General features: G+C 42.0%; 52 protein-coding genes and 4 pseudogenes (1 of these 56 running past the window's edge). 36 read left to right on the top strand and 20 right to left on the bottom strand.

The genetic code is table 11. The features are described from left to right. Positions 1-1167 carry the 5' portion of a protein kinase domain-containing protein gene (locus FNW02_RS23570; protein ID WP_191759917.1) on the bottom strand. It extends 783 nt beyond the left edge of the window, so 1167 of the gene's 1950 nt are visible here — the first part of the coding sequence; the start codon lies at positions 1165-1167; the stop codon falls past the left edge of the window. A gap of 116 nt (positions 1168-1283) precedes the next feature. Between FNW02_RS23570 and FNW02_RS23565 the strand changes: the two are divergent. The 10 genes and pseudogenes from FNW02_RS23565 to FNW02_RS23520 form a co-directional block, all read left to right on the top strand. After that, positions 1284-1475: pseudogene (locus tag FNW02_RS23565) on the top strand (hypothetical protein); the annotation flags it as partial. A 71-nt stretch (positions 1476-1546) separates the two neighbouring features. Further along, complete coding sequence (locus tag FNW02_RS23560; protein ID WP_191759916.1) at positions 1547-1807, top strand: hypothetical protein; 261 nt, start codon at positions 1547-1549, stop codon at positions 1805-1807. A gap of 492 nt (positions 1808-2299) precedes the next feature. Further along, a complete protein-coding gene (gene cysE, locus FNW02_RS23555; protein ID WP_191759915.1) occupies positions 2300-3037 on the top strand; it encodes a serine O-acetyltransferase in 738 nt (245 codons plus the stop codon). A gap of 187 nt (positions 3038-3224) precedes the next feature. Then, positions 3225-3482 (top strand): Asr1405/Asl0597 family protein, encoded by a 258-nt coding sequence (locus FNW02_RS23550; protein ID WP_191759914.1) that lies wholly within the window; start codon positions 3225-3227, stop codon positions 3480-3482. A 354-nt stretch (positions 3483-3836) separates the two neighbouring features. Then, positions 3837-4034 (top strand): DUF2949 domain-containing protein, encoded by a 198-nt coding sequence (locus FNW02_RS23545; RefSeq protein ID WP_191759957.1) that lies wholly within the window; start codon positions 3837-3839, stop codon positions 4032-4034. Between the two features lie 369 nt (positions 4035-4403). Next, positions 4404-5537 carry a homocitrate synthase gene (gene nifV, locus FNW02_RS23540; RefSeq protein ID WP_191759913.1) on the top strand — a complete coding sequence of 378 codons (1134 nt, stop codon included), beginning with the start codon at positions 4404-4406 and terminating at the stop codon, positions 5535-5537. Continuing rightward, positions 5524-5811, top strand: coding sequence for a nitrogen fixation protein NifZ (locus tag FNW02_RS23535; protein ID WP_191759912.1), 288 nt, complete (start codon positions 5524-5526; stop codon positions 5809-5811). Before nifV ends, FNW02_RS23535 begins: the two co-directional genes overlap by 14 nt. Next, positions 5786-5989 carry a putative nitrogen fixation protein NifT gene (gene nifT / locus FNW02_RS23530; protein WP_191759911.1) on the top strand — a complete coding sequence of 68 codons (204 nt, stop codon included), beginning with the start codon at positions 5786-5788 and terminating at the stop codon, positions 5987-5989. Before FNW02_RS23535 ends, nifT begins: the two co-directional genes overlap by 26 nt. Positions 5990-6114: 125 nt before the next feature. Next, positions 6115-6651, top strand: a complete 537-nt coding sequence (locus FNW02_RS23525) for a (2Fe-2S) ferredoxin domain-containing protein (protein WP_191759910.1) — start codon at positions 6115-6117, stop codon at positions 6649-6651. Positions 6652-6769: 118 nt separating this feature from the next. Further along, positions 6770-7344 (top strand): annotated as a pseudogene (locus FNW02_RS23520) (Uma2 family endonuclease). 34 nt (positions 7345-7378) lie between these two features. Here the strand turns inward: FNW02_RS23520 and FNW02_RS23515 are convergent. Together FNW02_RS23515 and FNW02_RS23510 are read right to left on the bottom strand one after the other, a co-directional pair. Beyond that, entirely contained in the window at positions 7379-8284 is a 906-nt protein-coding gene (locus tag FNW02_RS23515; protein ID WP_191759909.1) for a beta-1,6-N-acetylglucosaminyltransferase, read from the bottom strand. 186 nt (positions 8285-8470) lie between these two features. After that, complete coding sequence (locus FNW02_RS23510) at positions 8471-9859, bottom strand: 1-acyl-sn-glycerol-3-phosphate acyltransferase (RefSeq protein WP_191759908.1); 1389 nt, start codon at positions 9857-9859, stop codon at positions 8471-8473. Positions 9860-10147: 288 nt separating this feature from the next. Here FNW02_RS23510 and FNW02_RS23505 point away from each other — a divergent pair, with 288 nt between their 5' ends. Together FNW02_RS23505 and FNW02_RS23495 are read left to right on the top strand one after the other, a co-directional pair. Beyond that, positions 10148-11956 carry a proline--tRNA ligase gene (locus FNW02_RS23505; protein ID WP_191759907.1) on the top strand — a complete coding sequence of 603 codons (1809 nt, stop codon included), beginning with the start codon at positions 10148-10150 and terminating at the stop codon, positions 11954-11956. A gap of 534 nt (positions 11957-12490) precedes the next feature. Further along, entirely contained in the window at positions 12491-13105 is a 615-nt protein-coding gene (locus tag FNW02_RS23495) for a GerMN domain-containing protein (RefSeq protein ID WP_191759905.1), read from the top strand. A 300-nt stretch (positions 13106-13405) separates the two neighbouring features. Here FNW02_RS23495 and FNW02_RS23490 read toward each other — a convergent pair whose 3' ends face one another. The 3 genes from FNW02_RS23490 to efp all read right to left on the bottom strand — a co-directional run bounded on the left by FNW02_RS23490 (position 13406) and on the right by efp (position 15023). Further along, positions 13406-13750 (bottom strand): ArsR/SmtB family transcription factor, encoded by a 345-nt coding sequence (locus tag FNW02_RS23490; protein ID WP_162397632.1) that lies wholly within the window; start codon positions 13748-13750, stop codon positions 13406-13408. 57 nt (positions 13751-13807) lie between these two features. Next, entirely contained in the window at positions 13808-14356 is a 549-nt protein-coding gene (gene accB / locus FNW02_RS23485; protein ID WP_191759904.1) for an acetyl-CoA carboxylase biotin carboxyl carrier protein, read from the bottom strand. Positions 14357-14465: 109 nt separating this feature from the next. Beyond that, positions 14466-15023, bottom strand: coding sequence for an elongation factor P (gene efp, locus FNW02_RS23480; protein ID WP_191759903.1), 558 nt, complete (start codon positions 15021-15023; stop codon positions 14466-14468). A gap of 281 nt (positions 15024-15304) precedes the next feature. Between efp and FNW02_RS23475 the strand changes: the two genes are divergently transcribed. Beyond that, entirely contained in the window at positions 15305-16411 is a 1107-nt protein-coding gene (locus FNW02_RS23475; protein WP_191759902.1) for a peptidylprolyl isomerase, read from the top strand. A 333-nt stretch (positions 16412-16744) separates the two neighbouring features. Continuing rightward, entirely contained in the window at positions 16745-17800 is a 1056-nt protein-coding gene (thiL, locus tag FNW02_RS23470) for a thiamine-phosphate kinase (RefSeq protein ID WP_191759901.1), read from the top strand. A gap of 47 nt (positions 17801-17847) precedes the next feature. Here the strand turns inward: thiL and FNW02_RS23465 are convergent, their stop codons facing one another. Together FNW02_RS23465 and nadD are read right to left on the bottom strand one after the other, a co-directional pair. Further along, positions 17848-18861, bottom strand: a complete 1014-nt coding sequence (locus tag FNW02_RS23465; protein WP_191759900.1) for a type I glyceraldehyde-3-phosphate dehydrogenase — start codon at positions 18859-18861, stop codon at positions 17848-17850. 116 nt (positions 18862-18977) lie between these two features. Further along, positions 18978-19604 (bottom strand): nicotinate (nicotinamide) nucleotide adenylyltransferase, encoded by a 627-nt coding sequence (gene nadD, locus FNW02_RS23460; protein WP_191759899.1) that lies wholly within the window; start codon positions 19602-19604, stop codon positions 18978-18980. A 405-nt stretch (positions 19605-20009) separates the two neighbouring features. On the opposite strand from nadD, the gene murC reads away from it, so the two are divergent. The 4 genes from murC to FNW02_RS23440 all read left to right on the top strand — a co-directional run bounded on the left by murC (position 20010) and on the right by FNW02_RS23440 (position 23755). Further along, positions 20010-21473, top strand: coding sequence for a UDP-N-acetylmuramate--L-alanine ligase (gene murC / locus FNW02_RS23455; RefSeq protein ID WP_191759898.1), 1464 nt, complete (start codon positions 20010-20012; stop codon positions 21471-21473). A gap of 115 nt (positions 21474-21588) precedes the next feature. Next, positions 21589-22623, top strand: a complete 1035-nt coding sequence (gene murB / locus FNW02_RS23450; protein ID WP_191759897.1) for a UDP-N-acetylmuramate dehydrogenase — start codon at positions 21589-21591, stop codon at positions 22621-22623. A 215-nt stretch (positions 22624-22838) separates the two neighbouring features. Then, positions 22839-23186, top strand: a complete 348-nt coding sequence (locus tag FNW02_RS23445; RefSeq protein ID WP_191759896.1) for a YbaB/EbfC family nucleoid-associated protein — start codon at positions 22839-22841, stop codon at positions 23184-23186. Positions 23187-23269: 83 nt separating this feature from the next. Beyond that, positions 23270-23755, top strand: coding sequence for a low molecular weight protein-tyrosine-phosphatase (locus FNW02_RS23440; protein ID WP_191759956.1), 486 nt, complete (start codon positions 23270-23272; stop codon positions 23753-23755). Between the two features lie 58 nt (positions 23756-23813). Here FNW02_RS23440 and FNW02_RS23435 read toward each other — a convergent pair whose 3' ends face one another. Continuing rightward, positions 23814-24497 (bottom strand): response regulator transcription factor, encoded by a 684-nt coding sequence (locus FNW02_RS23435; RefSeq protein WP_191759895.1) that lies wholly within the window; start codon positions 24495-24497, stop codon positions 23814-23816. Between the two features lie 584 nt (positions 24498-25081). Between FNW02_RS23435 and smpB the strand changes: the two genes are divergently transcribed. Continuing rightward, positions 25082-25549: an SsrA-binding protein SmpB gene (gene smpB, locus FNW02_RS23430; RefSeq protein WP_191759894.1), complete on the top strand. Its 468-nt coding sequence runs from the start codon at positions 25082-25084 to the stop codon at positions 25547-25549. A gap of 174 nt (positions 25550-25723) precedes the next feature. After that, complete coding sequence (locus tag FNW02_RS23425) at positions 25724-26002, top strand: WGxxGxxG family protein (protein WP_191759893.1); 279 nt, start codon at positions 25724-25726, stop codon at positions 26000-26002. Positions 26003-26083: 81 nt separating this feature from the next. On the opposite strand, the gene FNW02_RS23420 is transcribed toward FNW02_RS23425, so the two are convergent. Together FNW02_RS23420 and FNW02_RS23415 are read right to left on the bottom strand one after the other, a co-directional pair. After that, positions 26084-27493 (bottom strand): IctB family putative bicarbonate transporter, encoded by a 1410-nt coding sequence (locus FNW02_RS23420; protein WP_191759892.1) that lies wholly within the window; start codon positions 27491-27493, stop codon positions 26084-26086. A 194-nt stretch (positions 27494-27687) separates the two neighbouring features. Then, complete coding sequence (locus FNW02_RS23415) at positions 27688-29241, bottom strand: GAF domain-containing sensor histidine kinase (protein ID WP_191759891.1); 1554 nt, start codon at positions 29239-29241, stop codon at positions 27688-27690. A gap of 1255 nt (positions 29242-30496) precedes the next feature. On the opposite strand from FNW02_RS23415, the gene FNW02_RS23410 reads away from it, so the two are divergent. The 3 genes from FNW02_RS23410 (at position 30497) to FNW02_RS23400 (ending at position 33697) form a co-directional block, all read left to right on the top strand. After that, positions 30497-31687, top strand: coding sequence for a DegT/DnrJ/EryC1/StrS family aminotransferase (locus FNW02_RS23410; protein WP_191759890.1), 1191 nt, complete (start codon positions 30497-30499; stop codon positions 31685-31687). Positions 31688-31935: 248 nt separating this feature from the next. Then, positions 31936-32829: a cyanoexosortase B gene (crtB, locus tag FNW02_RS23405; RefSeq protein WP_191759889.1), complete on the top strand. Its 894-nt coding sequence runs from the start codon at positions 31936-31938 to the stop codon at positions 32827-32829. A gap of 145 nt (positions 32830-32974) precedes the next feature. Then, positions 32975-33697 carry a cyanoexosortase B system-associated protein gene (locus FNW02_RS23400; protein ID WP_191759888.1) on the top strand — a complete coding sequence of 241 codons (723 nt, stop codon included), beginning with the start codon at positions 32975-32977 and terminating at the stop codon, positions 33695-33697. 205 nt (positions 33698-33902) lie between these two features. On the opposite strand, the gene FNW02_RS23395 is transcribed toward FNW02_RS23400, so the two are convergent. Next, a complete protein-coding gene (locus FNW02_RS23395; protein WP_225225857.1) occupies positions 33903-34433 on the bottom strand; it encodes an NADPH-dependent F420 reductase in 531 nt (176 codons plus the stop codon). A gap of 37 nt (positions 34434-34470) precedes the next feature. Next, on the bottom strand, positions 34471-34785 hold the full coding sequence (locus FNW02_RS23390; protein WP_191759887.1) for a DUF3237 family protein: 315 nt from the start codon (positions 34783-34785) through the stop codon (positions 34471-34473). Positions 34786-35061: 276 nt separating this feature from the next. Here FNW02_RS23390 and FNW02_RS23385 point away from each other — a divergent pair, with 276 nt between their 5' ends. Both FNW02_RS23385 and FNW02_RS23380 read left to right on the top strand, forming a co-directional pair. Continuing rightward, entirely contained in the window at positions 35062-36417 is a 1356-nt protein-coding gene (locus FNW02_RS23385) for a polysaccharide biosynthesis/export family protein (RefSeq protein WP_191759886.1), read from the top strand. 168 nt (positions 36418-36585) lie between these two features. Then, positions 36586-38760, top strand: coding sequence for a GumC family protein (locus FNW02_RS23380; RefSeq protein ID WP_191759885.1), 2175 nt, complete (start codon positions 36586-36588; stop codon positions 38758-38760). A gap of 202 nt (positions 38761-38962) precedes the next feature. Here the strand turns inward: FNW02_RS23380 and FNW02_RS23375 are convergent, their stop codons facing one another. Continuing rightward, entirely contained in the window at positions 38963-39634 is a 672-nt protein-coding gene (locus FNW02_RS23375; protein WP_191759884.1) for a rhomboid family intramembrane serine protease, read from the bottom strand. 114 nt (positions 39635-39748) lie between these two features. After that, on the bottom strand, positions 39749-40468 hold the full coding sequence (locus tag FNW02_RS23370) for a rhomboid family intramembrane serine protease (protein WP_191759883.1): 720 nt from the start codon (positions 40466-40468) through the stop codon (positions 39749-39751). 170 nt (positions 40469-40638) lie between these two features. Between FNW02_RS23370 and FNW02_RS23365 the strand changes: the two genes are divergently transcribed. Then, the gene (locus tag FNW02_RS23365; RefSeq protein ID WP_191759882.1) at positions 40639-41253 is read left to right on the top strand and encodes an acyl carrier protein phosphodiesterase; all 615 of its coding nucleotides are present in this window, start codon (positions 40639-40641) and stop codon (positions 41251-41253) included. A 92-nt stretch (positions 41254-41345) separates the two neighbouring features. Continuing rightward, a complete protein-coding gene (locus FNW02_RS23360) occupies positions 41346-42062 on the top strand; it encodes a Uma2 family endonuclease (RefSeq protein WP_191759881.1) in 717 nt (238 codons plus the stop codon). An 8-nt stretch (positions 42063-42070) separates the two neighbouring features. On the opposite strand, the gene FNW02_RS23355 is transcribed toward FNW02_RS23360, so the two are convergent. After that, positions 42071-42553 carry an MEKHLA domain-containing protein gene (locus FNW02_RS23355; protein ID WP_191759880.1) on the bottom strand — a complete coding sequence of 161 codons (483 nt, stop codon included), beginning with the start codon at positions 42551-42553 and terminating at the stop codon, positions 42071-42073. Positions 42554-42672: 119 nt separating this feature from the next. Here FNW02_RS23355 and FNW02_RS23350 point away from each other — a divergent pair, with 119 nt between their 5' ends. Next, on the top strand, positions 42673-43293 hold the full coding sequence (locus tag FNW02_RS23350; protein ID WP_191759879.1) for a tetratricopeptide repeat protein: 621 nt from the start codon (positions 42673-42675) through the stop codon (positions 43291-43293). A gap of 116 nt (positions 43294-43409) precedes the next feature. Here the strand turns inward: FNW02_RS23350 and pstS are convergent, their stop codons facing one another. The 3 genes from pstS to uvrB all read right to left on the bottom strand — a co-directional run bounded on the left by pstS (position 43410) and on the right by uvrB (position 47250). Then, positions 43410-44489: a phosphate ABC transporter substrate-binding protein PstS gene (gene pstS, locus FNW02_RS23345; protein ID WP_191759878.1), complete on the bottom strand. Its 1080-nt coding sequence runs from the start codon at positions 44487-44489 to the stop codon at positions 43410-43412. Between the two features lie 331 nt (positions 44490-44820). Further along, positions 44821-45057, bottom strand: a complete 237-nt coding sequence (locus tag FNW02_RS38895) for a Uma2 family endonuclease (protein WP_225225856.1) — start codon at positions 45055-45057, stop codon at positions 44821-44823. A gap of 195 nt (positions 45058-45252) precedes the next feature. Further along, positions 45253-47250 carry an excinuclease ABC subunit UvrB gene (uvrB, locus tag FNW02_RS23335; RefSeq protein ID WP_191759877.1) on the bottom strand — a complete coding sequence of 666 codons (1998 nt, stop codon included), beginning with the start codon at positions 47248-47250 and terminating at the stop codon, positions 45253-45255. A 251-nt stretch (positions 47251-47501) separates the two neighbouring features. Here uvrB and FNW02_RS23330 point away from each other — a divergent pair, with 251 nt between their 5' ends. The 8 genes and pseudogenes from FNW02_RS23330 to FNW02_RS23295 all read left to right on the top strand — a co-directional run bounded on the left by FNW02_RS23330 (position 47502) and on the right by FNW02_RS23295 (position 57375). Beyond that, positions 47502-47966 (top strand): hypothetical protein, encoded by a 465-nt coding sequence (locus FNW02_RS23330; RefSeq protein WP_191759876.1) that lies wholly within the window; start codon positions 47502-47504, stop codon positions 47964-47966. 543 nt (positions 47967-48509) lie between these two features. Continuing rightward, positions 48510-48692, top strand: coding sequence for a CsbD family protein (locus FNW02_RS23325; RefSeq protein ID WP_191759875.1), 183 nt, complete (start codon positions 48510-48512; stop codon positions 48690-48692). A gap of 203 nt (positions 48693-48895) precedes the next feature. Next, a pseudogene (locus FNW02_RS38890) lies at positions 48896-49145 on the top strand (hypothetical protein); the annotation flags it as partial. Between the two features lie 335 nt (positions 49146-49480). Further along, entirely contained in the window at positions 49481-53110 is a 3630-nt protein-coding gene (locus FNW02_RS23315) for a CHAT domain-containing protein (RefSeq protein ID WP_191759873.1), read from the top strand. Positions 53111-53158: 48 nt separating this feature from the next. Next, the gene (locus FNW02_RS23310; RefSeq protein WP_225225855.1) at positions 53159-53425 is read left to right on the top strand and encodes a ribbon-helix-helix domain-containing protein; all 267 of its coding nucleotides are present in this window, start codon (positions 53159-53161) and stop codon (positions 53423-53425) included. Then, positions 53422-53838 carry a type II toxin-antitoxin system VapC family toxin gene (locus FNW02_RS23305; RefSeq protein WP_191759872.1) on the top strand — a complete coding sequence of 139 codons (417 nt, stop codon included), beginning with the start codon at positions 53422-53424 and terminating at the stop codon, positions 53836-53838. Before FNW02_RS23310 ends, FNW02_RS23305 begins: the two co-directional genes overlap by 4 nt. Before the next feature lie 218 nt (positions 53839-54056). Beyond that, positions 54057-56297 (top strand): CHAT domain-containing protein, encoded by a 2241-nt coding sequence (locus FNW02_RS23300; RefSeq protein WP_191759871.1) that lies wholly within the window; start codon positions 54057-54059, stop codon positions 56295-56297. Between the two features lie 142 nt (positions 56298-56439). Continuing rightward, complete coding sequence (locus FNW02_RS23295; protein WP_191759870.1) at positions 56440-57375, top strand: trypsin-like serine peptidase; 936 nt, start codon at positions 56440-56442, stop codon at positions 57373-57375. A gap of 181 nt (positions 57376-57556) precedes the next feature. On the opposite strand, the pseudogene FNW02_RS38885 reads toward FNW02_RS23295, so the two are convergent. Beyond that, positions 57557-57671: pseudogene (locus FNW02_RS38885) on the bottom strand (IS630 family transposase); the annotation flags it as partial.

Raw genomic sequence — 57671 nt, 5'->3', positions numbered from 1 at the left:
GCTTGGTATGCTGGCAATTAGAGATATCGGATTAGTCGGAAACAAGCTATAACGAAAATAACCATATATTTGAGTTCCAATTATTGGAATAGCAGCAACCACCAAGAATCTTATTCTCCAATTAGTATTTTGTCTAGATGCCTTTTGTAGCGATACTTTTGGTTTTACTGGTGCTGGCAATGTTCCAGGTTGAGGCTGATGGGGTAATGTTGCAGGAAATGATGATGGTGGTTGAGTTACACCTACTGCCTGAGTTGAGTGTACTGGTGAAAGTGATGGTAACTGTGAACTAAAATCCTGTAAAACTTCTTCAGCAGATTGGTAACGTTGCTGATAATCTTGTTGCAGTAACTTATCAAGAATCTTCTCCAATTCGCTGCTTTGTGGTTGTTGCAAATGCTCCCGCCAAGAAGAAACCCACCCATAACCTTGTTGTTCCCACATTATCCAAGGGTGAATTCCACTCAGTAAGTGAAAGCAAGTTGCACCAACACTATATAAATCACTCGCTGGATAAGCTTTACCATCCTGTATTTGTTCTAATGGCGCATAACCTGGGGAACCAATTGTTGTTCCTGGGTTAGTGATAACTGTCATGGTGAGTTGCTTGGAAATCCCAAAATCTATCAAGACTAACTTGCCGTCAGTGCTGCGACGAATGATATTTTCTGGTTTGATATCGCGGTGAATAACTTTGTGCTGATGAACCGTTTTCAGGATATTTAATAAATCAAGCAAAACTTCCCAGATTTTTTCTGCGTTGAAAGTTCCCTGTTGTTTTAATTCAGCTAATAAATTCTGCCCGTTGATAAACTGCTGCACTAAATACAGATTATTTTCTTCTTCAAAGTACGCCAACAGCGTGGTAATCTGCGGATGTTCTCCTAGTTGTTGCAGTCGCCTTGCTTCTTGCTCAAATAGTTCTGTAGCTTTGTTGATTGCCGCAGTTCCCTGTACTCGCGGCGCAAATTGCTTGATTACACAATATTCATTTAGCTTGTCTAAATCTTCTGCTAAATAGGTTTTACCAAATCCCCCACCACCTAATGTTTTTATCGGGCGATAGCGGTTTCTCAACACCACCAATCCTGTGCCGCAGTTACAGCAAAACATTGTGCGATCTGGATTGGGCGGATTGTGGCAAGCAGGATTGAGGCAGCAGATCATAACTGTGCATCTATAAGCAAATGTATTTATTATCGCTTAAGCACGACCTACTTCTGGTAGAAACTGCAAAATACTGTATAAATTACGTTTTTCTCCTCAACAGGGTTGCTGATGAGCAACTCACCAGACAGGTAGATGATACCCTAATGGCTGTCGGTAGTGAAGCGATGACTAGCAGTTTGACTGTTTATGATTACGTGAAGACAGCATCGAAAAAGACTCCAGGCTTAAAGACTATCGTTGAACAGTTGGGCGATCGCTTTAAAGCTATTGGTAAAGGGAAATCTGCAAAAACTCCTGTCTCTTGATAAATTAATACTCGTCGGCGAGTCTCATATCATTTTCAAAAATCTTTGCAATAAATAAATTGGCTGTAGGGGTGTACACATGTACGCCCCTATTTTGTTCATCCACCTTTTATCTCCGTCGGCGAGTATTTGAACTGGATGAATCCACCTTTTATCTCCGTCGGCGAGTATTTGAACTGGATGAATCCACCTTTGAACTTCGTCGGCGAGTATTTGAACTGGATGAATCAGTCTCGAAAATCCAAGCGCTCAGTTTTTGCGTAGACGCGTTCGCGCAGCGTCTCGAAGAGAAGCGGCTTGCCGAAGGCATCGCAACTTCCACACACCAATAGAATAAAACATTTACTATGAGCTACAGCTATATTTAGAAACGTATGCATACATACAGACAGCAAATCCTAAAAGAAAATAAAGAAACTTGTTTTTTGCCTAACCAAATAATAAGATACTAATAGTAATACGATATACAGAATATTGATTTTTAGCTTCATCTACCTCATATTTGAGTGCATCTGAGTACAGCTTAATATACTGCAAAATATCTTGCTTAAATGTTTTCAAAGTCTTACAGGTAAAGTTTCTTGTAGCGAGTACATAAATTCTTAAACCCTGCCCCAAAAATACTAGTACCCCCATAGTTAAACACTAGCACCCCTACCCCAAGAGAAATTTTAAATTTCCCTTAAGTCGGGGTTTGGGCGTTTGAGTACAACCTTAATCAATTCAATAAATCCAATCAACATTGGGTTTCCTATCTAGTTGGAAGTCGCCTGATATAAGCATAAAAATAGCACATGGCTCTTTCAACCAGATAGACATTACCGATGCAACAGTCCTTTGACAGTATCAGCAATTCCCAAACTATCAAAGTGCAGGATTCTGCAAATACATCCCTGGTAAAAAATCTGCTCTCTGGCATTTTTTTTGAGCCATTATTGAGTGATTTTCGCATTATCTTTGAGCGCGATCCCGCAGCACGTAATTGGCTAGAAGTAGTATTTTGCTACCCTGGACTGCACGCATTATGTTTGCATCGTCTCGCTCACTGGTTACACCGTCGAGGAGTGGGTTTTATCCCTCGCTTAGTTTCTCATATCGGGCGATTTTTGACGGGAATTGAAATTCACCCAGGTGCAGAGATTGGTCAGGGTGTGTTTATCGACCACGGGATGGGTGTTGTGATTGGCGAAACTGCGATCGTGGGAGACTATACGCTGATTTACCAAGGCGTCACCCTTGGTGGGACTGGGAAAGAAAGCGGTAAGCGACATCCCACAGTAGGTAAAAACGTTGTGGTGGGCGCTGGTGCGAAGGTTTTAGGCAATATCCAAATTGGCGATCGCGTCCGTATTGGTGCTGGCTCAATTGTTTTGCGCGAAGTTCCTAGCGATTGCACTGTTGTAGGGGTTCCCGGTCGGATTATTTCCCGCAATGACACAAGTCTCAGTCCTCTAGAACATGGAAAGCTACCCGACTTAGAAGCAACTGTGATTAGCTCGTTGCTCTCGCGCATTGAGCAACTTGAACAACAACTACAAACCTTAAAAGTTAAGAGTCATTAGTCACTTGTCATTTGCAAAAGACTACTGACAGAAGCACAAAGTCTGAGCTAAGGCTTCCTTAGATCAGACGCCAGTGACGCTCCTGCGTCGCTACCGCTACGCTAACGCACAAGTCTCTTAACCCGCCCAAGCGACTGGCTCAACTTTGTAAGAAAGATCATGGACTATGGACAAAGGACAAACGACTATGTTATCACCTTGTAGTTCTGACGCATCAGGCGATCAAGTTTTGCAGATTCCTTTAAGCGATCGCTGGCGAATATATCACCGTTTGCAAGAGTTAATGATTAAAAGTTCCTGTCACCCCGATGGTTCTTTGCGAGTGCAAGTAAATAATTTGCAAGAAGCAATTCTGATACGCAGTACAGTTATGCAATTTCTTGCGGCTCGCCACGAATTAGTCGATTGGCTAGAGCGGTGCTGGAATTATAGCGATGATTGCTGAGCCAAAAGTCATAAGCAGAGATCACAAACCACAGATAAAAGTTTATCTTTGCTTGCTGCTTTTTAATCCAGCAGACCATGAACTTTGGATACCACAAAGCAAAAGAATACTGATTCTCCATTCCTATTTTAAAGAATGCATGAACCTCCATGAAATTTAGAAGTTGAAGCTACTGTCTGTTAGCAGATTTTGTTGCAGACTGATAGAGGTTAACCTAATTTTGGATTTTGTCTAGTCTCCTAAATCTGAAATTATCCTGACATATCCCGACAATTAAAAAGGCGAAATTACCAAGCAAGACTTGGGATTTAAAATTTTTAATTCTTACCTAGCTCAATAATTTGAATGTCCGATATGGCAACTCGTAACAGCGATATAAAATTCATTACTTTTTTGCACAATGAACTCGAACTTACAAAAGCTGATATTGCTGTGGCGCTGCGACACCGTGAGTTGAACAATGGACCGTTACCAATGCTCCTTTGGCAGTATGGGCTAATTGACTTAGAACAACTAGGGCGAATTTTTGATTGGTTAGCCGAACAAGTGTAGCTATGTACCCTTAAGCTTTGAAGTGTATTTTCTTGGTTAGGCTACACACCAATTATCTAGAAACTATGAGGTTAAAGCGATGATTTCCACTTTAATTGCTGGATTTGGTCTTTTGCTTTGTTCAGGACTTATTAATAGCTACATCAGTTGTTTGCTACTCGAACAAATTTCAACTGACAACAGTAAAAAGAATTCGTAAATTATACCAGGTTTTGGTTCTTTGTCATACAGATGTGGTATTCCTAATTCGATAATAATTAAGAATGAAGAATACTGCATTATGAGTTGTGATATTTTTAGCATTTACCATCATTAGGAATTGTAGAGAGAAAGGATATTAGGAAACATTCCGAGAGAGGGAAGTTTGCAATGAATCAAATCATAATTAATGACACTACATTACGTGATGGCGAACAAGCAGCAGGTGTTGCCTTTAACTTACAAGAGAAAGTAGCGATCGCTAAATTTCTTGACGCCATAGGTATTCCCGAATTAGAAGTCGGTATTCCGGCAATGGGTGAGGAAGAAATCCGCGCGATCTGTGCAATTTCTGACTTGGGTTTACAAGCTAAACTCCTAGGCTGGAACCGCGCTGTCATCTCAGATATTAAGGCTTCCATAGCCTGCGGTCTGAACCGAGTGCATATTGCTATTCCCGTCTCTGGTATCCAAATCGCCGCTAAATTCCACGGTCAGTGGCGGGTAAGTTTGCAAAAACTCAAAGATTGTATCAGCTTCGCCCTCGATAAAGGTCTTTGGGTAGCAGTAGGGGGAGAAGATTCTTCTAGAGCTGATGAAAACTTCCTCTTAGACGTAGCACTTTATGCCCAAGAATGGGGTGCGTCACGGTTTCGCTTCTGCGACACTGTAGGAGTTCTCGACCCCTTCACCACCTACACGAAAGTCAAACGACTCGCATCAGCTTTGTTAGTACCTCTAGAAATCCACACCCACAATGATTTTGGTCTAGCAACTGCCAATGCTTTGGCTGGCATTAAAGCTGGAGCCTCATCTGTTAATACCACAGTTAACGGCTTGGGCGAAAGAGCTGGCAATGCAGCTTTAGAAGAAGTTGTCATGGCGATCAAACGCATCTATGGCGTCGATTTGGGTATTGACACTCCCAGTTTGCTGGAACTATCTCAACTAGTTGCTTCAGCATCGGGTGCTGACGTACCACCCTGGAAAGCGATCGTTGGTGAAAATACCTTTGCTCACGAGTCTGGTATTCATGCTCACGGCGTAATGCAAAACCCCATCACCTACGAACCATTTGCGCCTGAAGAAGTAGGTTGGGAACGGCGTTTAGTCGTGGGTAAACATTCTGGTAGGCATTTAGTATCTAGTTTGCTACAACAGCATGGTATTTTCTTGAACTCTCAAGAAACCCAGTCTGTTTTAGACGCAGTGCGCCACCAATCGATACAGAAAAAACGCAGCCTGACTACAGAAGAACTTTTGAATTTGGTACGAGAACAGAGGTATTCTCATGCAACGCGATGAATTAGAGCTTAACTTACCACCCGCTTTTGAAATCGGTGAAAAAGTCAGAGTTCGCAAACTGCTCAAAAACGATGGTACGTTCCCTGGTAAAGAAGTTGGGCAAGTTTTAGCAAACAAGGGAGATATCGGCTACATAGCAAGTATCGGCACATATTTGCAAACTTCCTATATCTATGCCGTGCATTTTTTGGAAACAGGGTTCGTCGTCGGCTGTAAGAAAAAAGAACTAGAATCTGCTGAGGAATCTCATGAAAGTAATGTTACGGATGAATAATGCCGGCAATTTGGTTGTCTATGTTGCTAAAAAAGACTTAGAGGAAGAAGTAGTTAAACAAACAGAAGGAAATGAGGGTAAAATTCTCACCTTAGCAAATGGTTGGGAATTGGAATTTCGTGATTTGCCAGATGCAGCAAATTTACCTCAAACTGTAGAAGCTAAACGTCTGGCATAAAATTTTGCTCCAACGGTAAAGAGAGAAGGTAAAAGGTAAAAAACAGATTTTCCCTTCTTTCTTTGGATAAGTGAAATTACCCCATCAGAGTGGGGTTTATTATTTTATCTTTTGAGTGTCTGAAAATGGGTGACAAATATCTGACTTTATCGGAGTTAAATGTTGAGGGACAGTTACTAGGTTTTATTGGTGATGAACCAGGAAAATATAAATACTTGCAGTTAGCAGTTCCATCTGGAAGTGTGCAAGTTAAACTTCCTAAAGAGTTACGCCGCTCTTTGACATCGTTAGTACCTGGTGAGCAAATTCGCATTTGTGGTCATAGTAAATTAGATCCACGCACAGGTAAAATTAAACTTAAAGCTTATCGAGTTATACCAATGGGTGTTTGCCCAATTCCAGATCTACCACCTCAACCCAAACCCAGGATTATGGTGTGTCAAAAGTCTGGTTGTATGAAGCGTGGCGGCAAAGGATTATTATCAGAATTAGAGAAAACCTTGTGCGATCGCGGTTTGTTAGATAAAGTCAAAATTGAACACACCGGTTGCCAAAAATGCTGCGGTAGCGCGCCTAATTGTGTTTTGCAGCTTGGTAAAAAGAAATACAAAAATATTCATCCAGACGCGATCGCATCTTTGTTAGAAAATCACTTCACTTAAGTTGCAAAGATAATTGTAATTTAATCTTACAGGTGGAAAGGGTTGGCTCCTATTCCACCTATTTATTTTGAGTGTAAAAGGATAAAATGCAAATAATTCTGCATGTCCCGTATTTGCTATGAGCCTAACCACAGCTAAACGTTTTACCATAGCTGAATATCACCAGATGGCAGAACTCGGCTTCTTTAGGGAGGATGACCGAGTGGAGCTAATTAAGGGTGAAATTTTTACATGGCAGCAAAAGGTACACCACATTCAGTCTGTGAAACACGCCTAGAGCGAGAATTATATAAATTAGTAGGCGATCGCGCAACCCTGCGAGGACAATAACCAAGTACTTTGTCTAACTACAGTGAGCCTGAACCAGATAGAGTAATTGCAAAAAATAGAGATGATGACTATCTAACAAATCATCCCAGCACCTCTGACATATTACTTTTAATATAAATTTCTGATTCCTCCTTGAAATATGACCAAGAGGTAAAATTACTGCTTTATACAGAAGCGAATATTTTTAATTATTGGATATTTAATTTAGTAGATAATTCTTTAGAATGCTATAGCAAGCCTTATCAACATTTGCAGGGTAAATTTGGTTATCGCCGCAAGTTGATTTATTTGGCAAATGAATCAGTTAATCTGCGATTTTTCCCTGCTTTAGTTCTCGATTTATCTAAAGTTTTTCCCAAGTGAATGGTGCTCTAGGCGATGTTTTAACATTTTTAATTTAAGATTCTTGTATCCAATTATCAATAAAGTCGGTGAGTTCTGAACTCTCATCTTTAAACTTTCTTGCAAATAGCATCTCACCACTTCCATAGACATTATTTTCTATAATTTTATCCCTTTTTTTCAACCTCTGTAACTGTTCTATATTGATAAGTTCTGGATGTTCAACACTTTCCCACTCTGTAAAAGTCAAATTCATTGCAACTTTTGTTCGGAACTGTGAATTACCTATAATTGTCTGAAAAAACATTTCGTCCGGTGTCAATGTGTTTTGGAAAAACTTTACTATTTTGGGATTTGTTTCGACGAACGATAAGATGTAGTGACATGCATCTGCTGACAATGCCCACCATTGACTTCCTGCATACGGTTTTAGATTTCCTAGAACTTTTTTGTAATCACGTCTCCAAGGTATAATGTTGTTGATTACAGCAGCAAAAATTCGCATTATTATACGATAAAAGCTGTGATTATATAGTGTCTGCGGTTGATACTTATAAAGTCTATCTAGAAGCTTACTTACTTCTTGATTGGGCATCTCAACTAGATTGATAAACTCCGTTCCAACCCTTTGAGAAAAATAGTCGTTTATGTAGGTTGCACTCTTTAGAGGATAATCACTTCCACTAATTAAAATTAGGTAGTCAAATCTCTGTTGACTGTTTAAGGCTTCTCGAATCAAATTTATAGTAGCTTCTATTGTAGAAAATTCACCCCAATAAACAGATACTCTATCTCGAATAAACGTAACATTTTGATGATGAATTTTTTCTTGAAAAAGTGATTCGTCACTTTTACGATCTATGTGTATGAAGAACTCAACGTTAGGACTATTAAGAGCATCAATCAACTTGCATAAGTGGTTAGGCGTATTATGTGCCAATACCAAGTAAGCTAAATTCATAATATCTCCTCATAAATGACTTTTTAATTAAAGCATCCACAGAAGTATACAGACATCACACTGAGGTTATAAACCAAATTTGTATCATAAAGATTATGTAGCAATACCAATACTCAATATGTTAATTCATGATTTTTCCTCAATGCAAAGCGCTATGAATGGTGAGAGCGAACCTCACCATCCTAATTAAATTAAAGCTGCCAACGCCTGTTGCAAATCATTAGTCACCTCAGCAACAGATTGCTTTGCACTTAAGCGATTTTCTTTATATACAGGATAACGCTCAGAAATAGATATGGGTTTGCCAACAGTTATTTTTACCTGTTGCTTACCTAACTGCGGACGCTGAAAAGCTTTGTTACCCTTGAGGCGAGCAATCATTTGCCATAATATTAAAGTTGTTTCAGCAAACCTTTCTACTGTCGGTTTTTCTCGGATATAGTTGCCGGAAACTGCGACAAAACTTTCTACTAAGCGCATGTGCCACATTCGTGCATTTGCCTCTTCAGCAACGCGATCGCCTAAAGCACGCTCTATAGAAGATAATGCTTTTATATCCTTAAATTCTTCTCTAAATATATAATTCCAACCAGCTTGCTCTACCCGCCGACAGCGGTCATTTAAATTGCCTCTTGGCTGCAAGTCAAAATACTGCTCTGATATTAGTAGCGCCGCATTCAACAAAGCTTGCAAACGATGTGCTAGTGCTTCATTTCTATCTTGAATTTCTCCAGTTACAATCTTGGCATCTAGCAGCTTTTGATGATAAAACCGCGTGTAAAATTGTTCCATCAGCGAAAGTAAATGTTCTGCCAAAGTCAATAACCGGGGATAAAGCGACTCTATAGAAGCAACATTACCTTGTACTGGTGGATTCATCGGTAAACCACTAGCCGCTTCCAATTCGCTTAAAAGCTGAGCGATCGCTTCCCAAGGAGCATCAACGTAACTATATTTAATCCCAACTGGTACAATTAAAACCTGTTGGTTACGTCCAGCTTTGTGCAAGTCTTCAGCACACCAAAAGCCTAATTGGGCGATACCAGGTTCTAGAGGGCTGATAATCTCTGATAGACCATTAGTAGCACCTTCTGGCGCAGCAGCCATCGGGAATTTTCCATTGGCAAACAACTCACGCGCCGAACGTAACCCCGTCCAGTCAGCCTTACCCCGCTGAATTGGCGTACCACCTAAACGAGAAGCAATCCAACCAACATGGGAACCTGCCCATAGAGGAATGCCGCGATCGTAGATAAAATGAGCATGAATCGGAAGTTGTAGTGCTGTGCCCTGTCGTGCTACCTTTGGCACGAGTTGAGAAAACAAGTAGCTCAAACAAAATGGATCGTCAGTTTTCGGATGGCGAAATGCCAGCATAAAACGGATCTTACCTTCCTGAAACTGGCGATAGAGATCTACCAAAATCTCTACGTTATCTGCTTCAATTTTGGTAATAGGTGTTTGCCAGTTTATCCAACTGGGTAGTAACAGATGGACTACTTTTAATACCCAGGGGTTAAACGCCGGAGGAATAAATTCTAAAGGTGCTTGTGCTTGATAAATCACATCTGACAAAATAGTTTTCTCCTAAAGTTGCGTAGAGGGACTGGGGATTGGGGAACTCGGGGCCCCCTCTGGGGATAAGGGGCAATGGGGATTGGGGGGACAAGAGAGGATGGGGAAGCAGGGGGAGCAGAGGAAGAAAATAATTAATGATCCTTGACGCTTGACAAATGACAAATGATCTTTAACTCCTGACTCAGCACTCTTAAGCCAGGAGACTATAAATAAAAATGAAAAACAAATAACACTTTATACTTCATCCTTCATACTTTATTAGCGATTCTGGAAAGGGAACAAACGATGCGACTGTCACAAATGTTATTCGTTACACTGCGGGATGATCCAGCTGATGCTGAGATTCCCAGCCATAAATTATTACTCCGTGCAGGTTATATTCGTCGCATCGGTAGCGGAATTTATGCTTATTTACCATTGATGTGGCGGGTACTGCAAAAAGTTTCCCAGATTGTGCGAGAAGAAATGAACGCTACAGGCGCACAAGAATGTCTCCTACCGCAATTACAACCTGCTGACTTGTGGAAAGAATCGGGACGCTGGGACACTTATACCAAAGCTGAGGGAATCATGTTTTCCCTGATTGATCGCCGTGAGCAACAATTAGGATTAGGCCCAACTCATGAGGAAGTGATTACAGCGATCGCTCGTGATATGATTCGTTCCTATCGCCAGTTACCTTTGCATCTCTACCAAATTCAAACCAAATTCCGCGATGAAATTCGTCCCCGCTTTGGTTTGATGCGCGGCAGAGAATTTATCATGAAAGACGGCTACTCTTTTCATGTCGATGAAGCCAGCCTCAAGGAAACTTACCAAGATATGTACAAAGCCTACAGCAATATGCTGCGGCGTTCTGGTTTAGCTTTTCGGGCAGTAGAAGCTGATTCTGGTGCGATTGGTGGTTCTGGTTCTACAGAATTTATGGTGTTGGCGGAAGCTGGGGAAGATGAGGTTTTGTTCACCGAAGATGGCAAATATGCCGCCAATGTAGAAAAAGCTGTTTCTTTACCAATTAATGCCGAATCCTCACGGTTTACAACCTACGAGAAACGCGATACACCTGGATCAGAAACGATTGAAAAGGTGTGTCAATTCCTCAATTGTTCTCCCACCCAAGTGGTGAAAAACGTCCTTTACCAGACAGTTTATGACAATGGGATGACGGTGTTGGTTCTGGTGAGTATCCGAGGCGATCAAGAAGTTAATGAGGTCAAATTACAGAATGAATTGACTAAACTAGCTTCTAATTACGGTGCTAAAACTATCATTAGTTTGAATGTACCAAATGTAGAAGCGCAGCAAACATGGACAATAAAATCTCTCCCATTGGGCTACATCGCGCCTGATATTGCAGATGAATATATAAATAACGGTAAACAAATCCATCCTCAGTTTGTGCGCTTGGTGGATCAAACAGCTGTTGATTTAAAGAATTTCGTCACAGGCGCTAATGAAACTGGCTATCACGTTGTGGGTGCTAATTGGAGTGAGCAATTTCAAGTACCAGATAATGTAGTAGATATACGAAAAGCTAGACTAGGCGATCGCGCTATCCACAACCCAGAACAAACCTTACAAAGTGCTCGTGGTATTGAAGTAGGCCATATCTTTCAATTGGGTACTAAATATTCTCTAGCAATGGGTGCAACTTATACCAGTGAACAAGGTGAAGAAAAGCCGCTATTTATGGGTTGTTTTGGTGTAGGCGTGTCACGACTGGCGCAATCTGCCGTAGAGCAATCTTATGATAAAGATGGAATTATCTGGCCAGTAGCGATCGCACCCTATCACGCGATAGTCACAATTCCTAACATTAATGATGCTCAACAAGTTGAAATCGCCCAAAAACTTTACACGGAACTGAACCAAGCGGGAATTGAAACCCTACTGGATGACCGCGATGAACGGGCTGGAGTAAAATTCAAAGATGCCGACTTGATTGGCATACCTTACAGGATTGTAACTGGACGAGCGATCGCCAATGGCAAAGTCGAAGTTGTGGAGAGGGCAACTCGTAAATCTCAAGAAATCGCCATTGATGAAGTTACAACTACACTCAAACAGTGGATTAAGGCTGCAATAGAGCAATAGGCATGGGAAAGCCACTGCGTGCGGTCTTCTCCCTTCCGTAGCGTCTCGTAGAGAAGATACGTCCGCCACCGTAGGATGCCCGTTCGCCTGCGGTCTCCTTCAGGAGAAGGGCTTTAGGGCGATAGGGTTTTCCCAAGTAGAGAATCCAGCGCCGTGGTGTTAGCGCAGCGGTAGCGACGTAGGAGCGTCAAGGATCTCTCACGCCACTTGCCATAACGGGGAACCCCCGCAACGCAGTGGCTTAACTTGAGCAGACTGGCATCAAGTGACGTCATTGGGCATTGGGCAGTAGTTTTTCTTTTCCTACTTCCCCACTCCCTAGACCCCTAAATTTACATAATTAGGCAGGTGACGGACTATAAATGCAAATTCTAAAATTGAGTAAGAGACCAGCAAAATTACGAATGATAAGATTTTGAAGCAGAGAGCTTCCTCTAGTAGGTTTTGGGAAACTCTCCACTTGTAAGTATCGTCTTTAACCAGGCTGCTCATCACACAAAGACTATTCAGCCCTCAGTCAGGAAGGTTTTGAACATGAAAGACCAACAAGGATCTAACCGTATAACTCCAGGTGTAATTGCAGTTGTCTCAGCAGCGGTTGTAGCAGTGGGTGGTGGTGTAGCTTGGGTTACTTCAAACTCTAACAATTCTCCTACGCCGCCAAGTTCCTCTCAAAAAATAACCCAACCAGGACAGCAACCATCTACCACCCAACCAGGTAATGAGAAAACCGCTAATATTTATTGGCTCAGACCAAAAGACAAAAATATAAATTTGGTTCCCCAGCCAGTTAAAGTAGCTACTGCACAGCCCAACCAAGCTTTAGAAGCAGCTTTCCAAAGTTTGTTAGCAGGCCCGACAGAAGGCACAGATTCGACAACCATCCCCAAGGGAACCAAACTGTTGGGGCTGAAAGCAGACAATAATGAGGTTCACGTTAACTTATCTGAAGATTTTACCAGCGGTGGTGGTAGTTCCTCAATGATGGGTCGCGTGGGACAAGTTGTTTACACGGCGACAACTTTAAATCCAAAAGCCAAGGTGTATATTGATGTGAACGGCAAACCCTTGGATGTTTTGGGTGGTGAAGGTGTAGAGTTACAACAGCCTCTAACTCGTGAAAGCTTTCAGAAAAATTATCCGCTTTAGTCATGAGTCAAGAGTCATTGGTTTTGGACGAATGACAAAGCGCAAAGTCTTAGCGCCGACTTCTGGCGTAAAGCTCTTTGGGCATGGCTTCTCTACAAGACGCTTTGCGAACGCTTACGGCATAGCCCACCAAGAGCGAAAAGTTCTGTAAGCGAGTTGCCCAACTTAAGAAACTTTTCAAGACAGGCATCAGATGCCAGTGACGCTCCTGCGTCGCTACCGCTACGCTAACGCACAAGTCGGGGAACCCGCCTATGCGACCGGCTCAACCTTGTAAGATGAGGACAAATGACAAAGCCCTTACCGCTTGCCATTTAATACACGAAAGTTACGGGCTTGCTGTTCTAACCTTGTGGCAAGGCGATCGCAAACCCGGTTACATAAATCAAAAATCATTTGATCTTCCACTCGGTAGTAGGCGCAAGTTCCTTCACTGCGGCGGCTAAGAATTCCTGCTTGCCACATTACTTTCAGGTGCTTCGACACATTTGCCTGAGAAGTCTGTGTTGCCTCTACCAACTCTTGCACGCATTTTTCTTCATCCCGCAGCAAGTGTAGCAGCCGCAGACGCATCGGCTCACTTAACATGCTGAAGTATTCAGCTACTTGTTGCACCACTTCTGGTACAGGCAACGCTTGTTTCATCAGGATTAACCCGCAAGGATTGAAAGTATATGACTCATTTCATATATAGATTAATACTTAATCAGGGTTAATTCGCATTAAAGGCTGACCATATTCTACCGGTTCACCATTTTGAACGAGAATTTCCATTACCTGTCCTGAGACTTCAGCTTCGATTTCGTTCATCAGCTTCATGGCTTCGATTATACAGACTGTTTGACCGCTACGGATGCGATCGCCCACTTCTACAAATGGCGCTTCCCCAGGTGCAGCAGCACGATAAAACGTTCCCACCATTGGAGAAGGCACTTCTACTAATCTTTGGTCAATTGCTGAGGGGGCTACTGACAACTGTAGTTGCGTTGCAGTGGTAGCATTATCGAAAACGCGACTTGTTGCCCCCTCTGATACTGGAGTTGATGCTGCTTGGGGTACGGGTGAAACCGATGTCAATCCCGAACTAACCACACCACCAGATGCTTGACCTACCGACAACATCTGAGTGCTAACGCTCACAGCTTTACGTACCGTTAGTTCAAAATCATTGCTTTTAAGCGTTACTTCTGCAATATCTGTTTGCGCGATAGTTGCTAGGAGTTGACGGATTTCATTAAAGTCCAATGGCACAGTTTTTCTTACCTCGACCTATGAGTAAATTAGAATCTTAAGTGTGGCAGGAATTTAATCCCTTGTAGGGTATTGAAATCGTAAGAAAGCACCTCAGTAGAGAACAAAGTTATTCTCTACCTTGGTATTTATCGTCACGAGTATCAATGCGGATACGTTCACCCTGGGAAATAAACAAAGGAACCATTACACTTGCCCCAGTTTCTAGAATTGCTGGTTTTGTGCCACCTGTAGCAGTATCACCCTTGACACCGGGGTCTGTTTGCACAACTTCTAGAACCACGGAGTTGGGCAGTTCAACTTCGAGCACTTGCTCACCCCAACGGATAACATTAACCTCCATACCTTCTTTAAGGTACTTGACGCGATCGCCAATTTGCGCTGCACTCAATCTACCTTCTTCATAAGTTTCCATATCCATAAAGACGAACTCATCACCTTCTTTATAGGTATGCTGCATGGTGCTTTTTTCTAGAGTGGCTTGGGGTACTGTTTCCCCAGCCCGGAATGTTTTTTCTACCACGTTCCCATTCTGAGCATTTCTCAATTTCGTCCGCACAAAGGCAGAACCTTTACCGGGCTTAACGTGGAGGAATTCTATCACCCGCCATACAGACCCATCTAATACAATTGAAACACCGGGTCGAAAGTCGTTACTGGAGATCATGAAGCTTTCAATTTTTGGAAGACAATCGGCATTTATTGTACCCTTCAAGCGGAGTAATTAGTCAGTTGACATTTGTCATTTGTCATTTGTCATTGGTCATGAGTCAAGATTCATTAATTATTTTCTCCCCCTGCCTCCCCTGCTCCCCCTGCCCCTCTGCTCCCTATCTCCCCATCTCCCCCCATCTCCCCCATCTCCCCATCTCCCTCAGCACCTAACGTGGGAAGATTATTGATGGGTTACGTCCAGTCAACAATTTGATGCTGCATTTGAGCCATGCCATGTTTAACTTTTTAAAATCCTGGCTGAAGAACAGCCTCATGACAATACTGCTGGTAGCAATATTTTTAGGCATAACTACATCTGGGTGGACTCCCTCCAGTAACGCCGCTCTGCCAGCTGGAAATGCAATTACCGACGGCAAAGCTCTGTTACGGTATGCACTCCCGATAGATAATAAACCTGTGCGGCAACTGCAAGCCAGCTTAGAAGACATATCTGCCCAGCTGCGGGCGAATCGACGATGGGGTGCTATCTCCAAAGACCTCAGCCAAGCATCGCGGATTCTCGATAAACCCTCCCAAATCTTAACAAGCGTTCCCGAAGAACGCCAACCCCAAGCAGAAGCTTGGATTGCTGAATTAAAATCTGGCGTGGGTAAATTGCAAGAATTGGCGAACGTCAAAGATAAAGAACACGTTCTACAAGAAAGAGCCAAACTACTAAATATCGTTACTCAGCTTGAAGAGTCGATGGTGAAGGGATTTCCCTTTGAAGTGCCTTCTCAGTACAGTAACCTACCTCAACTTAAAGGTCGTGCCACCGTGGAATTCAAAACCAACAAAGGCAACCTGAGCCTTGTGGTGGATGGTTACAGCGCCCCTGTCACTGCTGGTAATTTTGTAGATTTGGTACAACGCGGTTTTTATAACGGCTTAGAGTTTACTCGTTCTGAAGAATCTTACGTGCTGCAAACTGGAGATCCACCAGGAAAGGAGGCGGGTTTCATTGATCCAAAAACCAACCAATATCGCGCCATTCCCTTAGAGATTTTGGTTGAAGGCGACAAGCAGCCTACCTATGGCATTACTCTAGAAGAAGCTGGTCGTTACATTGATATGCCTGTTTTGCCTTTCTCTGCCTTTGGTGCGTTGGCTATGGCTCGTCCCGAAAGTGAAGTGAATGGAGGTTCTTCGCAATTTTTCTTCTTCCTGTTTGAGCCGGAACTCACACCCGCAGGACGCAACCTATTAGATGGTCGCTATGCCATTTTTGGCTATCTCACCGAAGGCAAAGAGGTTTTGGATAAACTGAAAGCGGGTGACAAAATTGAATCGGCAACAGTTGTGCAAGGCATAGAAAATTTGGTTGAGCCGCAAGCAACATAGTCAGTTGCAGAACAAACTTGAGTCTGTGTTGGGTATGCGATCGCTCTATTTGCAGGGCATTGTATAATCTCAGAATCAGGGTAGGCATCTGTTGCCTGCCCTAAAAATTTCAGGGATCAGCGCTATTAACTAAGATTTCCAGCGGTAAATACCTGATCAACAGCGTTCACGAAGTGTGCCGCAGGTATCGCTAATTTTGGAAAATTCCGTAATCCAATCTGCTGGTTACTGGTGTTGTTACCATCCCAACTGATTCCTAGACGTTACCCTTATCTTATAACCGTAAAGCAAATCATTAGTTTTCTTATAACTTTGCAACACGGAAAACCCATCGTGAACAGTGATTTATCTTCCTTACAAGTACAAGATATTGGTGAACAAGGACTTTTAGAAAGATTGCAATGCTTCTGTCCTCCAGAGATGATTGGGGATGATGCGGCAGTTTTTGTGACGGAACCAGAGCAATCTTTAGTAGTGACAACAGATATCCTAGTTGACGGCGTGCATTTTAGTAACGTCACTACTTCTCCAGAAGATGCTGGTTGGCGAGCAGCAGCAGCCAATTTATCAGATTTAGCAGCAATGGGTGCTTCACCTTTAGGAATGACTGTCGGACTGGGACTTCCTGGCCAAGTTAGCGTGAGTTGGGTTGAGCGATTGTATCAGGGAATGACAGAATGCCTGCAACAGTACAATACTCCAATTGTCGGGGGTGATATTGTGCGATCGCCTGTTACCACTCTGGCAATTACCGCTTTTGGTCAAGTTTACCCCAATCAAATTATCCGCCGTTCCGCTGCTCAAGTGGGAGATGCGATCATCGTTACAGGCGTCCACGGAGCCTCCCGTGCTGGCTTAGAATTGCTCTTACATCCCGAATTAGGGCAAAACCTTAACGACACAGAAAAGACGGTTTTAATCAAAGCACACCAACGCCCCCAACCACGATTAGATATCTTACCAATCCTCCAACAAGTCTTAGCATTCTATTCTCCCACCTCTCCCCTCTTTCACTCTCCTACTCCTCTACTTTCCATAGCTGGTATGGATAGCAGCGATGGTTTAGCAGATGCGGTTATGCAAATTTGCCGCGCCAGCGGTGTCGGTGCTATTCTAGAGCGCAGCCAAATTTTCTTGCCAACAGCTTTTGAACACTGGCTGACAAAAGAGCAAGCACTGGAATATGCACTTTATGGTGGCGAAGACTTTGAATTAGTGCTTTGCTTGCCACAAAAACCAGCCTATGACTTAGTGCAACAATTAGGTCAGAGTGCGGCTATTGTGGGCAGGATTACATCGCAATCAACAGTAATGTTGCACGATGAAGAAGAAAAATTCCCTGACCAAGTTCTGAGTCTTAGTCAGGGATTTCAACACTTTAATCATTAGTCCTTTGTCCTTCGACAAATGACTAATGCCAAATGACAACTGACAAATTATTGCCACTTCTGGGCTACTAATTCTGCCAAATCCAGGACTCGCTGACTATAACCCCACTCGTTGTCATACCATGCCATAACTTTTACTAGGTCATTGCCCATAACCAAAGTCAAGGCAGCATCAACAATCGAAGAAGCGTCAGTACCTTGATAATCGGACGATACTAGTTGTAGTTCGCTATAGTCTAAAATGCCTTTCAGTGGGCCTTCAGCAGCATCTTTGAGAGCTTGGTTAACTTCTTCAGTAATAGTACGCTTCTCAACCTGAACCACGAAATCTACCATTGAAACGTTCGGGGTAGGTACACGCAGGGCAACGCCATTCAGCTTGCCCTTGAGGTCTGGGATTACCAGCGCCACTGCTTTTGCCGCACCAGTAGAGGTGGGTACAATGTTTATGGCTGCTGCTCTCGCCCGTCGCAAATCTCGGTGAGAAGCGTCTAGCAAGCGCTGATCACCAGTATAGCTGTGGGTAGTAGTCATTGTACCTTTAATGATGCTGAATTTATCGTTCAACACCTTGGCGATGGGAGCCAAACAGTTAGTAGTACAACTGGCATTACTGATGATGTGATGCTTATTGTGGTCATAGTCGTGATGATTCACGCCAATCACAAAAGTGCCATCCTCATTTTTACCAGGGGCGGTGATCAAAACCTTCTTGGCTCCAGCATTCACATGCTTCAGCGCCCCTTCTTTGCTGGTAAATACTCCCGTCGCTTCGATGATCAGGTCAATTTCCCACTCTTTCCAGGGCAAGTTTTCTGGGTTGCGATCAGATACGCACTTAATGGTCTTACCATTAACGATGATAGAGTTATCATCGGCAGTAATGTCAGCATCCTTTAACTTCCCTAGCATCGAGTCATATCTGAGCAGGTGAGCGTTGGTTCTGGGGTCTGAGGTGTCGTTAATAGCGACAAGGTCAATTTGGCTGTTTTCTCTGCCCACCCAGCAGCGCGCAAAGTTACGTCCGATACGCCCGAAACCGTTGATTGCAACTCTGATCACAGTGTCTTGCCCTCTGTATTTATGCTTATAAGTTGATATCGTTGACCCCAATCATATCGCAAAGGGGGGGAGCACTCATAACCATAAAGTGTCGGATCAATAAAAAAACACATAATTTATTCAGATTTGTTTGAGTAGAGGTTGTTGTTAGCGATATACGCTCTAACCGATTCCGGAACTAAATAGCGAATTGACTGGCGTTGGCAGCAAAGTTTGCGAATCAGACTTGACGAAACTCCTAGTAAAGGTATATTCAAGAATTGCCAGTGAATGGTAAATGACTGCTCCTTCAGTTGTTGCTCCACTTGCTTGCAGATTAACTCGCTTTGAGCTATTGTCTCACCACCTAGCAGTCGGGGTGCGATTAACCAATCACACATTTGTGCTAGTTCGTGTCCACGGTACCAACGAGGTAAAGTTTGGAAGGCATCCAAACCTAAAATCCAGTACCAGTGAGTATTTTGGTAAAAAGCAGATAAGTCGATTAAGGTGTTGATGGCAAAAGAAACCCCAGAGCGATTTACCTCCACCAGTGAGACAGTAAACGCAGGGTTATCTTCTGTAGCTCTTTGCAGCATTTCCACGCGATGCTCAAACAAAGCTGCTTCTTTATGAGGAGGATTTAGCGATGGCACCCAAATTACCTTTTTTAGTGGTACTTGATGCAAAGCTGTTTCGGCTATGAGCAGGTGTCCCCAATGAATTGGATCAAATGTGCCACCAAAAATTGCTAGTTGCTGCATCCAGTCAAGCCTGGGTTTTATGCAATTGAAAAATAGTTTCATTACCAATGTACTATTGAAGTCAATTCGCGCCTAGGCTTGATGCAATTTAAAATCAGTTTCGCCAACATTGTATGAACGCAGGCAATTCCAGTAAGGTAACCAAAAAGATGTATTTGACATTACCAAGAATTTCTTTCCCGATGCGGCAGAAATTTTCAGAATAATCTTAACAACAGTTCAGAAATAGCAAAAACCTCCAACCAAGGTAAAATCATTCTGAATAAACAAAGCCAGAGCAGAAAAGTCAACTTGGCATCAAATATAAACATCATGTACGAACAGTTACGGTAAAAAATCAAATTCCTGTTATGATACGCGTGTCATTTGTGATTATGGTGTGGTGTGGTGTAAGAGGAGCAATAAATGAGTAATTCTGTAGATTTTAGTGGTAGACCATTTCATTTCATTGGGATCGGCGGCATAGGTATGTCTGCTCTGGCATACGTTCTTGCCAAACGCCAATTTCCAGTATCAGGTTCGGATCTTCGTCCAAACCACATTACGCACAAGTTGGAATCTATCGGAGCTCATATTTTTGGTAGACAAGAGGCAAGCAATCTCGAATTCTTTCGCCCTCAGCTATTGACTAATGAAGTAGCATTAAACTCACAAGAACAATTGCCTACTCCTACTAAATCAATACTGCCTCAAGTCATTTGTTCTACAGCGATTAACACTAATAATTTAGAATACAAAGCAGCTTTGGAATTAGGTTGTCCGGTTTTACATCGTTCAGATGTACTAGCAGCCTTGATTGCCGATTACTACAGTATTGCAGTAGCAGGAACACACGGCAAAACCACAACCAGTAGCATGATTGGATATATGCTTCTGCAAGCAGGTTTAGACCCAACGATTTTGGTAGGCGGGGAAGTAAATGCTTGGGAAGGCAATGCTCGATTAGGGCAAAGTCGATATTTGGTAGCAGAGGCAGATGAATCAGATGGTTCTCTAGTCAAACACGCCCCTGAAATTGGCATTATTACCAATATTGAACTTGATCATCCTGATCACTACGATACATTGGAGGAAGTAGTTGACATCTTCCAGACATTTGCCAAGAGTTGTAAGATATTAGTAGGTAGTATTGACTGTGCTACAGTGCGCGATCGCCTGCAACCAACAATCAGCTATAGCTTACACTCTGATACTGACGCTGACTACACCGTTACCAATGTTGATTATCGTGCTGATGGCACTACGGCTCTAGTTTGGGAACAAGGCAAAGCTTTGGGCGTGTTGAAATTGCGGCTCCTTAGTCGGCACAATCTCAGTAATGCCCTAGCAGCGGTAGCTGTTGGTCGAGCCTTGGGCTTAGAATTTGGAGAAATAGCCAAAGGAATTGCTACTTTTGAAGGAGCAAGACGCCGCTTTGAGTTCCGGGGTGAAGTCGATGGTATTACCTTCATTGATGATTATGCCCATCATCCCAGCGAGATTCGCGCTACTCTCGCCGCAGCACGTTTACAGGCAAGACCAGGGCAGAGAGTTGTTGCCATCTTCCAACCCCATCGCTACAGCCGCACACTTACCTTTTTAGAAGAATTTGCCCAATCTTTTACTCATGCCGATTTAGTTGTGCTGACTGATATTTACAGTGCAGGCGAACCAAATTTAGGGCAAATCAGTGGTGAACAACTGGCAGCGGAAATTGCCAAGCAACATCCGCAAGTGGTTTATCAACAAACGTTACCCTTAGTGTGTGAATACTTGTTGCAAACACTGCATCCAGGTGATTTGGCACTTTTTTTAGGAGCTGGAAACTTGAATCAGGTAATTCCCGAAGTAATTACAACACTTTGCGAACCGGCTAAAGCCACATCATAAGTTGTGAGGTCTGATTTTTAAGCAAAGCACCCGTCTAACAAGGGTTCCATTGGTTTATGCTATTGCCGTATTATTACGGTAAAAAAATGTAAAAATTTTACCTATTAAAGTAAAAATGACAATTTCCCAGGCAGCTGGAAACGTCTGCACACCTTCTGCTTTGAATACAAAGAAACAGGAAACAACTAATTCAGTCAAGAGTGAGGTAATTTATTTACCCGGTACTGATTGTGCGCTCAAGTCTCAAGCTTCCTTGTCAGCGTTTACTTCTTATAGAGTTGGAGGAGCAGCTCAATGGTATGTTGCTCCTCGAAACTTAGAAGCGCTACACGCAAGTCTTAACTACGCAAAAGAACATGATTTAACAGTAACAATACTAGGAGCAGGTTCTAACTTGTTAGTGAGCGATCGCGGTATATCAGGCTTAGTCATTGCTACTCGTCATCTCCGCTACAGCTACTTTGACTCCAAAACAGGTCAATTAACCGTTGCTTCAGGAGAATCAATTCCCAGCTTGGCATGGCAGGTAGCAGAACTAGGATGGCAGGGATTGGAGTGGGCTGTTGGTATCCCTGGAACTGTTGGAGGCGCTGTTGTCATGAATGCAGGCGCACATAAAAACTGTATCGCAGATATGTTAGTTAGCGCCCAAGTACTTTCGCCCGATGGTACAGTAGCAACTCTTACGCCTGAACAGCTGGGTTATGGCTACCGAACTTCATTACTACAAGGTGGCCAGTCTCCTTCTTCCAGCAAAGACGCTACGCGAACAGAGAGGCATTGCCAACGCATAGTCACCCAAGCCACACTCCAACTTGAGCCAGGTGCCGATCCAGCACAAGTTGTAGCGCTTACCAAGCAGCACAAAAAGCATCGGCTGACCACCCAGCCCTACAACTTTCCTAGTTGTGGCAGTGTGTTCCGCAATCCCAAACCTTACACTGCCGGGTGGTTAATCGAACAAACTGGTCTAAAAGGTTACCAAATTGGTGGAGCACAAGTAGCACAACTCCACGCCAATTTTATTGTCAACCGTGGCGGGGCAAAGGCTAGTGATATCTTTTGTCTCATTCGTCACATCCAACAACAAGTTCAAGAACGTTGGTCTATTTGTTTAGAGCCAGAAGTCAAAATGATCGGAGAGTTTTAAAGTGCTTGTTGAAACTTGCAATCAAGGGTATGGAAAATGAACAAGTAAAAAGGCAGAGGAAAAAAAGATTAACTGTAACTTCCCCTGTCCTTCCTTGCTCTAATGCTTCATGCCCCCTGCCCGGCATTAATTATTGGTAAAAAAAGAGGCAAATTGCCTACCGCATCTATAATTGAATTTGATTTGTTATTCAATGCACGCGCGGACAATCAATTATGACAGGAAAAGGACAGGGATTTGGCTTTGGCTTAGGAAAAATGAAAGAATTAGCCGAAGCTTTTAAAAAAGCACAGCAAGTTCAAGAAGGTGCAAAGCGGCTCCAAGAAGAATTGGAGCAAATGGAGATTCAAGGAGAGTCTGGCGGTGGTCTAGTTAAGGTAATTGTCAGTGGCAACCAAGAACCTAAGCGAGTGGAAATTTCTCCAAATGCTTTAGGAGAAGGTGCAGAAGTACTTTCCGATCTTGTGACAGTGGCAATGAAAGACGCTTACAACAAGTCCACAGCAACAATGCGGGAACGCATGGAAGATTTGACAAGTGGACTGGAACTTCCTGGATTTTAGTCATTAGTCATTGGTCATTGGTCATTGGTCAAAAGACAAAAGACACATGGCAGATGACTAATGACAAAGGACAAAAAATATTTATGCCTTACAAGCTGCTGTTTGTCTGCTTAGGTAACATCTGCCGATCGCCATCGGCAGAGAACATAATGAATCATCTAATTGAGCAGGCTGGCTTGAGTGATAGCATTTTTTGTGACTCGGCAGGTACATCTAGCTACCATATTGGTAGCCCACCTGACCAACGCATGAGTGCTGCGGCTGCTACAAAGCTTTTAATTAAATTGCGTGGTCAAGCACGCCAGTTTAAAAAGTTGGACTTTCAAGATTTTGATTTAATTTTGGCTATGGATCGAGAGAATTATAAGGATATCCTCTCTGTTGATCAAACTGGGCAGTATCATCACAAAGTGCGTTTGATGTGCGATTTTTGCTCTCGACACACTCTTAAAGAAGTTCCAGATCCTTATTATGGTGGTCTAGAAGGATTTAATCAGGTGATAGATTTACTTGTCGATGCTTGTGAAGGTCTGCTTACATACGTTACTAGCCAGCAATTAATACAGTAACCTAGAAAGTACGTAGAAACTATAAAAGTCAGGAGTCTCAAAGTCCTGACTTCTATTTTTATTCCACCAAACCATGCTTAATTGCAAAACGCACCAACTCTGCTCTGTTGCTAGTTGAGGTTTTTCTCAATAAACTACTAACGTACTTTTCAACTGTTCGAGGACTAAGGTGTAACTGATGGCCCATGTCGGCATTAGAAAGACCATGAGTCAATAGCTCTAGAACTTCCTGTTCTCTGTGAGTTAGGGCTGAGAACAGCTGGGATGGCTGAATCTGAGTGAACAGAGAATTGTGGGTGTCTACTACTTTTGGTGAAGCAGAAATACCCAAATTCTCCTTATGAGAAAAACGGTACTCCGATTGAATGATTTGCGATCGCTCTAAAAGATTGCGAATTGCTGCTGCTAACTCTTCTAGTTCAAAAGGCTTGGGCAAGTATAAATCGCACCCTGACTGATAGCCCAGAATTCTTTCTTGGGTTTTAGTTCGTGCTGTTAACAAAATTACAGGTAATAAACGGAACGCTGGTTTTTGACGTACTTGTCGTACTAGTTCATAACCGTTCATCCGTGGCATGACAATATCCGTAACAATCAAATCAGGATGGTACTCATCCACCATCGCCAAAGCCTCTTGACCGTCATTAGCCATGATTAGCGAGTAGCCAGACAGTTCAAGATAATCGCTAATAGACAGACGAGTGCCCAGGTCGTCATCTACTACAAGGATCGTCAAGGGCATGGACAGTAGACCCCTAGCATTTTTTTTAGTAAGAAATTTGCTTCTATGAGCACTATTAATGAACACAGGCAAATATTAGTGTTCTTATGTTTCATACTATGACAGGATTACCAGCTAATAACTGCCTTAGGGTTAATTTATAAAGAAAATCTTAAATCATTACGAAGTGTTAACGAAGTTTAACCCATTTCAGCTTTATAGGCTTAGAAGAAATCAAGAGCTTTATAATTTGTAACAAATTACCAAAAAGCTAGAGTAAATACTCCCCATAATATAAATTAATATTGACTTAAACAATAATTTCCTAGAAACTATGTGAAGTAAACATAAATAAGCTTATACCCAAAGTTATTACCGTTAATAGTGTTTACTTGTTTTTGGCAACACATAACTGACAAACTAAATGATTATGTTTACGAACTCTAAGTAACTTGAAGTTACTGAAGAAACTTTAAATTGTAACTTGGAAAAGTTAAATTAGTGATACACAGTTGAGCATTTATATTGGTTTAATCTCACCTCAAAAATTTACAAAGTCAATCCAAACCATTTTTTAGGTACATTTAACGCATCCCAAATTATCAATGAGTGAAAAGAGCGAAGGTTACAAAGTTATTAGCGACAACCGTCAAGCCCGTTATTTGTATGAAATATTGGAAACCTACGAAGCTGGAATTCAATTAACAGGAACCGAAGTCAAGTCGATTAGGGCGGGTAGAGTTAATCTTCAAGATGGCTATGCTTTACTTCGCAATGGCGAAGCCTGGTTGATCAACGTGCATATCTCTCCTTACACTGCCAGTGGACAATATTTTAATCATGAACCGCGGCGTACACGCAAGCTGCTACTACATCGCCAAGAACTCCGCAAGCTAATCGGCAAAGTTGAACAGCAAGGTTTAACTTTAGTCCCTTTGAAAATGTATCTTAAAAGAGGCTGGGTGAAAATCAGTATAGCTCTTGGCAAAGGTAAAAAGCTTCACGACAAACGAGAAGACTTGAAGCGACGCCAAGATCAGCGCGATATTCAGAGGGCAATGAAAAATTATTAAGTATCAGTGTTGCCATACTACACTGGTGTGAGAAACGGATTGCAGTAGAAAGCATGTTGTATGTCCTCAGCGTGAGTTGAGAAAATGCCCAGTTTATAGCCACAGATTGATTTTACTAACTTTTAAACTCGATACAGTTGTGAATAACTTCGGACGGCATGAGGAACTTTCACGATGAAACGCAATTTCACCAAAGCTGTTGGCGCGGGCGTGCTCACCTTGAGTATGGGAATTATGCCCTTAACTCTACCTGCACAAGCCCAGACAACTACTGACCCCGGAGTCAATACAGTCCCCAGGACAACAACATATGAGCGCAATGATTTTGATTGGGGTTGGCTAGGATTAATAGGTCTATTAGGTCTAGCTGGTTTAGCTGGTAGAAAGCGTGATGACGAACCAACCCGTTATCGTGACCCCAATACCCCTGGGGCTACTACCTACAGAGATTAGACAATTAAAAATTCAAAAACAGTCAATAGTTAGTAAAAAACAACTGATTATTGACTGTTTTTTATTTGATACTGCTATTTCTCAGGTAGGTGAATTTAGTTCTTGAGCCTGATTTTGAGCTAAAGGTGTCCAGTAGCTAGCAATTAAAGCAACCATTAGCCACCAAAGGGTATTGACTTCAGGACGAAACCAGATAGTATCTACCATTCCATGAGTTAGCATACCCAGCAAAGTAGCGATCGCCCCAATTAGCCAAAATCCCTCGACACTTCTCAATTGTCGCAATCGTCTCACTTGCATCAATCCTGTATTAAAGGTAACAATTATTAACCAGAGAAAGCAAGCTAAACCAATGAAGCCAGTTTCTACAGCTACCTCCAATAAAATCGAATAGGCACTCAAAGCAGTATAACGAGGACGTTGGTAAAGAGGATAAATCTTATTAAAAGAGTTGTGTCCAGGGCCAATACCGATAATGGGCCGATCGCGAATCATCTCAAAAACAGCATCCCATACATTCCTACGAAAATTATTGCTGCTATCTTTGCGATCGGCAAAAATGCTGAACACCCGCAGGCGTACAGGCTCCACAAAGAGCACCGCCAGCACTAATATTCCAATCAAACCTCCCAAGACAATTGGTAACGACCAAGTACGCCAAAAAGGAGGCATTTCTATACTTCTCCAATAAACTAGCAATGCCATCACAGTTAAAACTGCCGCCACTAGTCCAATCCAGCCACCACGACTAAAAGTCAGAACCAGGCAGGCAGTATTGACAATCAACATAGTTAATGCTAAGGCTTTTTTAATCCAGCTTTGCCATGCAAAAATTGCTACTAAGCTAAAAACCACTGCTGGCAGGAGGTATCCAGCTAATAAGTTAGGATTTCCCAAATAACTGTAGACTCTTGTAGTCTTTGACAGAGGAGATTCCGGGTCAACCCAAGTTGCTAGTGCTGTGGCTCCAAAAAACCATTGTCGTAGTCCATATATGCTGACAATGAGCGATACATGTAAGTAAAGGATAATCAGCCAAGATCGCAAGCGAGGCAGCCTCAAGACTCTAGCACAAAGAGCAAATAGCAGTAAATACAGCGTCAACGTTGCCAAATCGTTAAGTGCCGCCCTTTTCACTGGTGATAATGCTGTTGCTACTACGGCAATTACCCAGTAGAGCAATACCAGTAGGTGAATGGGCGTAACTGAGGTGGTATTTGCTAGTGTTGCTTCATCAGATAAAGTCAGTAAAAGCCAAAATCCTACACAAGCAACCAGCAACAAACCCACTAAAGTGCTTGAAACAAAAGGTGCAAGGGCATACACCAGGCTGAGTAAGGCAGCCGCAATTGTTTCTCCCCATTGTATCAAGACGCTGGTTTGCCGCCAGGAACGCAACAGCCCTACTAGAGAACGGTGTAGGTAACTGGAAGCAAGATATTCTTTAATCGGTAAAGATGATAAAGTAAATCGTTGCCAGACTAAATTCATAAAAAATGATGTGATCAATTAGCATGTTGCCACAGAACTTGGACTTAATCATAATGCGGGTAGCTATAAAAAGGTAATAATGTAGATTGCAAATTGGTTATTTGTGATGACACTCTTATTACTAGCCCTCAGCTATTACCTATAATCTCAAAGCATTACAGCCAACTAATTGAAAACAGCTATAAGGTTTGTCATCAGACATCACTAATTGCTTCTGAGGGAGCAGCTAGTTGTAATGGCAAAGAAAGGACATAACGATATCCTGATTCTGGTGAACCTTGAATGGAAATTTGTCCACCATGCAGTTCTGCTAGCTGACAGCTAAGCAACAGACCTAAACTTTCACGCGAGAGACTTCCATGTGGTTTAGTTAAATCTATACCCGAAGTTATAGCAAAGATACTTGAGTGATTCTCACTCAAATCTTTTGACTTATCTAGTGCTATTGGTAAGTTATCTGGCTGATCCTGAGCTTCTAAATGAGTATTATAAGTTACTGTCTCACCAGAGAGATCCAGTCTAGACAAAGGATTGAATCGAAAATAGGGATCGACCTCAGTCATCCCATCTCCCAGCCAGGGATGCGAAACCCAAATAGTAATGTGGAGCGTATCTTCCTTGTAAGAGACATGAATACGAACAATACTACCTGTAGCAGAAAGTTGAATCACGCTAAAAACTAGGTGATAAAGAATTTGCCGCACTTTGTCTTTATCCAAAGGACAAATGCGATTACGTCCCGGTTCTATAGATAAGCGAATATCTTGCTCGCGGCGGTTAGCGACTTCTTCTAGAGTATTGATAGCTTGTTGACATAGCATTTCAATATCCACAGGAGCCAGATTCAGCACATCTGAGTTTTGATCTAGAGTACCAAGTTCGGTAATTTCGTTTACTAATGAAAGTAAGTACCGACCACTGTGTTGGATAATCTCTACATATTCTCTCTGCTTAGTTGTCAAAGGCCCGTAAATCTCACGTCCCAAAACACTAGCCATACCTAACACAGATGTTAAAGGTGTACGCAACTCCTGAGTTAGCTGCTCCAAAAGTTCTAGTTTCAGTTGCTTGGTAGAAACAGAGTCTTGATCTAAAGTAGGTGGGGTAATTCTGAGATCAGTATTATGGTCGTCATTGTATGACAGTATGGGAGCACTTTTAGAAGTGCTTGTTTCTAATTTTCCTTGTAGAAGTAGGTTGCGCTCAAATTCACTCATGCTCCAACGAGCAATGATTTGTAAAAACTCAATGTCTCGAGTTGTGAAATTGCGTGGCACTAAATCCATCACTGCTAATGCACCCAAACAATTTCCCGAAGCATCAATCAGTGGCGCTCCTAAATAAGCACGAATGCCATAATCTTGTACCAACTTACTGCTAGCAAGTACTGAATCTGTAAGCTTTTGCGTATCATTAACTACAAATATTTGATAACTCTCTACTACCTGTGTACAAAAAGATTCCCTGCGTAAAAGTTGACGGCTTTGTGCCAAATGATTCATTAATCCCAGCCTGGATAAGCCTATCGCCGACTTGAACCAGTGACGTTCTTGATCTACAAATCCCAAAATGGAAATTGGTGCTTCCAGAAAGTGGGCAGCAGTTTGAGTGGCTTCTTCAAAGACCGGAATCGTTTCTGGTTGCCGTAAACCTAATTCAGACAAAGCTTTGAGGCGTTGTTGTTCTCTTGTTTCCTGAGAAGTCCAACCATCCTTTAGGGCAAATAATTTGTTTTCAGGCTCTACCATTGCCACTGCTACCTTGATAATTGCTCGATACTGTAATTGATATAACCACTATTTTTGAGTTATCAATTGCTATTTTTAAGCATTCCCTAATTTCGCCTCTAATAAACAGCTTTAGGGCAAAAATTTTTCACCCACAGCCTTAAGCAGACGATGCAGTCTCCAATAGTTCTTATCCACTGGTGCTGAATGTTCTACTCAGCACTGGTGTCATCTGTATTGCTTGGTATTTTGCAAACAGACAGCGTTAGTTTTGGATTCAGCAAGGGTAACATAACGCTAAGGATACAATACAAAGGGGGTATCATTCTTATGCATAGAAGAGAAAATTATTGTCTGTACACTCAACGTAAATTTACTTAAAATAATCATTTTGGTAAAACTTTGTGTAACCATTTTTACTTAAAATAGCTAACATTGATTGTTGACAATCTTAGATACTTCACATAAGTCCCCATCTGATAGATTAAGTATGTTAAAACTGTACGCTGCAAATTATGTAAACTGTTTTATTTTCTCTTACTAGTAAATCATCATAGTTACCAACAATAATTGAAATTTTATTCAAAGATATTCAAATGCTTCATTCTAGCGTTGCCTAGTCGGCTGAGGTACAAATTTATCAGTGTTTATGGGTGTTCATCTGTGGTTAATTATAACTTCTGTGTACCTCACTCAAGCGATAACTGCTGTAATCAATTTTCAAACATTAAAAAACGTACTGTCACAATTTATAGGATTTATAGTATTTTTTCATATTAAAGTAGACAAAAAATGAACTTTATTTGTAAACTATTAATTTATAACTAGTTAATTTATAAATAATATGTTATTTTGGATTTCTTTGATATTTTTGAAAGCCAGATGTAGCAAAAAATGGCAAATATTTTATTATTTGCAAAAATATTTTAATTAACTTGTAGATATAAGTTAAATATCTTGGATTGATATTCTATTTTAATTATTGCTAAGCCAAGTTTTACTCGTTTATTAAAAGCAATTTTTATCTTATAAGATAGTACTTATATTTTCTAAGTTTTTGCAAAATATATGTAAAGTAAATAATATATAAAATTTTTAGAATAAATTAATTTGAAAAAATTAGCAATAAAAGTGCGTTTTTTTAAAATGCTGCAATTTTGTCAAGAATTACAGAATTTTTAGTAAATATATATAGTCTGATATTTACGGTTAAGTAAAAATAGATTAGCTTTGATGAAGCAAAATTTTAATATTTGAATTTTGAGGACAAGTAGTTATGAATAAAATGACTATTAAAATTCCTTTTGTAGATCTAAAGTTACAACATCAGCCGATTCAAACGCAACTACAACAGGTACTTCAGGTTGTATTAGAACAGGGAGATTTTATTTTAGGGCAAGCACTATCAGATTTTGAAGCAGCCTTTGCAGCCGCATCTGGAACAGAATATGGAGTTGGTGTTGCATCAGGAACCGATGCGATCGCCCTCGGATTGCAAGCGTGTAACATTGGAACTGGCGATGAGGTGATTTTACCAGCTAACACCTTCATAGCAACTTTGATTGGCGTGCTACGTGCTGGCGCAAAGCCTGTTCTTGTAGATTGCGATCCCCAAACAGCTTTAATTGATTTAGAAGCAGCCATAAAGTCAATTACACCACAGACCAAAGCAATTATTCCTGTACATCTCTATGGTCAGATGGTATCAACACGGCAGCTATTAGACTTTGCCGATACTTATAAAGTGCTAGTTTTTGAAGATGCAGCACAGGCACACCTAGCAGAAAGAGAAGGATTTCACGCTGGTTCACTAGGAATAGCAGCAGCTTTTAGCTTCTATCCCAGCAAAAATTTAGGTGCATTTGGGGATGGGGGGATGTTATTGACGCGAGATTCTGATGTAGCTCAAAAGATGAGGCGCTTACGAAATTATGGTGCATCACAAAAGTATTTTCATACTGAATCAGGTACGAATAGTCGCTTGGATACCTTGCAAGCGGCTGTCTTGCACCAGAAACTACCATATTTACCACAGTGGAATCGCGATCGCCTGACTATTGCCCAGCAGTACGATATGGAACTAGCATCCTTAGCAAATTCTGGCATTATCCCCATACAAAACCAAAGTGGTACAGGACACGTTTATCATCTTTATGTCATCAAAGTTGACGACACTTGCCCCACAGAACGTCAGCAACTACAAGAAAAACTAACAGCAGCAGGAATTCAAACTGGCATTCACTACCCAATTCCCTGTCATCTTCAACCAGCATTTACCAGCTTAGGCTATCAGCAAGGAGACTTTCCTCAAGCAGAAAAGCTGTCAAAGCAAATATTATCGTTACCGATGTATCCTGGTTTGAGTAGTAGCCAAATAAAAGAAGTTGTAACAGCGATCGCTGATGTCGTTTCAACAGGTTCTCGTTTAGATCCATCTGCTGCTGTCGTTGGCAGCATTGCAGCATAAATCGAAAATTGATATTAGCGATCGCCTTTTAGTTGATAAGAGGTTTTTTGAAGGAACCTCTTTTGTGTCTTCTTTAGATATGGGATAACAAGACATACTTGGCATAGGCGTAGCCCGCACTTCTTTAGGAGACCAAGGCGTAGCTAGCTTCTTTGTAGGAGTACGACTTGGCTCAGTGACCATCGTAGACATCGCATCAGCTAATAGTTTTTGAGTTGTTAATTTTTAATCTTGAATTGCTTAAAATCATGACATTCCAGCAACAGGTTAAAAACAGAAACGCGCCAGCCATTTTCAGTCTGGCTATTTTAGGCGTTTTGGTACTGCTTTATGCTCCTGTATTACTACATTGGTTGGATGGTTGGCTGCACAAAAATATCAGTACAGAGCACGAATATTTCAGCCACGGTATTATTGGCCTGCCATTTGCCGCTTACCTGGGCTGGTTGAACCGGAAACAGTGGAGACGATTGCCAGATATTACCCATCCTTTGGGCGCTGTCTTCTTATTATTAGGGGGAATTTTTTATCTTAGCGGCGTTACAGAGTGGGTTAACCTTTCATTGCCTGTTATGCTGGCAGGATTGTGTTTGTGGTTTAAGGGAATACCAGGTTTGCGATCGCAAGGATTTCCCCTGTTGTTAGTATTTCTGGCAACGCCGACAGCAATACCTTACCTCATTGCACCCTATACCTTGCCTCTGCAAAGCTTCATAGCTGGCACAGCGGGCTTCATACTGAATCAGTTTGGTATGGAAGTGACCGTTGATGAAATAAATTTATACGTAGGAGGAAGAATTGTAGAAGTTGCCCCCTACTGTGCTGGACTGAAAATGTTGTTTACTACTCTCTATGTCTGCTTGATGCTGCTTTATTGGACGGGTGCTTTGTCTTCACGTCGCACAACTATTTGGTTTTTATCTATTGCTGTCGTCATTAGCATTATTGCCAATATTGTTCGCAACACTTTACTTACTTTCTTTCATGGTACAGGTCAAGAAGCAGCTTTTCAATGGCTACATGAGGGTTGGGGCGGAGACTTATACTCTGCTTGTATGCTGCTGTTATTAGTGCCTTTACTAAATCGGATTAATAGCTATTTTTCAGCATCTCCAGAAACTCAGCAACAAGAGGAAAGTTAAAAGGGAGTCAGAAGCCAGGGGTTAGAATGTCCTTCCTGACTCCTTTGCCAAAACAATTTAAGATCAGGGTACATTGTCAATATTACTGAACTCATGGTGTTCTTTTATAAAGTAAAATTTTGCCTAAGTATTGCAAATTTTACTGATGAGTTCCTTATTTAAGTTTTTCAAGGAAAACCAATTAAGTCAAGTAATAGCACTTTTGTTATTGCTGCTACTATTAGCGATGGGAGGGATTCCCGGATATCTGACAGGACGTTGGCAATGGAAACAGCCGCCACCTGTTACAAGCCTTAATGAATTAAGACACATACGCAAGACTGGGTTAACCCTTCCTGGTTGGCAAACTATTGAACAAACAGAACAACAAATTGGCGAACGAAAATGGTCATTGCAGGTAATTAAGAAAGACGGTTCTGAATCCCAGGCTATCCTGCTGTTGCTGCCGCAAAATGGCCCTATGGATCAACCAGAGGTCGAGTGGACAGAGATTAACGGTTGGGGAAGGTCGCGTTGGAGAAAGTGGGACATAGCTCAATATCGCTCTGCCGAATTTACTGTGAAACAGCCTTCAAAGTTGGGATCTAATACCGAAACAAAAGTAGAAGCTAGGTTCTTTCGTGCCTCTACACCACAGCAAACCTTTGCTGTTTTGCAATGGTACGCTCTGCCAGAAGGTGGTAATTCATCACCTTTACACTGGTTCTTGGCAGATCAATGGGCACAGTGGCATAAGAAACGTACTCCTTGGGTGGGCGTGAGTATTATCATTCCAATGGAGCCTTTAGGGCAGGTAGAAAAATTGTGGTCTCTAGCCCAGTCTATTGGAGAAGCAGTGCAAGCTGCATTGATGACGACTGCTTTGTAGAATAAGTTACAGCTAACTGCGTTTTTACAGGGATTAAGTAAGCCTCTAAGATGGCAAAAATCCGACCATAGTTAAATATCAAGCTAAAGTAGGCAGTTCAAAACATAAAACCTCTGGTAAATTCATCTTAAAGACGACAAAAGCTTTTGAGCTTCTGTTACAGGCATGGGACAGTTATACATTAACCCACCCGGTTCTTGGTGAATCACTTGCTCCAATTTGCCGATATCACCCCTGCAAAGCCACTGTCTGCGATCAGGTGCGCGACGATTGCTTTGGCAGGCGCATCATCCCCGCAGTAAAACAATGCGTAGGGATCAGCACGACGAGCTTCATTCGCGAAAGTTGCTGTAGGAAGCGTGTTGTAAGCTTTGACAACTTTTGCGTTCGGTACTTTTGCTGCCAGTTCTAACCCTGAACTGGTGTCTGTGACACGAATAATTTTATCGGCTTCGCGAATGTAGGGATTGGTAGCATCAATCAAGATTTTTTCGTCTAGCGATCCGGCGGCGATCGCAGCATCCGTTGTCCAATAGTAAACTGCAAGCAAGATTACGTTTGCAAATGCTGTGGCTTGTGCGATCGTTCCAGCTTTTGTATTTGCCCCGGCTGTGACAACTAAATCCGTGAGTTGATCTGGATTGCGTGAACTGAACAGCACTTCATGTCCTGCTTTTGCCCAGAGTGTGCCCACAGTTCCACCAATTCCACCTGCACCGATTACACCAATTTTCATGACTCATTCTCCTAAACTACGTCTCTAAACTGCAAAATTAACGCAGAGCATAAACATCAAAATCGGCTTCAAAGGTGGCAAAATTCAATTCTGTAATGCCAACACACTGCAATCGATTCAACCATTGGTAATTAGGATGGGCAGTCTGAAGCCGTGGCGTAGTGTGAATCTTTGCAGTTGGAGAAAATTGACCGTTAAGAAAGTTTTGATAGCCGTTCTCACCTAAATCCATGACACCCGTGTAGGAAAGATAGATAAGAATACCATCGGTCATTTCAATCGTGCCACGCACATCCGTAAAAGAAGAGTCTACCTTTTTGAGATCAGCCGTTAGCGGAGGGAACTTAGACATCGCTTGTCACTCACTGATAAGACTGATATTTGGACTCGGCGATCAATACTTGCACGGTCATTTAGTTCGAGTCTCTCTAACGTAAAATTTCATCGCAGACTAGTGTAACTTGACTACTTTCAAGCCACAAGTATTAACCAGACCATTCGGAACAAGTTCACTAGAGTTGAGTCAATTTAATACAAGTTATTGCAAAGAAAAGAGACATTACGACTGTTTACAGAGTAAAATAACCACTCGGCGCAACCGAATTCTTAGTTCAGTATTACTGCACCGATGTTTATAGCTCCCAGTTCTCATATGCGTGCATTCAGCGCTCTGTTTTTTGTCAGCCTTCAGGTAAGCGTTTTAACAACACCCATCCAACTTGTTGTTGCCCAGCCCTTACCATCTCAAGGACAATCACCAAGGCAACCCCCCTCACCTCCGCTAGGTGTTGAAGTTGTACCACCAGGGGTAAATGACGAGGTTTCCCCCCAACTTAATCGTTATCTCTTAGGGCCAGGGGATGTAATTGGCGTTGCACTTCAGCGTCCTCCTGGGCCCTACCGTTTAGGAATAGGAGATGTAATTAGTGTTGCGGTTCAGCGCTTCCCGGATTTGAGTTTTCAAGCTGCTATTAATCCAGAAGGCAACATTGTGGTACCGCTACTAGGAACCGTGTCCTTACAAGGTTTAACTTTAGAACAAGCACAAGCAAAAATCCGCTCTGGCTTAAATCGTTATGTAGTTGATCCAATCATAGTTTTATCACTAGCAGGACAGCGTCCAGACTTTAGTTTTCAAGCCGCAATTAGTCCAGAAGGTAACATTGTAGTGCCGCAAGTAGGAACTGTGTCATTACAAGGCTTGAGTTTAGAAGAAGCTCAAGAAAAAATTCGCCTAGGCTTAAGTCGTATTTTCATTGATCCAATTGTGGTAGTATCTTTGACAGGGACGCGACCAGTTCAAGTTACCATTAGCGGGGAAGTATTTAGACCAGGAATTTATCCTATTAATTCGGGAACACCTCGTGTTGCTGATGCCCTGTTGATAGCTGGTGGTTCAACCTTGACCGCAGACCTGCGGCAAGTGCAAATACGTCGAAAGTTGATGGATGGTTCTGTAGTTTCACAAACTATTGACCTGTATGCAGCGTTGCAAAATGGCGGTTCACCACCTAATTTACGTCTGCAAGATGGAGATGCGGTAAGTGTGCCGCGTCGTGAAGTCGGTACTGATGATAGTTACGATCGCAACTTGGTAGCACGTTCATCGTTAGCTGTACCGCAGATTAGAGTCCGAGTTTTAAATTATGCTGCGGGAGGAATTGCCACTCAAGCACTGCCCAATGGTAGTACGTTTGTAGATGCTTTGGGAGGAATAAATCTCGATACAGCTAACCTCCGGGAAATTGCTCTAGTGCGCTTCGATCCTGAACGAGGCAAAGCTGTTACTCAGACACTTGATGCTAAAAAGGCTCTTGGAGGTGATGCATCTCAAAACGTGCCGCTTCAAGATAATGATGTTATTGTTGTTGGTCGGAACCTCATCGCTAAAATTACTAATGCCATCAGTACAATTACTCAACCATTCTTTAATATTCAGAGCTTTATCCGCTTCTTTGAATTCTTTAGCGGTGGTGGTGATTAGTTGCTCTAATCTCATTACTCCTTGTCGCTAGATAGGAGTGATGAGGGAGATGAGGGAACAGGGGAAGCAGGGAAAAAGACGAAATAACTACTGCTCAATGATTTTTAACCCTTGACTCTTCACAAATGACTAATGACAAATGACCAATAACTAATATACGCATCTGCCATGACCCCACCAATTGTTAAACGCTATCTTATTGCTTTTGATAAGTACAAGTGGATTGGATTAGCTAGTTTTGCTTTAGTTGTAGCGGGGTCAACAGTGGTGGCTGTGCAACCAGAACCACCCGCTAGCTATGTAGCATCTGCCGCGCTTACCTATACTGGGCCGCCAGTTTCTTTCTCTGCAACTGGTAGCGAAATCCAGCAGCAAGGGAAAGAACTGAACGAGCAAGTTTTGCTATCCGACCAGATAATTGAAGCTGTGGCAGCGAAAGTCAATGTTAAACCAACAAAGATCGGTACAAGTGTTGCTCTGAGTGTACCTAAAAAAAATCCCAGGACTGGAGAATTAGAATCTACAATCCTGGAAATGAAATATAAAGATACTGACGCCAAGCGAGCTACAGAGATATTGGTCGAATTGATGCAAGCAATGATCAAGTTGAGTGGTGATATTAATACTGGGCGATTAAAAGCGATTATTCAAAAAATTGACGAGCGCTTACCACAAGCAAAACGAGAACTACAAATTGCTGAGCAGAAACTAGAACGGTATGATCGCATAGAGCGAACAGCTATATTGGCTGCTGAGAATGGCAGTTTGCTCAACGGGGTTACTGCTAGCCAAAATCTACAAAGGCAAATTCAATTAACTGTTTCTGGGGTCGATGCCCAAATTCGCTCTTTAGAAAATAAGTTGGGTCTAACAGTTGGGCAAGCTTATGTTTCTTCTGCTTTAAGTGCTGATCCAATTATTGGCAACTTGCGAGCGCAAATTTATCAAACTGAGGCGCAAATCGCCGTTTTCAGGAAAGATTTACGACCTGAACATCCAAATATGATTCAGTTGCAGCGTCAAAAACAAGCTTCTGAGGAATTGCTACAACAACGTGCTGCTGAGGTATTGGGTGGTGGTGGTACAGCAGCTCCGCTTAGAGGTGATATTGCAGGTATTCGTACCCAAAGTAGCTTAGACCCAGCACGTCAGGAATTGGCCAACCAGATGGTGGCTTTGCAGACCCAACGGGAGACGCTGCAACAACAACTAGCTCAGGAAATCCAACAAGAGGCCCGATTACGGCAAGAGTATTCTTTAATACCTAATAAGCAATTGGAGCGATCGCGCTTAGAACAAGAGGTTGCACTGAAAAAAGCTGTCTATGACCAAATGCAGACAAAGCTTACTGATTCTAAGACCGCAGAGGCGGAAACCATCAGTAGCCTCAGCGTTGCTAGACTTCCCACAGTCACAGCCGATATTAAGCCCCCTAAAAGTGTGCCTGTTACCCTAGGTGTTGGTGGTTTCCTCGGTTTGTTGGTTGGTGGTGGAGTAATATTTTTGTTGGGGTCGTTGGAAGGCACTTACAAAACCAAGGAAGATATCCGCGAGAGCCTCAAGCAACGGGAAGTGGCACTACTGGGAGAGTTGCCTTTAATGCTAGTTGATGATTTGGATAAAGAAGCAATTCCAGTGGTACTTTCCCCGGATTCTCCTTATTCAGAATTTTACGAGAAGTTCCGTAGTAATTTGCGCCGCATTGGTGGTAGAGACTTGAAGGTGGTGCTGATTACTAGCACTGGTAGTCAAGAAGGTAAGACGGTGAGTGCTTATAACTTGGGTATTGCTTCTGCCCATGCTGGCAAAAGAACCTTGATTATTGAAACAGACTTGCGATCGCCTTCTCATTGTGCATCCCTAAAAGTAACTGCTGACCCCGATGCCACTATTGAACCCCTACGTTATTACGCCAGCTTGAGTGAATGTATCCGTTTAGTTCCCGATGTAGAAAATTTATACATCATTCCTAGCCCTGGCCCTGTGCGTCAATCCGCTGCTATTCTTGAATCAAGCGAAATGCGACGACTAATGGAAGATGTCCGCGAACGTTATGATTTGGTCATTTTAGATACTAATCCCCTGAGCTTATCCAATGACCCTTTGTTAATCCAACCCTACAGCGATGGTATAGTGCTCGTGGCGCGACCTAACCATACACAAGAAAACATGCTAGGTGAAGCTATTGATCAATTGGTTGAATCTGAGTTAGGGCTATTAGGAGCAATTATCAATGGTGCTGATATCACAGTAGCTATGCCCGAGCCAATTTCACCACAAGCCGCTTCACCTCAAGCAGATACAGAAATTGAAGAAGTTTCAGCGGGCGTCAGTAAAAACTAAGGGAATAGGGCATTGAACTTGTGGGCTATCAGATCCCTGACTTCTTTAAGAAGTCGGGGATCTAACCACTGCCAACTAAAGTGCTTAAAAAATCAAGGACTAAAGTCCTTACTACAAACACGTGTGACTATCAAAATTAATGCGATAGACCACTAGATACAGCGAAGCCGTTCAGTCTCTAGTTCCCTGTGCTCTATTACCATTAGTCGCGCTTAAACAGCCCAAACAAAGGCGCAAGGATTATCCCGAAAACAAAGCCCCCGATGTGCGCCCAGTAGGCAACTCCACCTGATTCCACACTCATATTTGCAGCTGCTTGCAGGCTGGCAAAACCTGATATCACATTCTGCACAAAGAAAATCCCGATTATTACCAGTGCCGGAACGCTAATTGTAGTCACGAAAAAACCCAAGAAAATTAAGGTCGTAACTCTAGCGTGAGGGAAGCGGATAATATACGCACCTAGAACCCCAGAGATTGCACCACTTGCCCCCAAGGAAGGAATAGCAGAATTCACGCTAATAAACCATTGGCACGCGGCTGCTAAAGCACCACATGCCAAATAAAAAATCAAATATTTGAAATGACCTAAGCGGTCTTCAATATTGTTGCCAAAAACCCAGAGAAATATCATATTTGATATCAAGTGCCACCAACCACCGTGTAAAAATTGTGACGTAATTAAAGTCGTCCACTCTCCGGCGAAGTTGGTAGTTAACTCTCGTGGTACTACGGCATATAGCTGGAAAAACTGCTCTAATTGTTCATTGGACAGACTCACTTCGTGAAGAAAGACTAAAATGTTCATCCCGATTAACCCATAGGTGAAATACGGGGTGATTCGCGTCGGATTTTCGTCGTAGAGGGGAAACACAGGTGTTTTTCCTAATTATCGATTAACTGCAATATATCCTGTGTGGCTGGCAGTTGCGAAGTTTAGGTAATTTCACCTATGAGATCTTTAAAGTATCTATGATACCTTGGAGGGCTACCCGTACCAGGATTCTTCCTTAGATTTGTCGCTAAATAAACCTAACAGCGGGCCGAGAATTGCCCCAAAAATGAAACCACCTGCGTGGGCCCAGTAAGCGATACCGCCGCTTTCCATGCCAATATTGGTAGGTGTTTCTAGACTGGCAAGTCCATAGAAAGATTGTTGGAGAAACCAGAATCCTAAGAAGAAATATGCTGGGACGCGGAAACTAGGGAAGAAAAACCCTAAAGGTACTACTCCGATAACTTCGGCGTTGGGAAAGCGGAGAATATATGCTCCCATGACACCAGCGATCGCACCACTTGCACCCAAAGAAGGAATGCTAGAATTCTGGGCAAAGTACCACTGGGTCAACGATGCTAAAACGCCGCAAGACAGATAAAAAAGCAAATATTTAGCATGACCCAGCTTATCTTCAACGTTGTTACCAAAAATCCAGAGAAACAGCATATTGCCAGCTAAGTGCAACAAACCACCGTGCAAAAATTGTGAGCTAATCAATGTTGCCCATTCTGGCACTGGTTGATTGAGAGAGATGCCGCCAAAGCTTAAAGTGAGTTCTCGCGGCACTACAGCCGCAAGGTGTAAAAATCCATTTAATGCTTGCGGAGGAAGACTTGCTTCATAAAGAAAAGCCAGGACATTGGCAGCAATCAGTCCAAAAGTAACATAAGGCGTGATTGTTGTAGGATTATTATCTCTAATTGGAACCACAGACGATTTTCCTGATTTTTGAGCAACTAGCTTCACAATACTGAATTTTGCAAGTAGTTTCTTCTACCTCATGGACAAATTTGGATTTAGTCGTTGGTACTAGGTAAAATAATTTTATTGCACTGCTTTGGGTAAATTTGCCAAACAGTTTAGATGGATGCATCGTACTAATGAATTGGCTAGCTCATTTGTTTTTGTCTGAACTAAATGTCGAGAGTCGATTAGGTAATCTTCTTGCGGACATTGTAAAAGGGTCATCTCGTCAAGAATTAAACCTAAACATCCAGCGAGGAATTGCATGTCATCTAGTGATTGATAAGTTTACGGACAGCCACATAGTTGTTAAACGCAGCAAAGAGCGCATTGACTCAGACTATCGACGATTTGCAGGAGTATTAGTAGATGTTTTTTACGATCACTTTCTGGCAAAGAATTGGTCTGATTATGCAAACGTATCTCTGGATGAGTTTACAGCAGAGATTTACAAGTCGTTTCAAGCATACCAAGGTCAGCTACCCGTAGTAGTCAATGAGGTAATTACTCGTGTGGTAAATGAAGACTGGTTGAGAGCTTACCGCAATTTAACTGGTGTAGAAAATACCTTGGCGAGGATATCAAAGCGGTTATCGATGCGATGTCTACGACGGGCTACGCCTACGCATAGACCATTCATCTTGACCGAGGCTATTGGTGAACTCACAACCCATTACGATGAGTTTGAGCATGACTTTCGAGAATTCTTCCCAGAATTGTGTTCTCATGTGCAGAATTGGTGTGCTACCTAGTTAACTCCCAATTTTTCAAATCCAACTTTTTTAATTTAACTGTCTTTTAAACTGAGAGTATAAGGGCAAATCCCCAAAATTGGAGGTATTGCATGGTACAACAACTAACATCGGACATCGTACCAGATATCGTCTACCCTGACAGTGACGGTCAACCAATGTCAGACAGCACCGAACAATTTCGATGGATTGTCACTATTAAAGAAAACTTAGAAATCTTGTTTGCATCACAAGATAATGTGTTTGTCGCAGGTGATTTACTCTGGTATCCCGTGCAAGGAAATAACAAGATTCGGCAAGCACCTGATGTAATGGTTGTTTTTGGTAGACCAAAAGGTAAACGCGGTTCTTACAAGCAGTGGGAAGAAAACAACATTTCCCCACAGGTGGCATTTGAAATCTTATCTCCTGGAAATCTAACTAAAGAGATGGTAAACAAACTACTCTTTTATCAACGCTATGGAGTTGAGGAATATTACATCTACAATCCAGACACAATTGACTTGACTGGCTTGCTGCGTTATGGAGGGGATTTAGAAGTAATTGAAGAGATGAATAGTTGGGTTAGTCCTCGCTTGGGGATTCGATTTGAAGTTATAGCAGACACCTTAGAAATTTATCGTCCTGATGGACGAAAGTTTCTCACATCTGTAGAACTAGATCAACTACGAGAGCAGGAACATCAACGCGCCGAGCAGGAACGTCAGGAGAAAGAAGCCGCACTTATAGAGTTGGAACAGGAACGACAGCGCTATCAAGATTTGTTAGCAAGATTGCAAGCAAGAGGAATTGATCCAGAAAATTTATGAGGTAGTAGTCATGTAATAAATTTCCATTTAGAGAAGAAAGCAGCTTGACCGCAGTGCTGATTTTGCTCATCTACTACGTTCCATAAAATAGTATCTTCTATGTAGAAGCGTTTACCATTACCAGAAATGCGGATACCGGAATAGTTGCTGATAAAGCCTTTGGTTGCTGCTTCTGCTAACAAGCGATCGCGTTCTTCCTGCACTACCTCTTCAGCCGATTTTCTGGAAGGCATTGTGATAAATTCTTCCCAAGAAAGCTCCCATAATTCCAATGCTTTGCGATTGCCATAGTTGAAAATTGGATTTGATTCAATCCCGTGAGAAACTAATACAAAGGGTGCTTCAAATAGAACTTGCGCTTTTTCCTGCGGTGAAGAAGCATTTATATTCAGCAAACAGTCCCCTGTCCAATGCTGAAAACTGCTCATTAAGCGTTGACTGTGGCGAATAATTGCCTCTTGCTGCCAAGGAAATTCGATAATGCTGGTCATAGGAAGGTGAAAATATAACACCAAGAATTTAGTATGACAAAACTTGGCTCATAGGAATTGACTATTTCTATGCAAGGCTGGAAATATGCTAATGAAATGCATATTAGTTTGGCAAACTCATGTTTTTATCTAATTCTCTAGAAAATCAACTTAAACGCTGGAACGAAATCATTCACAATCAGCCGAAAAATCCCAATGCTTACATCCGCCGAGGCATGGTAAACTTCCAGCTTGCCAAGATTGAGGAATCTATTCAAGATTTTGATATGGCAGAACAACTAGATTCACGTCTTACACCCTATTTATGGCAACGTGGTTTATCGTACTATTATGCAGAAAGATTTGCCGAGGGCGCTCAACAGTTTGAGATCGATTTGACAGTGAACGCCCAAGACGTAGAAGAAACAGTTTGGCGATATCTCTGCGTAGCGCGTTTGACGAATGTAACAGAGGCGTGTAATTCTCTATTAACTGTGAAAAATGACCCTCGACGTGTTATGCAGCGTGTGTATGATTTATATGCAGGGTATTATACACCAGATGATGTTTTAATAGTTGGTCAATTAGAAGGCGATCGCGGTAATTTTTACAGTCATCTTTACTTGGGATTATATTACGAAGCCCAAAATAATCTTGATTTAGCTCAAGATTATATAGTTAAGGCTGCTGAGAACTATAAAATTGATGACTATATGTGGTACTTGGCGCAGGTACATCAAAAATTACGAGGGTGGATATAGTCTAGTGTTAATCTTCTAGAGATGCGTTCAAGCAGCAAATACCCTTTGCATCTACGCCAAGTCGATTTCTGGGCTATGGCGAAATATTCCTGTGATGAAATCCGCTGTAATACTAGTTATTCTGTAATTTTTTTGGCAACAGATTGTGCTTGAATAACAACTTCTTTAGACAGAGGAATATACCCAAGTTCCAAACTGGATTTCTGCCCCTCAATCAAAGCCCAGTTAACAAAGTTTTTTAGTGCTTGGGCTTTGATGGGGTTTTGATATTGGCGATAAGTTAAAAGCCAAGTATAAGTTGCGATGGGATAGGATTGAGCACCTATAGGATCAGTGATAAAAGCAATTAAATTATCGGCGGGTAATTTCACTGTCTCTAAAGTTCTAGCTGCCGATTCTGGTGTCGGGGTAATATAATTACCAGATTTGTTTTCTAAAGCAGCCACAGGTAGTTTATTTTGTATGGCGTAAGCGTACTCTACATAGCCAATAGCTCCTGGGATCTGTTGAACCAGAGCAGTAATACCTTCGTTCCCCTTAGCACCAACTCCCACAGACCATGCTACCGATTTCCCAACTCCAACTTTACTTTTCCATTCTGGACTTATAGCACTTAGATGTTGTGTTAACACGCTTGTGGTGCCACTACTATCAGTTCGATGTACCACCTGAATTGGTAAATCAGGTAGATTTACCCCCGGATTAGCTACAGCTATTTGCGGATGATTCCAATTAGTAATTTTTCCTAAAAAGATATCTGTGTAGGCTTGGCGCGAAAGCTTTAGATTATTTGGTAGATTGGCTTGAGACGATTGGCGTGCAGTTGTTGTGAGGTTGTAAGCCAGCACTATAGAACCAGCAGTTAAGGGCAAAGCAATCACTCCCCGTTTGACTTTAGCTGCTTGTTCATTTGTAATTCCCACATCACTAGCTGCAAAGTCTACAGTACCTTTAATGAGTTGTTGTACTCCGGCGCCGCTTCCTATCGCTTGATAATTAATTTCCACATTGGGATTTTGCTGGTTATAATCTGAAAGCCAACGTTCGTATAAAGGTGCGGGAAAACTTGCCCCAGCACCAACGAGGGAAACAGTCTTCACGTTTTTACTATCGGTAGTGCAAGAAGCAATATTCAACCCAAGAACGATTAGGGACAGAACGCCAGCTAGTCGCTTAGATTCAAATTGAGCAGACATATAAATCTTTAGTTCCAATTTTTAATCAATAGCTCTGATAATTCCCCAATTTGTAGTTATGGGAGTAGCATCATTAATTGTAAAACAAGAAAAATGCTCATTTACAGAATTGTTGAAATTTATTTTTAAACGCAAAGATAAATCTGAGCAGAAGCAAAGCGATTTTGTGAGGTTTTGGTTCAAATTAATGCATATCATCTCGCAGTCAATTTTGAAACTGATGCCTCACCAACAAATTTCAGGTTAACAATATTATTCTATGTAACAGCGTTCAAAAAAGCTGATAGAACTTGCGTCCAATAACATCTAAAATCCAGTAATCAACAATACCCTACTTAGCATAGGCGTAGACATGGAGTGGCTTGTCGTCAGACATCGCTTTGACTTCGCGATCATACTTGAGACTGGAATCAGCTATTTCAATAAATAAAAACACTTCCGAAGCATTGGGATGGTGATCATCATAATCTAATGGATTGAGCTTCATTACTGAAATATCTGGTTCTGGTTCCGAGTAATCGTCAGGTTGCACTGATGACTGGATTTTTAATAAAACCTTGTCACCCAAGGGTTGACATAATAACCTTTATGTGCGGGTAATTGCTGATTCGTGAGCAGTTCCTTTCGCTGACATTCTGATGATTTATCCCGCTATTAATTCTAAGCGTTCTTCGGGATGAAAAATTCCCGTTTCCGCCATTTGGTGATACTCTTGAACACTAATTAGGCAATTAGGCGAGTATTAGTCAGCATAAGATTCACGTTAACGTCCTAATAATTTATCTCGTAGATGCTTAATGCGATCGCGCAATTTTGCTGCCTCTTCAAATTCCAGTTTCTTCGCCGCCTCTTTCATCTGTGTTTCTAACAAAGTAATCAATTCTGGAATCTGTTCTAATGGCAGTTCATCTATATGTTCATCTACAACTTTCAAGTCAGTTGCATTTAACCGTCGAGATACGTCTAAGAACGATAAAATCGCATTACTCGATTTTTTCACAATTGGTTGTGGTGTAATTCCATGCAACCGATTATGTGCCATTTGAATACCACGCCGTCTGTCTGTTTCATCAATGGCTTTAATCATACTGTCTGTCAGGTTATCGGCATATAAAATTGCTTGTCCCCGGATGTGACGCGCGGCTCTACCAATAGTTTGAATTAAGGAACGCTCAGCTCGCAAAAAACCTTCTTTATCTGCATCCATAATTGCTACTAGCGAAACTTCGGGTAAATCCAAACCTTCCCGCAGCAAGTTTACGCCAACCAAAACATCAAAGTTCCCCTCGCGCAAGTTCTGCAAAATTTCAATTCGCTCAATAGAATTAATCTCTGAATGCAAGTATCGTACCCGAATGCTGTGGTCTTGCAGATACTCGGTCAAATCTTCCGCCATTCGCTTAGTTAATGTGGTGATTAACACTCGCTCATGGAGGTCAATTCTATCTTTAATTTCTCCTAATAAATCATCAATTTGTCCATCTGTTGGACGCACAGAAATTTCTGGATCAATTACGCCAGTTGGTCGAATTACTTGCTCAACTACATGACCTTCTGAAACTTCTAATTCCCAATTTCCTGGTGTGGCTGAAACAAAAATACATTGATTCACCTTTTGCCAGAATTCTTCTGCCTTCAAAGGACGATTATCAGCAGCGCTGGGAAGACGAAATCCATGCTCAATTAACACTTTTTTTCTGGCTTGGTCGCCGTTGTACATGCCACGAATTTGAGGCACGCTAACGTGAGATTCATCTATTACTAATAGCCAATCTTTGGGAAAATAATCAATTAAACATTCTGGTGGTTCTCCCGCTTGTCTTCCTGCTAAGTGGCGAGAATAGTTTTCTACGCCGTTGCAGTAACCCACCTCGCGTAACATTTCTAAGTCATAGCGTGTACGCTGATCTATGCGTTGCGCTTCTAGTAATTTTCCTGCTTCCTCAAAATCTAATTTTTGTTGTTTTAATTCGGCTGCAATGTCATGACAAGCTATTTCTAACCGTTCTTCTGGGGTGACAAAGTGACGTGCAGGGTAGATATTAACCGCCTCCATACTTTTGAGAATTTCACCTGTCACCGGGTCAATATAACGAATAGCGTCAATTTCATCGCCAAAAAATTCTACACGAATAATCCGGTCTTCGTATGCTGGGCCAATTTCTAAGACATCACCCCGGACGCGAAATTTTCCCCGACCCATTTCTATGTCGTTGCGGCTATACTGAACCGATGCCAAATCCCGCAAAATTTGGCGTTGATTAACTTCCATACCTATTTGAAGAGGGATGGCAGCTTTTAGGTATTCTGCTGGCATTCCCAAACCGTAGATGCAGCTAATAGAAGCAACGACAATGACATCACGGCGTTCAAAAAGCGATCGCGTCGCTGAGTGCCGTAACATATCAATTTCATCATTAATTGAAGCTGTTTTTTCTATATAAGTATCGCTAACTGGAATATACGCTTCTGGCTGATAGTAATCGTAATAGCTGACAAAATACTCGACTGCGTTGTTGGGAAAGAACTCTCGCAATTCGTTACAAAGTTGTGCAGCGAGGGTTTTATTATGAGCCAAAACTAAAGTTGGCCTACCAATTTTCTCAATAACTGCTGCTACTGAAAATGTCTTGCCAGTTCCCGTAGCTCCTAGTAAAGTTTGGTAACGATTACCAGATTGGATACTGGTAGTGAGTTGTGCGATCGCTTGTGGTTGATCACCTGTCGGACTAAAAGGAGCTTGAAGACCAAATTCTGTCATAGAGTTTTGCTGGAAATACCCTATCTTATGGTAACTATTCCATTTCTGCATTCGTTGCACCTGGATAGTTAAACTAAATAAATAGCAATAATATTTTACAAAAATTTACTATTTAAGTTTACTTATGTATAGATTTTAAAGATACTTATACCTGTATGAGGTTTTTTAAGGTTAAACTCTCATATATAGGAAAAATTTCATCTTTCCTTAATTATTGTAAATTCAGTTAACAAATTCAGAGGTGTTAGGTTATGGCTATTAGCAGCGCTGGCAAAGCAATCAGTTCTCAGCAAAAGCTTGCCAAGCTTAAGGGAGAAACAACAGAAGTTGAAAATCACCAGGGAAAGAGCTTGAATGCAGATCAAAGCGAGCTAGATAGTGAATTGCCAGTGCAGGCGGATCATGGAAAACTCGCGATAGCTGGGGTTCGTCCCATAGCCAGCAGCGACTTGGAGTTTGCTGAAACAGTTGCAATTGCTGGTTTACGTCCCATTAGCACCAGCAGTTTTGAAATAGTTGAGACATATCATGAAGCTGGCGATCGTCCAATTAGTGGCAATACATTTGAAGTCGTTGACACTATCAGCTCATCCGGCATTCGTCCAATTGGCTCAAGTTCAATAATAGTTTCTGAAAGCTATTCAGTGTTTGGCAATCGTCCAGTAGCACCAAATACTATTGACGAGTCTGAAAGTCTAATGGGTTTTCTTGATTAGACCAAAAAATCATCAGTATAATTTTATTGACCCGGTTTCTTGGAAGAACTGGGTTTTTTAGTTAAAACTCATCTAAGTTCTAACATCAGCTGCATAGAAGTATGAGAGATTATTTAGAAATAATACATTGAGTAAGGTACGTTATTAACTTTGCCATAACGTACCATTTTTATGATGCATTCTGCTCCACAACAACGCACCCAACAAAGCTAAGATTTGCTATATCTCAAAACACAGCTTGTAAAATAGGTGTCTCACCAGCGCTGATCTAAATGTTCTACTAGCTCTTATTTTCTCTATCTTTTAGCATAGGTAACTAAGCTATTACTAATTTCATTTACATAAAGTTAATAGCTAGAATGCTTACCACGATTGTATTTGATTCATTTAATACATTATATTTAAACTTTTGAACAATCTAATATATCTTGTGGCAGAAGGCTTTAGCCAAAAGTTTAAGCTACTTTGTAAGAGTAATGACAAAGTATTTCAAAGCTGATTTGCAACTTTGAAATTAACTTTCTAATAAATTAGGAGCGCAAAATGAGCACAGAAGATCGCGCAAAAGCTACCGCTAAGAATGTTGAAGGAAAAGCTCAAGAAGCATTGGGTAATATTACTGGTGATCCAGAAGATAAAGCTGAAGGTAAAGCAAAGCAAGCTGAGAGCGAAGTACGTCACGGCATTGAAGATGTCAAAGATAGCGTGAAAAGAAAGATTGACTAAGACTCATGCTTTTTTGCAGAAGACTTAGGGATATCAAGAAAGTATATTCTGTTTCTGCAATAATAAGTGATTGATAACAATAACTAAACCACTTTTATTTCATCTTAGATAGGTGATAAGAGTAATTGTTTAGTTTCCTAATATACTTTTGTAGAGATGTATCTAAATACGTCTCTACATTTTAATATCAACTCTCTAATAGTGCTTTTTTGAAACACTTGAAGCCAAGAGAACTTGACGATCGCCATCTAGAGTAACACTTGAAATCTGCACACAACCCCAACCGGATGAACGCTGATGATGTGAGTAGACTGGCATCCTTCGCTGATCACAACCATCGAGTTCCGCAAAGTACTGACTGAACAACCAGGCATGAGCAAGTTTTTCAGCAATCGTATATTGGCAGGAATTATAGGTATTGCGGCGACTAAGTGGTTAGGTAGTCGTAAGTAAGTCAAAAGTCCTGAGTTGAGTACTTATGTGTTTCCACTAGTTGCTCAGGAATTATAAATCCAAGACTCTTTTGTAAACTAAGATTTCTGAGGTGGGTAATACCCACCTTTTTTATTGCCATTTTGACGTTAATTGCAAAAAATACCAGTATTTTATGCAGTTAAAAACTGCTATATGTTACAAAAACAGCAACCAAAGCGAGTTTGGTCTAAAAAATTCTTAAGATAACAACAAAGTTTCCGCAATATCTCTGAGGTAAACTGAATAATTTCCTATCAGCAGTATTTTTGTCTACGTGATTACAACTGTCGATTATTATTTGCTAAGGCTTGAGCATGAATCAACTAAAGTCTACGTATATTTTAGGTTGCTTTTTACAAAATTTTACTCGTTGCAGTTTAACTTTATTGCTCAGTATGGTTTTGCTGGCTGATGCAGTGGGTGCAACACCGAGAAATATAAAGTTACAGATAGCACAACAATCAGAAGCAACGCCACAGGCTGCAAAACGAGCCTCGGCGCGGGGACAGCAACTTTTGCAGGAAGCACAGAAACTTTATGAACAAGGTACAGGTGAATCTCGGCGACAAGCGATCGCAAAATATGAAGAAGCACTCAAAATCTGGCGAGAAATAGGCGATCGCAATTCTGAAGCCACAACACTTTTAAGCATCGGCACTCTCTACTTTATCCAAAGCGACAATCAAAAGGCGCTGGAATATTATAATCAAGCACTAGTCATCAGACGTACACTCAAAGACCGTTTTGGGGAAGCTGTCATGCTCTCTTCTTTGGCTGGCGCTTACTCCAACTTGGGTGAAAAGCAAAAAGCACTCTCATCTTATAATCAAGCGCTGTCATTACTTCGCGCCGAGAAAAAACCTGATTTGGAAGCGCTGACGCTGAACCGCATTGCTGGAGTTTACTTTCAATTAGGTGATGCAAAGAAGGCACTAGACTCCTACAATCAAGCACTGGTGATTCAACGTGCTCAGAAGGATCTGGATGGACAAGCTGACACCCTTCAAACTATCGGTTTAATCTACGTACAGTTGGGCGAACCACAAAAAGCGCTGAATTCATTAAATCAAGCACTGGAGATCCAACTTACCAACAAGAATCTGGCTGGACAAGCCAATGTCTTTAACTACATCGGCACACTCTATTTATCCTTGGGCGAGAATCAGAAAGCACTTGATACCTTAAACCAAGCGCTGGAATTGCAACAGAAAGCGCAGGGAAATCTTTCTGGAACTGCTCTGGTATTTAACCTCACTCAACAAGCCTCTATTCTCTCAGTAATTGCTGGAGCCTATAATTCATTAGGCGAACCTCAGAAGGCTATCGACTACTTTAAGCAAGCACAATCACTGCTGAAAAAGGTAGGTAATCCCAATGCTGAAGCTGAGATTTTCAACCAAATCAGCTTTGTTTACGACCAAACAGGCGAAAAGCAGAAAGCGCTTGATTCATTAAATCAAGCACTTGTAATTCAGCGTGCTAGTAAAGATCGCGCTAGGGAAGCCTTTACCCTTGGCAACATCGCAGGTATTTACGCATCATTCGGCGATTATCAGCAAGCCCTCGACTTTTACAACCAATCACTGGATTTGAGCCGTCAGGTTGGCGATCGCGCAAGAGTTGCTGATACGCTCAAGGATATCGCTTTAGTCTATAGTTCATTGGGTGACTATCGCTTAAGTGTGGAAACTTACAGCCAAGCATTGGAGATATCTAAAAAGATAGGCGATCGCGGTAAGGAAGCTCAAATCCTAGACAATATTGGCAGCGTTTATCTAGCCAGGGAAGATTATCCCAAAGCACTAGATTATTACAACCAGGCGCGGAAGCTAGAGCGCGAACAGGGAAATGTTGTTCAAGAATTTGCCACACTTACAGGCATCATCAGAGTTTATGAGTCATTGAAAGATTATCCCAAGGCACTTGATGCTGCTAATCAAGCGCTTTCGTTGTCACGTCAACAAAAAGGCAGCTTTACCGAAGCTGCTGCTCTTGCCTTCTTGGGTAGAGTATATCAAGCATCAGGCGATTATCAAAAATCACTTTCATTCTCTAAAGAGGCAGTGTCAGGGTGGCAAAAGTTAGGAAATCGGTATGCAGAAGCTAACGTTTTGGACAATATTGGCAAAACTTACAATTCATTAAAGCAGCCTAAAGAGGCGATCGCAACTTACAATCAACAACTTGGACTGTGGCGAACCTTGGGCGATCGCACCGGAGAAGCTGACACGCTTTATAGTATTGCGATTACAGAACGCGATCAAGGCAATCTTAACGCTGCCCTTTCCCAAATAGAAGCAACAATTAAAATCGTTGAGGATACACGTAGCAAAGTCACCAGCCAAGAACTACGTACTTCTTACTTTGCCACCGTGCAGAAGTATTACGAGTTTTACATTGACCTGCTAATGCAACTGCACAAACAAAACCCATCAAAAGCATACGATGCTTTAGCACTGCAAGCTAGCGAACGTTCTCGCGCCAGAGGTTTAGTAGAACTGTTAACAGAAGCTAATGTAGATATCCTCAAAGGTGTTGACGCCAAATTATTAGAAGAAGAACGCCGTTTGCAATGGCGAATCGATGCCAAAGAGAAAAAACTTTCAGAGTTAGCTAATAAAGATAATACTCCCAAGCAAATAGAGAATCTGACGGGAGAAATCAAAAACCTCTTTAATCAACAGCAAGCACTGAAGACAAAAATTCGGACTCAAAACCCTGAATATGCTGATTTAAAGTATCCCCAACCCCTTACCTTACCTGAAATTCAGCAACAATTAGATAAAGACACCCTACTGTTACAGTATTCATTGGGTGAAAAACGTAGTTATGTTTGGGCTGTCACACCCAATTCTCTTAATACTTATCAACTCCCTGGACGTGAACAAATAGAAAAAGCAGCTAAGAATTTATATAACAAGTACTTAAAAAATCCTGGGATGCGGGGAGTATCCCCGAAACAAACCGCTCAAGCTGTTCACGAACTCAGTAAACTGATCCTCGCACCCGTTGCTGACAATTTAGGACAAAAACGCTTAGTAATTGTTGGCGATGATGCTTTGCAATACATTCCTTTTGCAGCATTAACTAGCGCAAAATCAGCAGATGGGTCAGCTTATCAACCATTAGTAGTCAACCATGAAATTATAAATCTACCTTCCGCCTCCACCATTGCCATTCTCCGCAAAGAAATTAAAGGGCGTTCCAAAGCACCAAAATCTCTCGCCATCCTCGCCGACCCGGTATTTAGTACTGATGATGAGCGTGTAGCCAAAACCCCCCAAAATGCCGCCAATAAACTCGAACTGCAACTACAAGAGTCTGCCCTCAAACGGTCTACTAGCAACATCAACCGTAGCAATCTTGTAAGACTCCAAGGTACTCGCACTGAAGCCCAAGAGATTCTCAAACTGGTGTCGCCGTCAGATAATCTGCAAGCTTTGGATTTTGATGCTAATTACAACTGGGCGACCAGCAAACAACTGAGTCAATATCAGATGATTCATTTTGCTACTCATGGTTTCCTAGATAGCAGCGACCCAGAATTATCAGGAATAGTACTATCCCTAGTAGACAAACAAGGCAAACCCCAAAGAGGCTTTCTGCGGCTTAACGAAATCTTCAATCTCGACTTTCCGGCGGAGTTAGTAGTACTGAGTGCTTGTGAAACTGGACTAGGTGAAGAAGTGCGGGGAGAAGGACTAGTTGGGTTGACAAGAGGATTAATGTATGCAGGTGCAGCCCGCCTAGTGGTGTCTCTATGGAGCGTGGATGATGAAGCGACATCGTTGCTGATGCAGCAATTTTACAGTCAAATGTTGCAGCAAGGTAAATCTCCCGCAGCTGCTCTGCGAGCCGCACAACTCGAACTCTGGAAACAGGAGCAGTGGCGCAACCCCTATTCCTGGGCAGGTTTTACCTTACTTGGCGAATGGCGGCAATAGACATCTAGGTTACATCTAGGTTATACTTGTATTACTTGCAATACAAGTATGACGAAAACAATGCTGACTGTTAGACTAGACGATGAAACAGAACGCCAGTTAGCCGATATCTTGGCTCAAGAGAAAACAGACAAGAGTGAGTTGATCCGACGCTTGATCGCTGAACGTTGGTTGAGCTTGCAAGCGGGTAAAACTTTGGTAGAGAGGCGGGGTGGACACCCTGAACACCTCCTACAAGATGCACCAACAGATTTATCTGAACGCCCGAACCGTAAGAAGGCGATCGCTGAATATCTTACCAAACGTCACCCATGACCTACTATCCGCTTATACTCGCGGATAGCGGGTTTTTATTGGCTTATTACAGCGCCAGAGATCGGTATCACCAACAGGTGCGTCGTTTCTTTGAAAACTGCACTTCTAGGCTGGTAACTACGCCTATTTGCATCGCAGAAGTGGTGTGGTTGCTCAACTTTGATTGGCGCACACAAAACGAGTTTCTTCTGGATGTTGCCAAACAATTATACGAGTGTGAGCAACTATTGCCTCAAGATTTTTCCCGTATTGCTGAGTTAAATGCCCAGTACAAAGACTTACCAGGTGATTTTGCAGATTTATCCCTAATCGTCATTTCGGAGCGCCTGGATATTGCAGCGATCGCTACTTTGGATAGTGATTTCGATATCTATCGACGTTATCGCAAGAAGCCTTTTGAGCGTATATTCTAGCCACGACTTCAATAGTATGAGCTGGGATAGAAAAGCATTAGTTGCTCCTACTTTATTGGTTACAAAAACCGCAACCAAGACAAACATTACTAAACGCACCCATAAAATCAGAATAAATTTTCAGTAATATCTCTGATGACAACTGAATAATTATCCTATGGAAGCAAGGTTACTTACTTGGATTCTCAATGTCACTAATGATGTGTTGAGATTTAAAAATGAATAGGTGTACAAAGTCTAGGCGAATTTTTTGGTACTTACTACCGAATTTTACCTGCTATGGTTTAACTATTTTGCTAAGTATAGTTTTGCTGTGTGATTTAGTAGGGGCATCACTGAGAAATACACCGTTGCAGATAGCACAAAAGTCAGGAACAACGCAACAGGATGCAAATCGCGCCGCTGCTGAAAGAGCCTACCTAGAGGGTTTGGAACTTTATAATCAAAGGACAGCAGAATCGCTGCGAGGGGCGATCGCTAAATATGAAAAAGCGCTTCTACTATGGCGAAAACTTGATAACGAATCTCAGCAAGCCCTTACCCTCAACAATCTTGGTTTAGTCTACGACTCATTGGAAGAAAAGCAGAAGGCACTGGAGTATTACAACCAAGCACTATCTCTATGGCGTGCAGTCAGCAATAAAGGAGAAGAAGCAAATACCCTTCATAACATAGCTTTTTTCGAACGTAACCAAGGCAATCTTAAACAAGCTCTTACCCAAGTTGAAACTGCTATCAAAATTGTTGAAGACTTACGCACCAAAATTGATAGCCAAGAGTTGCGTGCTTCTTACTTTGCATCAAAGCAAGACGTTTACAAATTCTACATTGACTTGCTAATGGAGTTGCATAAAAAAGACCCATCAAAAGGATACGATGCTTTGGCACTGCACATCAGTGAGCGATCGCGTGCCAGAGGTTTAATAGAACTGTTAACCCAAGCTAATGTAGATATTAAAAAAGGTATTGACCCAAAACTCTTGGCAGAAGAACGCCGTTTACAATTGCTAGTTGATGCAAAAGAAAAACAACTCTCAGAACTATCGAGTCAAAAACAACCACCAGACCAACTAATAGCAACTACCAAACAACAAATTGCAGACTTGCTCAATCAACAGCAAGAAATTAAGACAAAAATCCGTGCTACTAATTCTGAGTATGCCGCACTCAAGTATCCTCAACCGCTAACCTTGCCAGAAATTCAGCAACAACTTGATAAAGACACCCTACTGTTGCAGTATTCTTTAGGTGAAGACCGCAGCTATCTTTGGGCTGTTACTCCCGATTCTCTCGATACATATCAACTCCCTGGACGCGAACAAATAGAGAAAGCGGCAAAAGATTTATACAACAACTATTTAAAAAATCCAGGGATGAGCGAAGTATCCCCAGAACAAACAGCCAAAGCTGCTAACGAACTTAGTAAACTCATCCTTGCACCTGTTGTTAACAAATTGGGGCAAAAACGTTTAGTGATTGTTGGTGATGATGCTTTGCAATACATTCCTTTTGCGGCGTTAATTGTACCAAAGGAGATCCTCCCAACCTCCTTTAAAATAGGGAGCAATGTTTTCTCCTTTACCCCCTTGTTAAGCGGGTCGCCGCAGGCAGAGGAAGCTACAGGACACAATTATCAACCATTGGTAATTAACCATGAAATTATTAGTCTGCCTTCCGCTTCCACCATTGCCATTCTTCGCAAACAACTCCAAGGACGTTCCCAAGCACCGAAAACTCTCGCTATCCTTGCCGACCCAGTATTCAGTGTCGATGATAAACGCGTCACTGGCAAATCATCAAATCCCACCAATGACCCAAACCTGCAATTACAAGAGTCTGCACTTCAACGGTCAGTAAAGAACATCAACCGCAACCAAATTGGCAGACTCGAAGATACTCGCACAGAAGCACAGGAGATTCTCAAACTAGTACCGTCATCAAATAGCCTATCAGCTTTTGATTTTGACGCTAACTACAACTGGGCAACCAGCAAACAACTGAGTCAATACCAGATGCTGCATTTTGCCACCCACGGCTTTGCTGACAGCACCAATCCCGAATTATCGGGAATAGTTCTATCTCTGGTAGACAAACAAGGTAAATCTCAAAAAGGCTTTCTGCGGTTGAACGAAATCTTCAACCTCGACTTTCCCGCAGAGTTGGTAGTGCTGAGTGCCTGTGAAACTGGGCTGGGTCAGGAAATCAAGGGAGAAGGATTAGTAGGTTTGATAAGAGGATTAATGTATGCAGGTGCATCACGAGTTGTGGTGTCTTTATGGAGTGTGGATGATGAAGCGACATCGTTGCTGATGCAGCAATTTTACAGTCAAATGTTGCAGCAAGGTAAATCTCCCGCTGCTGCTCTGCGAGCCGCACAACTCGAACTCTGGAAACAGGAGCAGTGGCGCAACCCCTATTCCTGGGCAGGTTTTACCTTACTTGGCGAATGGCGGCAATAAGTAAAGCCACAACGTACAGTTCCTTAGTGTCATCTTACGCTCATAGGACTTACGCGAAATCGCTGAAACTCTTATTGCTTTGTGTCTTAGTGTCTTCGTGGTTAGTTTTGTCACAACAACCTTTGCAAGGAGTGATTCTTAAATGAAAACTGTCTTGAAATCCAAACAATTTATCTTCCCCTGTATAGCAACAATTGGTCTAGCAATGGGTATTTGGGCATCAGTATCAGCTCAAACACAATCTCAACCAGCACCACCAAGCTTTACCAGAGTCAAAAATCCTGCGGAATTTAAATTGCAAGGCAAAGGGGAACCTTCGGTACTGAATCAGTCGGAAGAACCCCCCGGAAACCGACGGGCAATTATTGGCTCAGATGACCGCATTCCCATGACTAGCAGAAAATATCCTTGGTCAGCGGTGGGTAAAATTGAGGGGGTAGGTGATGATGGTAATTACAGTTGCACAGGAACGTTAATTGCTGAAGACGTTGTTTTAACAAATGCTCACTGTGTAGTTAACCCTGATACTCGAAAGGTTAGTAAAGCGATCGCTTTTTTACCCAACTTAATTAACGGTGTCGTCCGAGATCAAGATGATGTAGCTTATGCAACTAGTGTTTATTACGGCACAGACTTTAAACAGGGAACTTTAGAAGATTATGTAGACGACTGGGCTGTTTTGAAGCTTGACAAGCCCATCGGCAAAAAATATGGTTACTTAGGCTGGAAATCTTTGCCATCTTCTACTCTAGTTGGAGATACACAAAGATTCGCTTTGGTCGGCTATTCTGGTGATTTTCCCAACCCTAAAAAGAAAGGATATGAAGGACTGACTGCGGGTGAAAGCATGACTGCTGGCGTTCACCTAGAATGCAGCATCCTTCGTCAAAAAGATAGTTTATTCTACCACAACTGTGATACTACTGGCGGTGCTTCAGGAGGAGCAATTATTACTTATATTGAAGGCAAGTATTATATTGTCGCCCTTCACTCCGGCTGGAACAAGGTTAATGGATTAGTTTTGAACCGTGCAGTGGAAATGTCTCGCTTGGATGAGTGGGTGCGACAAAATCAGTAAAAATGACTGATAGTTTATAGAGGTGCACAGCTAACGAGTGGTCTGCCAACCTAAAAAAAAATACTGGGTGAGGGCTGGGGAAAGGGTAAAAGTTAAACATAAAGGGATTAATAAAAATCCTTCCCCTTTTTCCCTTACCTTTTACCCCGCCAAGTCATATTGGCAAACTACTATAGCAATCCTAAGTCATTTCTGAGAAAACACCATACTCATGAAGCTTTGGGTAGTCAAAAAATTGACAATGAATTGAGATTTCAAATAACGCTTTGACTACAGTAAAAGAATGACAGAAAAAA

Source organism: Komarekiella delphini-convector SJRDD-AB1, assembly GCF_014831675.1.
In the GTDB taxonomy this organism is placed as follows: domain Bacteria; phylum Cyanobacteriota; class Cyanobacteriia; order Cyanobacteriales; family Nostocaceae; genus Komarekiella.
Note: the sequence above shows the minus strand (reverse complement) of the source record. Positions and strands in the feature narration are given on the sequence as shown.

Bases quoted from the DNA above. Each gene is read 5' to 3' on its own strand.
- cysE (WP_191759915.1), top strand. From the start codon at position 2,300: ATGCAACAGTCCTTTGACAGTATCAGCAATTCCCAAACTATCAAAGTG.
- FNW02_RS23550 (WP_191759914.1), top strand. From the start codon at position 3,225: ATGTTATCACCTTGTAGTTCTGACGCATCAGGCGATCAAGTTTTGCAG.
- FNW02_RS23545 (WP_191759957.1), top strand. From the start codon at position 3,837: ATGGCAACTCGTAACAGCGATATAAAATTCATTACTTTTTTGCACAAT.
- nifV (WP_191759913.1), top strand. From the start codon at position 4,404: ATGAATCAAATCATAATTAATGACACTACATTACGTGATGGCGAACAA.
- FNW02_RS23535 (WP_191759912.1), top strand. From the start codon at position 5,524: ATGCAACGCGATGAATTAGAGCTTAACTTACCACCCGCTTTTGAAATC.
- nifT (WP_191759911.1), top strand. From the start codon at position 5,786: ATGAAAGTAATGTTACGGATGAATAATGCCGGCAATTTGGTTGTCTAT.
- FNW02_RS23525 (WP_191759910.1), top strand. From the start codon at position 6,115: ATGGGTGACAAATATCTGACTTTATCGGAGTTAAATGTTGAGGGACAG.
- FNW02_RS23515 (WP_191759909.1), bottom strand. From the start codon at position 8,284: ATGAATTTAGCTTACTTGGTATTGGCACATAATACGCCTAACCACTTA.
- FNW02_RS23505 (WP_191759907.1), top strand. From the start codon at position 10,148: ATGCGACTGTCACAAATGTTATTCGTTACACTGCGGGATGATCCAGCT.
- FNW02_RS23495 (WP_191759905.1), top strand. From the start codon at position 12,491: ATGAAAGACCAACAAGGATCTAACCGTATAACTCCAGGTGTAATTGCA.
- FNW02_RS23490 (WP_162397632.1), bottom strand. From the start codon at position 13,750: ATGAAACAAGCGTTGCCTGTACCAGAAGTGGTGCAACAAGTAGCTGAA.
- efp (WP_191759903.1), bottom strand. From the start codon at position 15,023: ATGATCTCCAGTAACGACTTTCGACCCGGTGTTTCAATTGTATTAGAT.
- FNW02_RS23475 (WP_191759902.1), top strand. From the start codon at position 15,305: ATGTTTAACTTTTTAAAATCCTGGCTGAAGAACAGCCTCATGACAATA.
- nadD (WP_191759899.1), bottom strand. From the start codon at position 19,604: ATGCAGCAACTAGCAATTTTTGGTGGCACATTTGATCCAATTCATTGG.
- murC (WP_191759898.1), top strand. From the start codon at position 20,010: ATGAGTAATTCTGTAGATTTTAGTGGTAGACCATTTCATTTCATTGGG.
- murB (WP_191759897.1), top strand. From the start codon at position 21,589: ATGACAATTTCCCAGGCAGCTGGAAACGTCTGCACACCTTCTGCTTTG.
- FNW02_RS23445 (WP_191759896.1), top strand. From the start codon at position 22,839: ATGACAGGAAAAGGACAGGGATTTGGCTTTGGCTTAGGAAAAATGAAA.
- FNW02_RS23440 (WP_191759956.1), top strand. From the start codon at position 23,270: ATGCCTTACAAGCTGCTGTTTGTCTGCTTAGGTAACATCTGCCGATCG.
- FNW02_RS23435 (WP_191759895.1), bottom strand. From the start codon at position 24,497: ATGCCCTTGACGATCCTTGTAGTAGATGACGACCTGGGCACTCGTCTG.
- smpB (WP_191759894.1), top strand. From the start codon at position 25,082: ATGAGTGAAAAGAGCGAAGGTTACAAAGTTATTAGCGACAACCGTCAA.
- FNW02_RS23425 (WP_191759893.1), top strand. From the start codon at position 25,724: ATGAAACGCAATTTCACCAAAGCTGTTGGCGCGGGCGTGCTCACCTTG.
- FNW02_RS23420 (WP_191759892.1), bottom strand. From the start codon at position 27,493: ATGAATTTAGTCTGGCAACGATTTACTTTATCATCTTTACCGATTAAA.
- FNW02_RS23415 (WP_191759891.1), bottom strand. From the start codon at position 29,241: ATGGTAGAGCCTGAAAACAAATTATTTGCCCTAAAGGATGGTTGGACT.
- FNW02_RS23410 (WP_191759890.1), top strand. From the start codon at position 30,497: ATGAATAAAATGACTATTAAAATTCCTTTTGTAGATCTAAAGTTACAA.
- crtB (WP_191759889.1), top strand. From the start codon at position 31,936: ATGACATTCCAGCAACAGGTTAAAAACAGAAACGCGCCAGCCATTTTC.
- FNW02_RS23400 (WP_191759888.1), top strand. From the start codon at position 32,975: ATGAGTTCCTTATTTAAGTTTTTCAAGGAAAACCAATTAAGTCAAGTA.
- FNW02_RS23395 (WP_225225857.1), bottom strand. From the start codon at position 34,433: ATGAAAATTGGTGTAATCGGTGCAGGTGGAATTGGTGGAACTGTGGGC.
- FNW02_RS23390 (WP_191759887.1), bottom strand. From the start codon at position 34,785: ATGTCTAAGTTCCCTCCGCTAACGGCTGATCTCAAAAAGGTAGACTCT.
- FNW02_RS23385 (WP_191759886.1), top strand. From the start codon at position 35,062: ATGTTTATAGCTCCCAGTTCTCATATGCGTGCATTCAGCGCTCTGTTT.
- FNW02_RS23380 (WP_191759885.1), top strand. From the start codon at position 36,586: ATGACCCCACCAATTGTTAAACGCTATCTTATTGCTTTTGATAAGTAC.
- FNW02_RS23365 (WP_191759882.1), top strand. From the start codon at position 40,639: ATGAATTGGCTAGCTCATTTGTTTTTGTCTGAACTAAATGTCGAGAGT.
- FNW02_RS23360 (WP_191759881.1), top strand. From the start codon at position 41,346: ATGGTACAACAACTAACATCGGACATCGTACCAGATATCGTCTACCCT.
- FNW02_RS23355 (WP_191759880.1), bottom strand. From the start codon at position 42,553: ATGACCAGCATTATCGAATTTCCTTGGCAGCAAGAGGCAATTATTCGC.
- FNW02_RS23350 (WP_191759879.1), top strand. From the start codon at position 42,673: ATGTTTTTATCTAATTCTCTAGAAAATCAACTTAAACGCTGGAACGAA.
- pstS (WP_191759878.1), bottom strand. From the start codon at position 44,489: ATGTCTGCTCAATTTGAATCTAAGCGACTAGCTGGCGTTCTGTCCCTA.
- uvrB (WP_191759877.1), bottom strand. From the start codon at position 47,250: ATGACAGAATTTGGTCTTCAAGCTCCTTTTAGTCCGACAGGTGATCAA.
- FNW02_RS23330 (WP_191759876.1), top strand. From the start codon at position 47,502: ATGGCTATTAGCAGCGCTGGCAAAGCAATCAGTTCTCAGCAAAAGCTT.
- FNW02_RS23325 (WP_191759875.1), top strand. From the start codon at position 48,510: ATGAGCACAGAAGATCGCGCAAAAGCTACCGCTAAGAATGTTGAAGGA.
- FNW02_RS23315 (WP_191759873.1), top strand. From the start codon at position 49,481: ATGAATCAACTAAAGTCTACGTATATTTTAGGTTGCTTTTTACAAAAT.
- FNW02_RS23310 (WP_225225855.1), top strand. From the start codon at position 53,159: ATGACGAAAACAATGCTGACTGTTAGACTAGACGATGAAACAGAACGC.
- FNW02_RS23305 (WP_191759872.1), top strand. From the start codon at position 53,422: ATGACCTACTATCCGCTTATACTCGCGGATAGCGGGTTTTTATTGGCT.
- FNW02_RS23300 (WP_191759871.1), top strand. From the start codon at position 54,057: ATGAATAGGTGTACAAAGTCTAGGCGAATTTTTTGGTACTTACTACCG.
- FNW02_RS23295 (WP_191759870.1), top strand. From the start codon at position 56,440: ATGAAAACTGTCTTGAAATCCAAACAATTTATCTTCCCCTGTATAGCA.